Raw genomic sequence first — 43609 nt, 5'->3', positions numbered from 1 at the left:
CTGCGCGGGCCGGGGTTTCCCTCGCTCCGAGGCTTTTCGCGGGCGGCGCTGAACTCGCTGCGCCTTCGGCTCCGCTCAGACATCCAGCGCCCCGTGTCTATTTAGAATCGTCCCGCGAAAAGCCTCTCCACTCGGCGCGACGACAACGGGGAGGCAGGTCCAACCAACGGCGATCGCAGCGTTCTTGCCAGTGGATGATGGCTAGGTCTTTGGACATCTTCGGCACGCTCGGCCTGTGGCCGTTGCGTGTCGCGCCCGCGAAGCGGGCGCCGGGGGGCGTAGGATGTGATGAGCGCAGCGAATCGCATCAGGGTTTCGCACGACGTGGGGAACGGTGCGTTTCGCTGCGCTCAACCGCACCCTACCGGATACCGTCGGTTTTGACCTTCGCCTCCCGTATGGAGCCCCTTGCGGAAGGGTTCTCGGGCCGGCCAGTTAAGAATAGACATGGGGCGCTGGATGTCTGAGCGAAGCGCAGCGTAGCGAGTTCAGCGCCGCCGGTCCGAGGGCCCTGGAGCAAGGTTCCCGGGCGGAATCCGGGTGCCCTTCTTTGGGTACTTTCTTGGGCAAGCAAGAAAGTACCTCGCGGCGCGCTGGCGAGACAGCGCACGGCAGTATGCGGACCGAAGCCACCGTAAACACCGAGCGATGAACCATGGCCAGCCACAACATGGCATATGCGGCCGGATGGTAGGCGGGTGCCTGGAAGGTGCTGCGCGGTAGCGGCCGGGTCAGGCGGGGCAGGGTGTCTGCCAGGTGGTCACGCGGGCGGGATCGCCGTCCGTGTTGTCGAGGCGGGCGAGGGTCATGCGGTTGCCCCAGACGCAGCCGCTGTCCAGGGCCAGCCAGTCCGGTCCGACGCGATGTCCGAGGGCGGCCCAGTGGCCGAACGCGATCGGGTGGCCGGCGGCCGCGCGGCCGGGTACCTGGAACCAGGGGGTGAGGCCGGATGGGGCCTCTTCCGGCGGGCCATTGCCGGCGAATTCCAGCGCCCCATCGGAGGTGATGTAGCGCATGCGGGTGAAGGCGTTGATGGTGTAGCGGGAGCGGTCGTAGCCGTCGAGATCGGGGCTCCACAGTGTCGGTTCATCGCAGTACATGACCTCGAACAGCGCCTGACGGCGGGCGGGGTCGCGTAGATCGGCCTCCACGCGCCGTGCCTCGGTCTGCGCTGTGTCCGGGTCCCAGGCCGGCGGGAGGCCCGCATGCACCAGCGTCCAGCCGCTGGCCGTGTCGGAATGCAGTAGCGGGCGCCGCGCCAGCCAGTCCAGCAGGTCGGCGGCGTCCGGGGCGTCCAGCACCGGGCGCAGGGTGTCCTTGCCGCCGGGGGGGCGCACGCCTTCCGCGGTGGCCAGCAGGTGCAGGTCGTGGTTGCCCAGTACCGCGGTCGCGGCATCCCCCAGCGCCCGGACCCGGCGCAGGCAGCCGAGCGAGTCCGGGCCACGGTTGACCAGGTCGCCGACCAGCCATAGATGGTCGGCCGCCGGGTCGAAGCGCACCTGCTCCAGCAGGCGTTCCAGCGGGTCCAGGCAGCCCTGGAGGTCGCCGACGACGTACAGTGCCATCGGGCCGCCTAGTGCAGCGTGCGCGGGACGGATAGCGTGAACGGCGGGATCGGCGCGTCGAAGGTGTTGCCGCGTTCGTCGCGCATGCCGTAGCTGCCTTCCATGGTGCCTACCGGGGTCTCGATCACCGTGCCACTGGTGTACTCGAAACTGTCACCGGGCTCGATGCTGGGCTGTTCCCCGATCACGCCCTCGCCGCGTACCTCCTGCGTCTGGTCGCGGCCATCGCGGATGATCCAGTGGCGGTTGAGCAGTTGCACGGTCAGCGCCCCCGCGTTGCGGATCACCACGTGATAGGCGAAGACATAGCGGTCGTCATCGGGTTCCGACTGGTCTTCCACATAGGCAGTGGAGACCTCGATCTCGATGGTGTGGGCTTCGGTGTCGTGCTCTTGGGGCTGGTTCATGCGGTTGCGGCTCCAGATTCGTGAGCGGGAAACGCCCGTGCGCGGGGCAGGCCCGGCATCAGGGTTTCACGGACCGGCTGGCGTAAACGGCAGCGCCGAGCAGGCCCGGTTCGGGGTGCATGATAAGGGCCACGGGCAATTGCTCAAGCAAGTGGGTCATCGGTGGGCGATTACGGAAGGTGCTACGAAAGCGTGGTCCGCGGAACGTCTCGAGCCAGCGCGGGGCGATGCCACCGGCCAGGAAGACCCCCCCGGTGGGGAGTGCGGTCAGGGCCATGTCCGCCAGTTGCCCGGCGTAGATGCCGACGAAGCGATCGATGACGGCTTGAGCCGAGGGGTGCCCGGCGAGCGCCAGTTCGCCAATCGCCGCGGCGGGTTCGGCAGTCTCCAGGGCCTGCGCCAATTCCGGGTCAGGCTGGCGGTCGAGCTCGAAATGCCCGATACGGGCGATTCCGCGACCGCTGAGCAGATGCTCGCGTGTGCAGTATCCCAGTTCGCGGGCTACGAAATCGCCCAGTGCGGCCTCCTCCGCCCCGCTGGGCGAGAAGCGCGCGTGGCCGCCCTCGCCGGGAAAGATGGTGGCGGCGCCGGGCGGGCCCACCAGACAGGTGCCGAGCCCGGTACCGGCGCCCGCGACCAGGCGCAGGCCGGCGGGATCGTGCGTTCCTTCCTGCAGGGTTTCGTAGTCCTGTGGCTGCAGGGCGTCGAGGCTCGCGCCGATGGCGGCAAAGTCATTCAACAGAGTGACGGGCAGCCCCAGGTGTTCCCCGAGCGTGGTGGTGTCCAGCGCTGGCCAGGGCAGGTTCGTGACGCGCGCCCGGCCGTGATGCACGGGGCCGGCCACCGCCAGACCCGCGGCAGCAAAGGTATCCACTGTCGCAACCTCGGTGCGCCAGCGTTCGAGGATGCTGGCCAGGTCGGGGTGTTCGCGGCTGCGGTAGCGCTCGCCCTCGTGCAAAGACCACCCGTCCGCATCGCGGTGGGCGCGGGCAACGCGGGTATTGGTCCCGCCAACATCGGCAACGATCAGGTCCATGGGCCCATGGTAGCGGATCGCGGCCGCCGGCTGTTCAGGGGGTGGCGGGGTGGAGGCGTCGAGCCAGGGCTTCGAAGCCGGTGATGTCGATGTTCTCCGGGCGCTCGCCCGGATCCAGGCCGGCGGCCTCGAGGTCGGCGATCTCGGCCAGGCCGGAGAGACCGCGGCGCAGGGTCTTGCGGCGGCTGGAGAATGCCTGGTTGACCACCCGCGCGAAGGTTGGGTACAGCGTCGGCGCGACGCGCGGTTCGGCCAGGGGCGTGATGCGCACGACGCTGGAGTAGACCTTGGGTGGGGGGTGGAAGGCCCCGGGGGGCACGGTGAACAGGGCGGTCGCCTCGGCGCGGGCGGCCAGCATCACCGTCAGGCGCCCGTAGCGCTTGCTGCCGGGGGCGGCAGTCATGCGCTCCACGACCTCGCGTTGCAGCAGGAAGTGCATGTCGCGGATGGCGCCGACCTGATCCAGCAGGTGGAACATCAACGGGGTGGAGATGTTATAGGGCAGATTGCCGACCACACGCCAGCCCCGCTCGGGCAACGCGCCGAGGTCGGATAGCTGCATATGCAGGGCGTCGCCCACGTGCAGGTCCAGGCGTTCTGGGGGGAAGCCGGCGCGCAGGCCGGCCGCCAGGTCGCGGTCGATCTCCACCGCGACCAGATGCTCCAGGCGCTCCAGCAGGGCGGCCGTCAGGGCGCCACGGCCAGGACCGATCTCCAGCACGGCATCGCCGGGTTGCGGGGCGATCGCCGCGACGATGCGCGCGAGGGTGCCGGCATCGTGGAGGAAGTTCTGGCCGAAACGCTTGCGGATCGGCGACGAGGTCTTGATTCGGGTCATGCCCTGGGGGTGCTCCGGCGTGCGGCGGCTCGCGCCGCAAGGGTTTCGGCCAGGCGTTCGGCGGCCTGGAAGCTGCCGACCTCGGCGCGCCCGGTGCCGGCCAGATCCAGTGCCGTGCCGTGGTCCACCGAGGTGCGGATGAAGGGCAGGCCCAGGGTGACATTGATGGCGCTGCCGAAGCCGGCATGCTTGAGCACCGGCAGTCCTTGATCGTGGTACATGGCGAGCACGGCGTCGACGCCGTGCAGGGCGCGCGGGGTGAATGCGGTGTCGGCCGGGAGTGGCCCGCGCAGACGCATGCCGGCTTCCCGCAGGCGGTCCAGGGTGGGGGTGATGATCTCGATCTCCTCGCGTCCGAGGACACCATCCTCGCCGGCATGCGGGTTCAGCCCGCAGACGGCGATCACCGGGTCGGCGATACCGAAGTCGCGCTGCAGGTCGTGATGTAGGACGCGGGTCACGGCCTCCAGGCGGTCTGCGCTGATGGCGTCGGGGACCGCGCGCAGTGGCAGGTGGGTGGTGACCAGCGCGACCCGCAGGCCCTCGGTGGCCAGCAGCATCACCGGCATCGGCGCGCCGGCGCGCTCGGCAAGCCACTCGGTGTGACCACTGAAGGCGATCCCGGCGCGGTTGATTACGCCCTTGTGTACCGGACCGGTGACCATTGCCTCGAAGGTGCCGTCGAGGCAGCCGGCGGCGGCCGTGGCCAGCAACGCCAGCACGTGCTCGGCGTTGGCCGGGTCCAGGGTGCCGGCGACCACCGGGGTTGCCACCGGTACGGGCAGGATCTCCAGGGTGTGGGCCGGGGTGACCGCGCGCGGGCGTTCCGGGTCGAAGTGGATCAGGCGCAGGGACTCGCCGAGCTGGCGGGCACGGGCCTCGAGGACGTCCGGGTCGGCGATGGCGACGCGCTGCGCGTGGCCGCGCTGCCGGGCCATGGCGATCAGGAGATCGGGCCCGATGCCGGCGGGGTCGCCGGCGGTCAGGGCCAGGCGCGGGACCGCGTGGGCCCCGCGCGGATCAGGAGCCGAAGCCGTCGACCCGGTATTCGACATAGGCCTCGTCCCGCAGGCGGCGCAGCCACAACTCGAGTTCTTCCTCGCGCTTGCGGTTTTGCAGGATCTCGCGGGCACGGGCCCGGATCTGTTCGCGCGAGGTGTCGACCTCGCGGCGTTCCAGGACCTCGATGACGTGCCAGCCGAACTGGCTCTCCACCGGTTCGCTGACCACGCCCGGTTCCAGGGCGTCCATGGCCTCCTCGAAGCCGGGCACCAGTTCGCCCGGGCTGACCCAGCCGAGGGCGCCGCCCTGGGCGGCCGAGCCGGGGTCGTCCGAGTTGGCGCGTGCCAGGTCCTCGAAGCTCGCGCCCTCGCGGATGCGGTTGTATAGCGACTGCGCCTGGCGGCGGGCGTCCTCGTCGCTGCGCACCTGGTCCGGGCTGATCAGGATGTGGCGCACGCGGGTCTGCTGCACGCGGGTCTGGTCGCCGCCCTCGCGGTCCAGCAGTTTCATGATGTGGAAGCCGCCGGGCGAGCGCAGGACCTCGCTGATCTCGCCTGTGCGCATCAGCACCGCTTCGCGGGCGAACATGCCGGGGATTTCGCCGGCCGAGCGCCAGCCGAGGTCGCCGCCTTCCAGGGCCTGAGGGCCTTGGGACTCGCTGATCGCGACGGTGGCGAAGTCCTCGCCCTCGCGCACGCGCTGGCGCAGCGCTTCGGCCTTCTCGCGTGCCTCGGCGATCTGGCTGGCATCGGCGCCCTGGGGCAGGGGGACCATGATCTGCGCGATGCGATAGCGCACGCCGCGGTCGATCGCACCGCTCTCGGAGGCGATCAGGTCGGCAATCTCCGGGTCGGAGACGCGGATGCGCTGATCGACCTGGCGGCGCTGCAGCTGGTTCACGGTCAGTTCGTGGCGGATCTGTTCGCGAAAGGCGTTGAAGTCCACCCCGTCCTGCATCAGGGCCTGACGCAGTTGCGGCAGGGTCATGCGGTTCTCGCGGGCGATGTTCTCCATCGCGCGGTTCAGGGTCATCTCGTCGATGTTGATGCCGACGCGCTCGGCCTCCTGCAGCTGCACGCGCTCGACGATCAGGCGCTCCATGACCTGACGGGCCAGGGTGTCCTGATCCGGCGGGCGAGTGCCGCGCTCGACCATCTGCTGGGCGATCAGGTTCATGCGTTCCACCAGCTCGCGCTGGGTGATCACGTCGTCGCCCACCACGGCCAGGATGCGGTCGGTGAAGCGGTCGCCCTCCGGGGTGATGGGGGCGGCCGGGGCCCCGCTGTCGCGGGCGGCCCCGGGGGTGACTGGGGCCTCGACCGCGCCCTGCGAGAGGTCGCCGGCCGCGGGCGCGGTCGTCTGGGCCATCGCCGGCAGGCCGAGGCCGTAGACCAGGGCGGCCAGCAGCGGCAGCAGGGCGCGGGCCTTGCCGCGGCGGCGTTGTTCAGGGACGTGCGTCATATCCGGCAATGCCCTCGCGCAATAGCGAATCCACGCCGGAATCGAACCGTGCCAGGCCGTCCAGCGTGAGTTGGAAGTAGATCGAGTTGTCGTAGGTCTCGTCGAAGGAGAGCGCGCGGCGTGCGACCACGCGGACACCATAGCAGCAACTACGATACTGAAGCCCGGCCAGAAGTTCGAGATCGCGTTCCTCCTGGAGGCTGTAGTTCCAGCGCCCGATGGCGTCGATGCGCTCGGTGACCGGCCACATCACGGAGACATCGGTCTGGTCGATGGAACGGGCGCCGGCCTCGCGCTGGCGGTCTTCGCGCTGGCGGTAACCGACGTTGATCCGGGCGCGCTCGCGGGGGCTGTAGCCGACCGAGACCGCCGCCAGGGTGGTCTCGCCGGCATCCTGATTGTAGAGGATGGACCCGCGGCCGTCCCAGGCGTCGCCGATGCGCACGCGGCCCTCCACGGCGAGGTCTGATCGGGAATTAGTCATCGGCTCGCCCCTACGAGTATTGGGGAGAGCACGGCGGACCTCGCGGTCTTCCAGATAGTGGATCTGACCGGCGGACAGGCTCAGGCGTTCACGCCCGGTCTGCTGGTCGAAGATCCGCGTGGTCAGGGCGGTGGTGACCTGGTGGGTGTCGCCCACCCGGTCGGCGCCGACGAAGCGGTCGAGGCTGAACAGGTTGTCGAAGCTGAAGTCGGCCTCGCCGGTATCGAAGATCGGGATGTCATTCTGGTCACGAAAGGGCACATAGCCGTAGAAGATGCGCGGTTCCAGGGTCTGCAGCCGTCGCCCGTCCGCGATTGGGCGCTCGAAGATCAGTCCGGTGTCGATGGAGGCCCGCGGCACGGTGCGGCTGATCGATTCCGGACGGTCGTCCTGGCCGCGGCGGTCCAGCTCGTAGCGGGTGTGACGGATGCCGACGGCGGGTTCGAAGAAGAAGCCGCCGGTGTCATGGCGCCAGCGCACCTCGGGGTTCAGGTCGAGGCGGGTGCCCAGCGGGCGCGCGGACTGTGTTTCACTGCGCGCGAAGCGCACCAGCTCGGTGTCGAGGTCCCAGGACAGGCCATGGCCCAGGTATTCCCCGGCCTCCAGGGTGATCTGCGGCAGGCGCTGGTAGGGCTCGCCGGCGTCGCTCAGATCGGGGTCGACGATCTGGTAGTCCTCGATACGGGTGCGCAGGCGATAGGCGGGCTGGTTCCAGGTCAGGTCGGCGGAGCGACGCAGGTAAGGCGTGGAACCGGTGTAACGATCGGATCGGTCGAAATCGAAGAAGTATTCGCGGTCGGACACATCCGCGGCGTCGAGGCGCAGGTTCAGGTTGGAGGTAATCCGGGTCTGGTGGCGCCACTGGGCGAAGTGGCGATCTTCGCCGGTCTCGCGGTCACCCGGCAGATAATGGACGTCGAGGACGCCATTGTGCCGGGGCTGCAGATAGCGGAACTCGGTGCCCAGCATCACGCCGCGTTCTTCCATAATGCGCGGGGTGAAGGTCGCGTCGTAGTTGGGCGCGATGTTCCAGTACCAGGGGGTCGAGAGATCGAATCCGGTGCGCCCGCCGGTACCCACACTGGGCAGCAGGAAGCCGCTCTTGCGGCGATCGTCCAGCGGGAAGTTGATGTACGGGGTGTAGGCGATGGGCACGCCCTTGAAACGGATCGTCGCGTTGCGGGCCACGCCGACGCCGCTTTCGCGGTCCAGCTCCAGGTCGCCGGTGCGCAGCCACCAGGAGTCGTTGCCCACTGGGCAGGTGGTGTATTCGGCGTCCTCGAAGTCGTGGAGGTGCGGGGCATGCTGAACGCCGCGTTCGGCGCTGCCGCGTGCCGGGATGGACTGCACCAGGAAATCGATTCGGCGGAACTCGCCGGTCTCCGCGTCCAGGCGATATTCGCCGCCCTCGGTGTGCAGCAGCAGGTCGCCGTCGAACAGCCGGGTGTCGCCCTCGGTGCGCGCAGTGCCGGAGGCGCGATCGTATTCGAGGAAGTCGGTATCCAGGCGTCGCCCGGCCTCGAACAGGTGCACGTTGCCCGTGGCCGAGATGCGTTCGCCATCGCGGCGGACGTGATCGGCGTCAATCTCGGTCAGGCCGCCCTCGAGGGTACGCAGCTCGGGCCATTCGATCCCCGGGGCAAACGCGCATCCCGACGGGCGTTCGTCGGCGGGAACGGTTACGGGGATCAGGCCGGCGGCCGCCAAGCCCAGGCTCACCGCGACCTGCCGCGCGATCGGGTGACGGCGAGGCGCGGAGCTGGCGGGCCGGCGGCTCATCCCGAATTCAGGACAGCAGCTGGCGGATCTCGTCGAAGATCAGCTCGATGTCGCGGGTGCCGTTGATGTGCTTGAGCAGGCCATGACCGTCGTAGTACTCGATCAGCGGCTGGGTCTGCTCCTCGTAGACCTTGAGGCGGTTGACCACGGTCTCTTCGTTGTCATCCGCGCGGTGGACCAGGTCACCGCCGCACAGGTCGCACACGCCTTCCTTTTGTGGCGGGAAGGTATGGGTGTTGAACACTGCGCCACAGTCGCCGCAGGAGACACGCCCGGTCAGGCGCTGCTTGAGTTCCTCGAACGGGACGTCGATCTGGATCGCGCGGTCGAGCGGCGACTCGATGTCGGCCAGCATGGTATCCAGGGCCTCGGCCTGGGCGACGTTGCGCGGGAAGCCGTCGAGGATGAAACCCTTCTGCGCATCGGGTTCCTGCAGGCGATCGCGGATCAGCCCCAGCACCAGGTCGTCGGGGACCAGCTGGCCGGCATCCATCGCGCTCTTGGCCTGCTTGCCGAGTTCCGTCTCGGCGGCGACGGCGGCACGCAGCAGGTCGCCGGTGGAGATCTGGGGGATGCCGAAGGTGGCGACCATCTTCTTGGCCTGGGTGCCCTTGCCGGAACCGGGGGCGCCCATCAGGACGATACGCATAGCTGACTCCTGCCGGGTGCCGCGCCGAACCGCAGGACTAGCCGGGAACGGGGGCGGCACGGTGAATGGCGGTGGCGAAACGGGGCTGGTCACTGAAGACGCAAACCGTTTCCCGAGCGCGGTCTTATACCGCCTGAAGGTGCTTGCCCGCAACCGTTGGGGCCGCTGGCCGGGTGCCCTTGAGGTGCGTGTCCCCTGTATAATGCCCGGCTAGCCAAACAAACTTTTTGGGAAGCAAGCATGGACATGAACCAGATCGAAGCCGGCAAGGATCTCCCCAATGACGTCAACGTCGTGATCGAGATCCCCGCCCACGGGCAGCCCGTCAAATACGAGATCGACAAGGACAGCGGGGCCCTGATGGTTGATCGCTTCATGACGGTCGCGATGTTCTATCCGTGCAACTACGGGTTTGTTCCGCACACCCTGTCGGAAGACGGCGATCCGGTGGATGTGCTGGTGGTCACCCCGGTGCCGCTGATGCCGGGTTCGGTGGTGCGTTCGCGTCCGATCGGCGTGTTGCAGATGACCGACGAGGCGGGTGTGGACGCCAAGATCCTGGCCGTGCCGGTGACCAAACTGCATCCGCAGTACGAAAAGTATCAGGGGCCGGAGGACGTGGGTCAGGAACTGCTGGACTCGATCAAGCATTTCTTCGAGCACTACAAGGAGCTGGAGAAGGGCAAGTGGGTCAAGGTCGAGGGCTGGGCGGACGCCGAGGCGGCCAAGGCGGAGATTGTTGCCAGCTACAAGCGTTTCCAGAAGAGCAAGATCTGACGTCGCCACCCGCTGTATGCAGCGAGAGGCCAGCGCCGGGCCGCCCCCTTGGGGCGGTCCGGTCTTTGCGTGGGCGGTGGTCAGCGGGGATCACGGCCCCGTGACCCCCTGAAATGGCGGAACGCGACGCCTACGGCGAGGAACAGCAGGACCGCGAACGCTTTGCCGTGCGCATCCTGCTGGCGCTGGTGATCCTGGGGGTCATTCTGCTGGCACTGGGCTGGCGGCTTTCGGGCCTGCAGGTCGGTGCGCACACGCACTTCACCACGCTCTCGGAGAACAACCGCCTGCGGGTGGAACCGATTGCCCCCACTCGAGGGGTGATCCGCGACCGCAATGGCGTGCTTCTGGCGGGCAATCGCGCCTCCTATCAGCTGGAGGTCACGGTCGAGCAGGCCGGCGATCTCGATTCCCTGCTCGCTCGCCTGCGCGGTTACGTGGAGCTAAGCGAGGCGGACGTCGAGCGGTTCCAGCGCGGGGTGCGTCAGCGGCGGCCGTTCCAGCCGGTGTTGCTGAAGGCCGGCCTGGACGACGAGACGGTGGCGCGGATTGCGGTTTCGCGCCACGAGCTGCCCGGGGTGGAGATCGAGGCGCGGCCGCTGCGGTTCTATCCGCTGGGGTCCAAGTTCTCGCATGCGGTCGGCTATGTCGGGCGCATCAATCAGCAGGACCTGCAGCGGGTCGACGGGCGTGCCTATGCCGGCACTTCGCATATCGGCAAGAGCGGCGTCGAGCGCTACTACGAGGATCTGCTGCACGGGCGGCCGGGCTATCGCCAGGTGGAGGTGAACGCCCAGGGGCGCGTGATCCGCGAACTCTCGGTGACCCCGCCGCAACCGGGCACGGACCTGACCCTGACCCTGGACGTCAACCTGCAGCAGGCGGCCTATCGGGCGTTGGCCGGGCGGGACGGGGCCATCGTGGCCGTGGATCCGAATAATGGCGAGGTGCTTGCGCTGGTCAGCGCCCCCGGTTTTGATCCCGAGTCGTTCGTCCACGGGATCTCGCAGGCCGACTTTGCCGCGGTGCGTGACGACTATCGCCGGCCTCTGTTCAACCGCGCCCTGAGTGGCCAGTACCCGCCGGGTTCGACGATCAAGCCGCTGGTGGGTCTGGCGGCCCTGGACGAAGAGGTGACCACCGCCGAGCGCGAGATGTTCGCCCGCGGGTATTTCCAGCTCCCGGGGCATGAGCGGCGCTATCGCGACTGGCGTCGCGAGGGGCATGGTCGCGTGGACATGTCGCGCGCCATCGCGGTGTCGTCGGACGTCTATTTCTACGACCTGGCCCACACCATGGGGATCGACCGCATGGTCCCGATTCTGGGGGCCTTCGGGATCGGGCAGCGGACCGGGATCGATTCCACCGGGGAGCGCCCGGGCATCCTGCCCAGCCGCAACTGGAAGCGGGCCACGCATGACCAGGTGTGGTTTCCCGGCGAGACCCTGATCACCGCGATCGGTCAGGGCTACATGCTGTCGACCCCCCTGCAGATGGCCGACTTCACTGCGGCCCTTGCGGCCCGTGGCGAGCGCTATCAGCCGCACTTGCTGCGCGCCATGGACAACGGAGTGGGCGAACCCGAATATCGCTTACCCCTGCTGCGGGATCCGGTAACGGTCGACGAGAAACACTGGGACGCCATCCATGGCTCGCTGGTGGAGGCCGTGAACGCGCGTCATGGCACCGCCTGGGGTAGCGTCGGCAGTACCCGGCCGGAGTACACCATCGCCGGCAAGACCGGTACCTCGCAGGTGTTCAGCCTGGGCGAGGACGAGGAATACGACGAGGAGGAACTGGCACGGCGCCTGTGGGACCATGCCCTGTTCGTCGGATATGCCCCGGCCGAGGATCCGCGCATCGCGGTGGCGGTGCTGGTGGAGCACGGCGGTTCCGGTGGCCGGGTGGCGGCGCCGGTGGCCCGCGAGGTGATGGATGCCTATCTGCTGGAGGGGGCGGGCATGACGATCGATGTCCCGGAGGACGAATGATCAGCGTGACCGGCCGCGAGATGTCCGTTAGTCAGTGGGCGCTGCGCAGCCTGCGCCTGGACAGCGTGCTGCTGGTGCTGCTGTCCATCCTGCTGCTGCTGGGGCTGGCGATACTGTTCAGCGCCACCGGCGAGAGCGTGGTCGCCCTGGAGCGACAGGTCATGCGGATCGGCCTGGGGGTGGTCGCCATGCTGCTGGTCGCCCAGGTGTCCATGCATGCCCTGCGCGCGATCTCGCCATGGCTCTTTGTAGCCGGTGTCCTGCTGTTGCTGGCGGTGATGTGGGTCGGGGATGTTGGCAAGGGCGCGCAGCGCTGGCTGGATCTCGGCTTCATGCGCTTCCAGCCTTCGGAGATCATGAAGCTCGCGGTGCCGATGATGGTGGCCTGGTACCTGTCCCAGCGGGATGGTCGTCCGCGCTTCCGAGACCTGGTGGTGACCGCGGCGCTGATCCTGGCGCCGGTCTATCTGATCATGCAGCAACCGGACCTGGGCACCTCGATGCTGGTCGGAGCCGCCGGGTTCCTGGTGATCTTCCTTGCGGGGCTGGGCTGGCGCTGGTTCGTTGGGCTTGGGGTCACGGCGGCCGCCGCCATCCCGATCCTGTGGTCGCAGATGCTGGATTATCAGCGCCAGCGGGTGCTGACGCTGTTCAACCCGGAGTCCGATCCTCTGGGCGCCGGTTATCACATCATCCAGTCGAAGATCGCCATCGGGTCCGGCGGGCTGTATGGCAAGGGCTGGCTGAACGGGACCCAGTCGCAACTGGAGTTTCTGCCCGAGCGTTCCACCGACTTCATTTTTGCGGTCTACGCCGAGGAATTCGGCTTTATCGGTGTCGCGCTGTTGCTGCTGCTGTATTTTGCGATTGTTGCGCGCGGGCTCTGGATCGCCGCGCTGGCACAGGATCGCTACGCCCGGTTGCTGGGCGGGAGTATCAGCCTGACCTTTGCGGTCTACATGGTGGTCAATATCGGCATGGTGACCGGCCTGTTGCCGGTGGTCGGCGTGCCGCTGCCCCTCGTCAGTTACGGGGGTACTTCGCTGGTGACCCTTATGGTCGCCTTCGGTATTCTCATGAGCATAGCCTCCCAGAAACGCCTGGTGAATCGATGAGCCTGAACTTGCGCCCCGTGTGGGCCCGCATTGTCCGCCCGACCCTGTTATGGACGGGGCTGGTCCTGTCCCTGGCGGCCGTGTCCCTCCCGGTCGCGGCCGAAAGCGAATTCCGTGCCGGCGATCCGCCGTATCTCGAGCGCGACGAGGTGCAGGCGTTCATCGACGAACAGGTGGAGGCCGGCCGCGACCGCGAGGCGCTGGAGGCGATGTTTGCCGCCGCCGACCCCCAGCAGCGCATCCTCGACCTGATCTCCAGCCCGGCCGAGGCGCGGCCGTGGAAGGACTATCGTCCGATCTTCATCACCGACGAGCGCATCGAGCGCGGTCGCGACTTCATGGAAGAACACGGCCGCTGGCTCAAGCGCGCCGAGGATCGCTTTAGTGTGGAGCCGAAGATCATCGCCTCCATTATCGGGGTCGAGACCTACTATGGCCGCAACACTGGCGGCTTCCGCGTGTTCGATGCCCTGGTGACCCTGGGCTTCGACTACCCGCCGCGGTCGGATTTCTTCCGCCGCGAGCTGGGTGAATTCCTGACCCTGGTGGACGAGGAAGGCCTGGATCCGCGCGAGACGCGCGGATCCTACGCCGGGGCCATGGGGCGCGGTCAGTTCATCTCGTCCAGCTACCGCCACTACGCGGTGGACTTCGACGGCTCCGGTCAGCGTGACCTGTTGAACTCCTGGCCGGACGCGATCGGCTCGGTGGCCAACTACTTTCGCGAGCACCACTGGAACCATGGCGAGCCGGTGGTGGCGAAGGCGCGGGTCGAGGGGGATGCCCACGAGGCCCTGAGCAGTCGCAACTATCAGGCCCGCTTCGGTCTCGACGAACTGGCCGAGCACGGCATTTATCCCGACGAGGCCGTGGACGAGGATGGCGAGTATTCCTTCATTCGTCTCGAGGGTGATGACGGTTACGAGTACTACCTTGGATATCCGAACTTCTACGTGATTACCCGCTATAACCGGAGCCCGCTGTATGCGATGGCCGTGCACCAACTTGCCGAGGCACTGGCCGACTAGTCCGGCCTCCGGGCCTGCGCCCGGGGCGCTCCTGCTGGGGTTTGTGTTGCTGGCGCTGGCTGGCTGTTCCGGTACCCCGGAGCGCGACCCGCGCCCGCTGGGTGACGCCGCCTATGACAGTTACCCCGATGCGGCCGACGTGCCGCAGGACCTGGCCCTGATCCCGGAACCGGAGCCGCGCAACGAGCCGCCCAGCCGCTATGGCAACCCGTCGGAATACGAGGTGTTCGGGCAGCGTTATCGCACCCTGCGGACCAGTGACGGCTTCGAGGAAGAGGGCATTGCCTCCTGGTACGGCACAAAATTCCACGGCCGGCGTACGTCCAGCGGCGAGCCCTATGACATGTATGCGATGACGGCGGCACACAAGTCTCTGCCGCTGCCAAGCTATGTCGAAGTCACCAACCTGGAGAACAACAAGCAGGTGGTGGTGCGGGTGAATGATCGCGGGCCATTTGTGGATGGGCGCATCATCGACCTTTCCTACGCTGCGGCCCATCGCATCGACATGACCGATGCCGGTGTGGCTCGGGTGCGTGTGCGCTCGGTGGGGCCGGGTGATACCGAGTCCGACGACCGAGTTGCGGCCGCGCCGGCCGCGGGGTCCGTCGTCGACGTGGCTGCCGTGACCTCGCCGGAACGGGGGGGCGAGCGAGCCCCCGAACCGGTACCGGAGACAGCAGACTCCGGGGTGCCCGCCGCCGGGTCCAGCGGCGAGGGCGCCGGGGGCGGGCGTTTTGTCCAGGTCGGGGCGTTTTCCGAGCGCCAGTCCGCCGAACGGGTGCGCGAAGATCTGCGCGCCCTGGGTTTCGACCCGGTTCGTATCTCCACCCTGGGGCGGGACAGCGGTGCGGAACTCCATCGCGTGCGGATTGGCCCGCTGGAGGATGGCGATGCGGTCCGTGCGATCACGGATCGCCTGCAGGGTGCGGCGCACGTTGATTACCGCGTGGTCGAGAACGCCCAGTAAAGGCTCTGCCGCTGTTGTTTTTCCGGCCCGTCCCGGGCCCCACTCTGCTATCGTAGACCGGTCCTTAAGGAGGTCCTTCCCTGTCATGACTCTGTCCGTCCGCATTCCCTTTTTGCCGTTTCTGGTGGCCTGCCTGCTCGCGATGCTGGTGCTTGCTCCGGTGCACGCGCAGGAACAGCAACTGCCCGTGGCCGGGGATGGGGCGATCACCCCCAGCGGGATCCCGCGCCCGCCATCGGATGTGACGGCGGGGAGTTATGCGCTGATGGACTTCGACTCCGGTCTGATGCTGGCCAGTCGCGAGCCGCAAGTGGAGCGCGAACCGGCCAGCCTGACCAAGGTGATGACTGCCTACGTGGTGTTCGGCGAGATCACCGAGGGCCGCATGGCGCTGGACGATATGGTCACGGTGAGCGAGCGTGCCTGGCGCACCGGGATGACCGGGGCATCGCGGATGTTCATCGAGGTCGGCGAGGAGGTCGCGGTCGAGGATCTGTTGCGTGGCATGATTGTCCAGTCCGGGAACGACGCCTCTACCGCTCTGGCCGAGCATGTGGCCGGCTCCGAAGGGGCCTTTGTCGACATGATGAACTCCCAGGCTCGTGAGCTGGGGATGCGCCAGTCCTATTTTGCCAACCCGCATGGCCTGCCTTCCGAGGAGTCGCAGTACACCACTGCGCAGGACATGGTGCTGCTGGCGCGGGCGCTCATTCGCGATTTCCCGGATCTCTATGGCTACTACAGCGAGCGGTCCTTCGAGTACAACGACATCTCCCAGAGCAACCGCAATATGCTCCTGTGGCGCGATTCCGGCTTTGATGGGCTGAAGACCGGCTGGACCTCGAGCGCCGGGTACAACCTGGTGTCGTCGGCCAAGCGCAATGATCGTCGCCTGGTGGCCGCGGTGATGGGCATCGAGGCGGCCGACCATCAGCAGGGCGGGACCCGCCGTGCGAACGAATCCCAGGCGCTGGTGAACTGGGGTATGCGTTTCACCGCGACCCGCAAGTTGTTCGAAGGGGCGCACGAACTGGGAACGCCACGGGTCTACCGCGGGGCGGATACCGAGGTCGCCGTGGGGCTGGCCGAGGACTTCTGGGTGATGGTTCCGCCGGGGCGTGAGGACGACCTGGACGCCTCGATGGAGGTGCACCAGCCGTTGGAGGCACCGCTGGCGGCGGGTGACCCGGTCGGTGAGGTGGTCGTGCGCCTGGATGGCGAAGTGATCCGTACCCAGCCACTGGTTGCGTTGCACACGGTGGAGCAAGGTGGCCTCGTGCGCCGCCTGTGGGATGGGGCAGCGCTGGGTATCCAGGCGGCCTGGCCGTTCTGACACGCAGGCCGCGCGTGAGTATTGCCTACTTCAACGGGGACTATCTGCCGCTGGACCAGGTGCGGATCTCGCCGCTGGACCGCGGTTTCCTGTTCGGGGATTCGGTCTACGAAGTGATTCCCAGCTACGCGGGCGAATTCTTCATGCTCCCCGCGCATCTCGAGCGCCTGGATCGGTCCCTCGCGGCCATTCGCATCTCCAACCCCTTTGATGCGGGGCAGTGGACTGCGCTTCTGGAAGATCTGCTGGCGCGCAATGCCGATCCCGCTACCCCGGATCTGGGGGTGTACCTGCAGGTGACCCGCGGCGTGGCCCCGCGCGATCATGCCTTCCCGCTGGATGCCCGGCCGACGGTCCTCGCGATGGTGAGCCCGATCCGTCCTCTGCCGGAGACGGTGCGCACGGAGGGTGTGGCGGCCGTGACCGCCGAGGATCGCCGCTGGGGCCACTGCGACATCAAGGCGACCACGCTGCTGGCCAATGTCCTGAACCGCCAGGCCGCGGTCGAGCAGGGTGCGGTCGAGGCGATCCTGCTGCGTGATGGACAGCTCACCGAGGGTGCGGCCAGCAACGTCCTCGTGGTCCTCGACGGCCGTCTGGTGACGCCGCCACTTGCGCCTTCGGTGCTGCCCGGGGTGACGCGGTCACGGGTTCTCGATCTGGCGCGCGAGTTGGGCTATCCGGTGGAGGAGTGCGCGGTAAGCGAGCCGGAGCTGGCACGGGCCGAGGAGATCTGGCTGACCAGTTCGACCCGCGAGATCCTCCCGGTCACGCGCCTCAATGACCGGGTCGTGGGTGCGGGACATCCTGGTCCGGTCTGGAAGGCCCTCCATGCGGCCTATCAGGCTGCCAAGCCGGGTGCGCCCGTGAGTGAGCCAATGCAGTCCGGAGGTGCCGCATGAGTGACCGCGAGACCCTGATCGAATTTCCCTGCCGGTTCCCGGTGAAGGTGATGGGGGATGCCCATCCAGAGTTGATGGAGGCCGTAGAGGGTTGCGTGGCCGAACACCTGGATGCCGATGACGCGGTGATCGAGCAACGGGCCTCGCGCGCCGGCCGTTACGTCGGCATCACCATCACCTTTACCGCGACGAGCCAGGCACAACTGGACGCCTTCTACCGCTCCCTTGGCCGCTGCGACCGGGTGCGCATGATCCTGTGACACCGGCCCCGGTCGAGGTGCGCGAGCTGGGGCTGCAGCCCTACGTTCCGGTATGGCAGGCGATGCAGTTGCATGGGCGCGAACGCGCGGTCGATGCCCCTGATGCCCTGTGGTGCGTGCAGCACCCCCCGGTCTTCACCCAGGGGCGCAATGGCCGTCCGGAACACCTGCTGGATCCCGGGGCCGTGCCGGTGGTGGCGATCGACCGCGGTGGTCAGGTCACCTACCACGGGCCCGGGCAACTGGTGATCTACACGCTGCTCGATTTGAAGCGGCTCGGGATCGGCGTGCGGCGTCTGGTGGAGTGTCTGGAACAGGCCATCATCGAGACGCTCTCCCAATGGGGTATCGAGGCCGAACGTCGGGCCAACGCGCCCGGGGTCTATGTAGGGCAGGCGAAGATTGCGGCCCTCGGCTTGCGCGTGCGCCACGCCCGCAGCATCCATGGCCTTGCCCTGAACGTGGCACCGGTGCTGGCGCCGTTTGCGCGCATCAACCCCTGTGGTTATGCGGGCCTGCCGACGACCTCCATGCAGGTCCAGCTTGGTGGTCCGGTCGCAATCGATCGCGTTCGCGACGCGCTCCTGGCGAATCTCGCCATCCAGCTGTACGAGGGGGCGGATGTCGCGCTTCGGCATGAGGCGGCGTTGCCCGCCGAACTGGTGCGCGTGCAGGCATTGGGCCGCAGCCCGGCGCCGTAACACGTCGCCTGGTCTTCCCAAGGGTGGGCTGGTCCCGGTTCACCCTCCGGTGTTTACGTGCCTTCTTCGTCTGGCCGCCTGCCAGGCGCTCTCTCGCGAGCGCACCGCGAGGTACTTTCTTGCTTGCCCAAGAAAGTACCCAAAGAAGGGCCCCCGGATTCCGCCCGGGAACCTCGCTCCGGACGCGCTGGGCCGGCGGCGCTGAACTCGCTACGCTGCGCTTCGCTCAGACATCCAGCGCCTTCTTCCGGCCCATCACGCCCTCCACGAGGGGCTCCATACGGGAGGAGAAGGTCAAAACAGGCGGTATCCAGACACCAGCAGCCAGCCCGCACCCCGCAGGGTGCGGATGAGCGCAGCGAAACGCACCGTTCCCCACGCCGCGCGAAACCCTGATGCGATTCGCTGCGCTCATCACATCCTACGCCCCCCGGCGCCCGCTTCGCGGGCGCGGCACGCTATGGCCAAAGGCCGAGCGTGCCGAAGATGCTCGAAGACCTAGCCATCATCCACTGGCAAGCACGCGGGGATAGCCGTTGTTTGGACCTACCTCCCCGTTGTCGTCGCGCCGAGTGGAGAGGCTTTTCGCGGGACGATTCTAAATAGACACGGGGCGCTGGATGTCTGAGCGGAGCCGAAGGCGTAGCGAGTTCAGCGCCGCCCGCGAAAAGCCTCGGAGCGAGGGAAACCCCGGCCCGCACAGCGGGCCGGGGTCGCGGCAGTCGGGCGTGTTTCTTGGGTACTTCTTTGCACGAGCAAAGAAGCCAGTTTTTGATCGACAACGGGCGCGGTGCGCTCGCGAGAGAGCGCCTGGCAGGCGGTGGACCGGAGGCACCGTAAGCACCGAAGGACGAACCGGGACCAGCCTAACCCGGCAGGCGGCCGGACGGAGGCACGTCAACACCGGATGCCGAGCGGGCCAGGTTCGCGATGCAGGGCTGGATGGGCCGGTGGCACGGGCCACCGGGGCCGGGACGGGTCAGGCGGTTTCGAGGCCCTGGGCCTGGAGGTCGGCGTGGTAGGACGAGCGGACCATCGGGCCGCTGGCCACCTGCTTGAAGCCCATCTCGCGGGCGCGGTCGCCGAGCTCGTCGAACTCCTCGGGGGAGAGGAAGCGCGTCACCGGCAGGTGATGGCGCGACGGCTGCAGGTACTGGCCCAGGGTCAGCATGTCGCAGCCGTGGTCGCGCAGATCCTGCAGGACCTCCAGCAGTTCTTCACGGGTCTCGCCGAGCCCCAGCATCAGGCCCGACTTTGTCGGCACGCCAGGGTGCTGTTCCCGGAACTGCCGGAGCAGCTCCAGCGACCAGGCGTAGTCGGCGCCCGGGCGGGCTTCGCGGTACAGGCGCGGGACCGTCTCCAGGTTGTGGTTGAACACGTCCGGCGGGGCCTGCTGCATGATTTCGAGCGCGCGATCCATGCGACCGCGAAAATCCGGTACGAGGATTTCGATTTTCATGCCCGGATTCAGGGAGCGCACCTCGCGGATGCAGTCGACAAAGTGCCCGGCACCCCCGTCGCGCAGGTCGTCGCGGTCCACCGAGGTGATCACGACGTACTTGAGGCCAAGCGCCTGGATGGTCTCGGCCAGGTGACGGGGCTCGTCCGCGTCCAGGGCCTCGGGGCGGCCGTGGGCGACGTCGCAGAACGGGCAGCGGCGGGTGCAGATGTCGCCCATGATCATGAAGGTGGCGGTGCCGTGGGCGAAGCATTCGCCGAGGTTCGGGCAGCTGGCCTCCTCGCAGACGGTGTGCAGTTTCTGCTCGCGCAGGATGCCCTTGATGCGCTGTACCTCGGGCCGTGCCTGGCTTTGCGCGCGGATCCACTTGGGCTTGCGCTGGGGCTTCTCGGTGGGATGGATCTTGACCGGGATGCGCGCGACCTTGTCGGCGGCGCGCTGTTTTTCACCGGGCTGGGGGCGGATTCGAGTGTCCATGGACCTTCCCTGAATTTCGTGGCGGCCGGGTTGTGCGGCCGGCGTGGGGCGATCGGGCGTGCTCAGGCAACCTCGCGGATCAGCGCCTCGACTTCCTGCCTAGCCGTCTCGATGGCGGGCAGGTTGCCGTCCTCGTCCAGGATAAAGCCGAGGCGTTCCACTGCCCGCAGGTCGGTGAGCGGGATGCGGTCGGCGAGCAGGTCGTCTTCGGCATCCCGCGGGCATGCGGCGCGGGCGATTCGCACGATGTCGGTCAGGGCGTGAGCCTCCGGGTTTTCCGGGCCGCCGGAATCGCGAATGGCCTCTATGATATCGGATGCCAGGTCCCATTGCTGGGCAACCAGTTCGCCGATCAGGCCTTCCAGTCGGAACAGTACGCGTTCCACTTCCCCGGGTGTTCGATCCGGATGGGTGCGGGCGACCTCGGCGATGACCGGCAAGGCCCCGACGCGGTGCAGGAGTCCGGCGAGCAACGCACTCTGTGGATCGGCGGCCTCGCACTGGTCGGCCAGCACGCAACTGACCGCGGCAATGCGTGCGGAGCGCCGCCACAGGCGTTCCAGCAGTTCGTGGTAGGGGTTGTCGCGATGGATGAAGACCTGGTGCATCGCCAGGGCCATCACCAACTGGCGGGTGCGTTCCAGTCCAAGCCGGGCGACGGCATCCTGAAGGCGCGAGACGACACGGCGGCTGCCCATGGCCGGGCTGTTGGCCACACTCAGCAGGCGGCCGGCTACACTCGGATCTTCCTCGATGATCCGGGTGGCCTCGGCGATGGAGACATCCGGATCCTTCAGGGCCCGCTGCAGGTGCAGGGCAACCTCGGGGAGCTGGGGCAGGGCCAGTTCCCCGGAGTAGGCATGGGTGTAGATGCTGCTGAACAGTTCGCCCTCGAGATCGGATAGCTCGATCTCGCTGACCTCGACGCTGTCCTGGCCGCCGCCGTCGATCAGGGTTTCATAGACCTTGCGATCAAGCATGGCGAGGGTCGAGCGAGTCGCGGCGATGGCATGGCTGTGGTAGTCGTGCGCATCGAACAGGGGGTTCAGCGCTTCGCTGCTGTCGCCTTTCAACATGACCGAATTGCGCCCGCTGGCCAGGATCATGCGGCCTTCCAGCAGGAAGATCATGCTGCGGAATTCGTCGCGTGCATGCAGCTTGAAGCCCGGATCCACCGTCATGGTCCGGGCGTGTTGCAGTAGCTTGTCGCGGGCCCGGTCGCTCAGCTCGGAAAACGGGCGCAGCTGGGGGAGGCGTTGCTCGATCACCGCGGTTCAGACGTTGAACATGGCGCGGAGTTCTGCCAGATCCTCGGCGCGCTCTTCCAGGAACGCGATCGGCTCGCCGGGTGGGGGCGGGGTGATCCCGAGGACCTCGAAGGCCGCGACATCGGTGGCATCGGGCACGGCCTCGCCTTCGGCGCGGCGGGTGGCCCATTCCGCGACCAGGGCGATGCTGGCGTAGTCCGGTTCGCTGGCGCGATAGCCCCAGTCTCCGGCGTGTTCAGCGACCGTTACCAGGTCGCCGCCCAGATCCCAGTAGTTGATTACCAGGACGCCGGCGAGATTGCTCAGGCGCCGCACCAGCGACTGCACGCGCTCGCGGTCGGGGTGGTCCTCGCGCAGCTCCACGAACTGGATGATCGGGACCGCGCCGATCCCGGCGACCAGCCCGGCCAGCAGTGCCCGCTCGCGGTCCAGCTGCTTCAGCGAGTCCGCGATCAGGTAGCTGTAGGCCGATTGCAGGGCGCCGTGTTTCCAGCTGGACTCCATCGCGTCGCGGGTCGAGGCGTGCTTGGCCTTGAAGGCCTGACGCAGGGCCATGTTCATCGCCAGCATGCGGGTGTTGCGAAAGCCCAGGCGGTTGACCGCGTCGCGCACGGACTGGATCTGCTTGGCGGCGCGAAACAGCGGGCTGTTGGTGGCGTGCAGCAGCGCACCGGCGATCGTCCCGTCGCGCTGGATGACCTCGGTGAGCTTGTCCAGATCGGCATCCGGATCGTTGGTCAGTTCCTGAATGCGCAGCGCGATCTCCGGCATGGTCGGCAATTCCAGCCGATTGCTGGTGATCAGGTCGTAGAGCTCGCCGAAGAAGGCGCCCTCGGTGTCGTCCAGGTCGGTGTCGTGCACTACGAGCGAGGCACTGTGGGCCTTCTTCAGCGCCGCTGTGGGGATCTCCAGCAACTGACAGGTCTTCTCGGTAATGAGGAAGTCCTGCTGCCCGATGTTCTGGTCGAACATCTGCAGGGGGCTGTCCGGATCGGTCGACTCCAGGGTGATGCGGGCCGGATTACCGCCGCTGACGCGGACCAGCTGGCCGCGTACCAGGAACAGGTAGCGATCCTCGACCTCCTGCGGGCGCAGGCGCCGCCCGGCGTCCAGTTCCCGGGCCAGGCAGGCCGAGGCCAGTTCGCTGCGGGCTTGCTCCGACAGGCTTGAGGTCAGGTCCAGGTCCTGAAGCAGGGCATCAATGCTGGTGCTATCCATGGGGCGGTTCCCGATCCGTGCTGTGCCAATCCGTTCCCGCGCTGCAGCGCCGCGTGGCGGGCCGCGGGGCGTACCCGCTGCGCGGGTTACTCGACTGGTGCCAGTGTAGCATCCGATCCGGTGGCGGGAAGCGCTGACGCCGCCCCACGGCAGGCGAAGCGCGGTCGGTCGGCGGCGTCGATCAGGTCATGGGCTTGCAGGAAGCCCCGCGCATCGGCGGCATCCTCGCGGAACCAGGCGGCGGTATTTCCCAGGCGGAAGCTGTAGCCCCAGGCGTCCATGTCCCGCATCAGCCGGTCGCGGCCGACGCCGGGGATCTCGTCGGCCAGCAGGATCTGCAGATAACATACGCCGCACTCCTCCAGGTCATCGCCGCCCGCATTGGTATGCAGGGCGGCGCGCCGTCCTGCGTCCATGCAGATGACGTGTCCGGCCTCATGCAGGGCCGAGTGGATGGGGGTGTCGGGACGCACATGCACGTCATGGCCGACGATTCCGGCCTCGGGTTCGCCCCACCAGCTGCCGGGCAGCGGCGCCTGGGCCGGGTGCACGACCAGGCGCAGGCCGTAGCGGGCGAACAGGGTCACCAGCGCGTCCTGCAGGGCCGGGTCGCCACAGGTCTGGATCGCGGGGTTGTTCATGTGTCGGAGTCGTCGGGCAGGGCCGCGGTGCGCTTGCGGCTGCGCCGCGGGCATTCCTCGGGGTGCTCGCGGCACCAGGCGTCGACCCGCTCGGTGAGGTCGTCCTGAAAGCACAGCAAATAGAATCGCGCCTGCTCGCGGTTGGCGATGGCGGGCCGCCCCAGGGTGTCCACCACGCCGGTGCGCAGCGCCGCGATGATCGCGTTGGCGGCCTTCTTCTGCGGCCAGGCGGTGATCTGCTCCCAGGCCTCGGGCGTGAAATACAGGCGCAGGAGGTCGGGGCGGGTGGTCAGCAGCATGCGCGTGACGTTGCGCAGGGTGGTCTCGGCCTCGCCCCAGTCGTGTACCAGGCCACCCTCCAGCAGGCGTTCGATCTCCTCGCGACCCTTGGGCGACAGCATCGGCACGCGCGCTGAACGCCTCAGGCGTTCGGGGCATCCTCGGGGGTGAAGGCGCGGATGGACAGGGCGTGGAGTTCGCCGGAGTCGATCTGCTCGCGCACGGTGGCGTAGACGGTCTGATGTTTCTTGACCGCGTTCATGCCAGCAAACTGTGGGCTGACGACCAGGGCCTCGAACTTGCCCTCGCCTCCGGTAACCTCGACCTTCTCGGCCGACGGCAGGCCGGCGCGAATGAGTTCGGCCACTTGATTGGCATCCATGATGAGTCCCCTGATTGGTGCGTATTGGTCAGCCGCGGATGATAGCCGGGCGATGGGCCTGACAGAAGTTCCCCCACGCGGGGAACTCGTTCCCGCGGCACGGGTTCGTAGGAAAACACCTGCATGGATTGTCGGGCTGGTTTGGGTTGTTCCGGGTTGGCTGCGCTAGCATCAGGTCAATAACGTTCGGCCCGCCGGGCCATGGAGGCAATCGCAATGATCTTCAAGCAACTGTTCGAGGACGAGTCGTCCACCTATACCTATCTTCTGAGCTGCCCGGATACCGGTAAGACCGCATTGATCGACCCGGTCATCGAAACCGTCGACCGCGACATGCGCGTGTTGCAGGAGATGGGCCTGAGCCTCGATTACGTCATCGAGACCCATATCCACGCCGACCACATCACCGGCGCCCGGATGCTGCGCGAAAAGACCGGCTGCAAGCTGGGCGGGCCGGCGATGGACGAACTGCCGTGTCGCGATTTCGGCTTGCGCGAGGGCGAGCCCTTCCAGGTGGGCAACCTGGTGGTCAACCCGCTCTATACCCCGGGACACACGGATGCGCACCACGCCTACCTGATGGATCACGTGGGCCTGAAAATGCTGTTCTCCGGCGACGCCCTGCTGATCGAGGCCTGTGGCCGCACCGATTTCCAGTCGGGGGATGCCAAGACGCTCTATCACTCGATCCACGACAAGTTCTTCACCCTGCCGGACGAGACCCTGGTGTATCCCGCGCATGATTACGAAGAGCGCCAGATCACCACCATCGGCCAGGAGAAGATGCGCAACCCGCGCCTGGGCAAGGGCAAGCCGGAGGCGGAGTTCGTGAAGATCATGGACGAGATGGACCTGCCGTACCCGAAGAAGATCGACTGGGCCCTGCCGGGCAACGAGGGTTGCGGGATCTGCCCCGACAACCTGCCGGACGAGAAGAGGCGCCTCTGCGAGACCGATCAGCAGGGTTAGTCCGACCCCTTCCGGTGGCTCCGCCAGGAGCCACCGGTTCCGAATGTTCATCCGGTGGGCGGTTTTTACCGCCTGCCGGACCCCGTACACTCCCGCGATGACCGAACTCACACCCGTTGACGTGCTGGGTCCGCTGGATCGCCTGCGCGCGATCATGGCGCGGCTGCGCGATCCCGAATCCGGCTGTGCCTGGGATCGGGCGCAGACGGCCGGGACTATCGTCCCGTTCACCCTGGAGGAGGCCTATGAACTGGCCGACGTGATCGCCCGCGACGAGGGCGAGGTCGCGGATACCCGCGAGTTGCGCGATGAGCTGGGCGACCTGCTGTTCCAGGTGGTATTCCAGGCGCGCATCGCCGAGGAGGCCGGGCGTTTCGATCTGGATGATGTAGCGCGCGCGATCGGCGACAAGCTGGTGCGCCGGCATCCGCACGTGTTTGCCGATGTCGAGCATGCCTCGGATGCGGAGCGCGAGGCGGCCTGGGAGGCGGACAAGGCCCGGGAGCGTGCCGATCGCGCCCAGACCAGTGCCATGGACGACATCCCGCTGGCTCTGCCGGCCCTGTCGCGGGCGGTGAAGAGCCAGCGCCGCGCCGCCCGGCTCGGTTTTGACTGGGACGATCCGGCGCCGGTGGTCGCCAAGATCCACGAGGAGCTGGCCGAGGTACAGGAGGCCGTGGATCAGGGCGAGGCCGAGGCGCGCATCGCCGAGGAGGTCGGCGACGTGCTGTTTGCCGTCAGTAACTGGGCGCGCCACCTGGGTGTGGATCCGGAGGGGGCGCTGCGCGGAAGTACGCGCAAGTTCGAGGCCCGCTTCCGGCATATGGAGGCCCTGGCCGCCGCGCGCGGCGAGCCCCTGGGGGCGCTGGACTTCGCGGCCCAGGAGACCCTTTATCAGGAGGCGCGGCGCCGCGAGCGCCAGCCTTACGACGAATCCGAGACCAAGGACCCGAGATGAGCGACGCCGTCGAACTGCCCGACCACTTTCTGCCGGCCCGGATCGAGACGATCGAGCAGGTCACCCCGTTGATCAAGGTGTTCACCCTGGCCGCGGACCCGCAGCGCTTTACCAGCAAGGCCGGCCAGTGGCTGGATCTGGTGATCCCGCAACCCGAGGGCAAGCCCTTCGTCGGTGGTTATTCGGTCGTGTCCGCGCCGCGCGCGGATGGCCGTTTGCAACTGGCCATCAAGTACGCTGACCACCACCACGCGACGCATCACCTGCACGCGGTCGCGCAGGAAGGCGACACCGTGTACATCACGCCGGGACAGGGCAGTTTCTTCTTCGAGCCCGGCATGGCAAGGAATGTCGTGCTGCTGGGGGCCGGCATCGGCGTGACGCCGCTGTTCGGCATCCTGCGCGCGATCCACGCCGACATGCCCGAGGTCTATGCGCATCTGGTGTACAGCGTGGCGCACCAGGACGAGGTGCTGTTCCCGCAGGAGCTGGAGGCGATGGCCAGGGCGCCGAATATCGACGTCAGCCTGACCGTGACCCGCGAGGCCGAGGACTGGCTGGGCCATACCGGACGTATCAGTCATCGGCTGCTGGAGTCGCTCGATCTGCCGCGCGATGCGCTGTTCTACTTCTGTGGTTCGCGCGAGTTCATCGAGGACATGGCCACCCTGCTGGCGGAATGGGGCATCCCCGAGGCGCAGCTGAAATACGAGAAGTGGTGGTAACGCGCCGCGTGTCTAGCTGAACCCGTCATTGCGAGTCGCCGCAGGCGACGTGGCAATCGATGTGCTCGGCCACCTGATCCCAGCGCTTTGCCAGCGTGGGGGGGTACTCGCTCCGCTCGCCCTTCGGGCCGGCCTGCGGGCATTCAACGCAGCTTCGCTGCTTTTGTGCTTCGTCGCTGCGCTCCTCGCAATGACGGGAGGGAAGGCAGGCGCGGTGCTCGAACTCGGAAGGTTTACGGCCGGCGGGTGTCGCCCGGGCGCAGGGCGTTTTCGGGGGCGAGGATGGTCGGCTGGCCGTCCAGGGCCGGGTCGGTGTCCGGGTAGTCGCGGATGAAGTGCAGCCCGCGGCTTTCCTTGCGCGACAGGGCACTCTTCACGATGATCTCGGCGACCATGGCCAGGTTGCGCAGCTCCAGCAGGTCCGGGGAGATGCGGAAGTGGCTGTAATACTCGTGGATCTCTTCCTGCAGGATGCGGATGCGCCGCTCGGCGCGGTGCAGGCGTTCGCGTGCGCGCACGATCCCGACGTAATCCCACATCAGCCGGCGCAGCTCGTCCCAGTCGTGGGCGACCACCACCTCTTCCTGTGACTCGGTCACTCGGGACTCGTCCCAGGCCGGCGGCACGGGGAGCTTCTCGGGGGCGGGCAGATCGGTCTGTGACAGGATGTGGTCGGCCGCGGCACGGGCATACACCAGGCACTCCAGGAGCGAGTTGCTGGCCATGCGGTTCGCGCCGTGAAGACCTGTGTAGGAGGCCTCGCCGGCGGCGTACAGCCCCGGCAGGTCGGTCTGGCCGAAGTGATTCACCATCACGCCGCCGCAGGTGTAGTGCGCGGCCGGCACCACCGGCAGCGGCTCGCGGGTCATGTCGAAGCCGAATTCCAGGCAGCGCTCATGGATCGTGGGGAAGTGTTCGCGGATGAACTCGGCCGGCTTGTGGCTGATGTCGAGGTTCACGTGGTCGATGCCGAGGCGCTTCATCTCGTGGTCGACGGCGCGGGCGACGATGTCGCGCGGGGCCAGTTCGGCGCGCTCGTCGAAGCGCGGCATGAAGCGTTCGCCGTTCGGCAGGAGCAGGACACCACCCTCGCCGCGGACCGCCTCGGAGATCAGGAACGACTTGGCCCGCGGATGGAACAGGCAGGTCGGGTGGAATTGCATGAATTCCATGTTGGCGATGCGGCACCCGGCGCGCCAGGCCATCGCGATGCCGTCGCCGGTGGAGCCGTCCGGATTGGAGCTATAGAGGTAGACCTTGCTGGCGCCGCCGGTGGCGAGGATCACGGTCGGGGCGAGGATAGTCTCCACCTCACGGGTCTTGGCGTCCTGCACGTAGGCGCCGATTACGCGCCGGCTGCCATCCACCGGGTGAGTGATCAGGTCCACGGCGACGTGGCGTTCGAACACCTCGATGCTGCCCTGGCCCGAGGCGCTGCGCACCAGGGCTTCTTCGATGGCTCGCCCGGTGGCATCGGCGGCGTGCGCGACGCGCCGGGCGCTGTGCCCGCCCTCGCGGGTCAGGTGCAGCCGGCTGCGGCCCTCGAGCGGCTCGCGGGTGAACGGCACGCCGAGGTTGAGTAGCCAGTGGATCGCCTCGGGGCCCGCCGCCACGGTGCGGCGCACGGCGTCCGGGTCACACAGGCCCGCGCCCGCGTCCAGGGTGTCCTGAATGTGGGCATCGAAGGAGTCGGTGCGGTCGAGGACTGCCGAGATCCCGCCCTGGGCATAGCGGGTAGAACCCTCGTCCACCGGGCCCTTGCTGATCACGGTGACGCGACGGTGCGGGGCCAGATGCAGGGCTGCGGAGAGCCCCGCCGCGCCGCTTCCGATCACGAGGACGTCCGCCAGGCGCGGTTGTTGTACTGTCCCCATGGGTCAGGTAACGTGCTGCGCTTGTTGCCAGAGCGAATTGTGGCCCTTGCGCAACAGTGTTGTGCGCAAAGCGAACTTAATGCGAGTCAGGCGGTCCATGCAACATAGAATACCGGAGACTGGCGTGTTGGCGGGAGTCCCCGCATGAGCGAGAAGGCTTCCGACGAGGCCCTGGTCAAGCGAGTTCAGAAGGGCGACAAGGCGGCCTTCGACGTCCTGGTGCTGAAGTACCAGCACAAGATCGTCAACCTGGTCGGGCGCTATGTCCATGACCATGCAGCGGCCCTGGACGTGTCCCAGGAGGCCTTCATCAAGGCCTACAAGGGGCTGGCGAACTTTCGCGGCGAGAGTGCGTTCTATACGTGGCTCTACCGCATCGCCATCAACACGGCCAAGAATCACCTTGTCTCTCAGGGACGGCGGCGGCCCGAGGCCGAAATCGATGCGCAGGACGCGGAACAGATGGGCGGTGACTCTGCCCTGAAGGACAGTGCAACCCCGGAGGGGGAGCTGTTGTCCGAAGAGATTGAAGGGGCGGTGCGTCGCACCATCGAGGAACTGCCCGACGACCTTCGGATGGCCATCACACTGCGCGAGATCGAGGGACTGAGTTACGAGGAAATCGCGCAGACGATGGGATGCCCGATCGGCACGGTCCGGTCGCGCATCTTCCGGGCCCGCGAGGCCATCGACCGGACCTTGCGTCCTTTGTTAGACAACAACTGAACGAGTAGCGCCATGACAGAGCAAGTCTCAAAGAATGAACGTCTTTCGGCCCTGGTGGACGGAGAAACGGATGACTTCGAGACGCGTCGCCTGATGGATGAACTGGTCAAGTCCGAAGAGGACCGCGGCCAGTGGGAACGCTATCACCTGATCGGCGATAGTCTGCGCGGCGGGATGCGCCGCACGGCCCCCGCGAACTTCATGGACGGTATCCATGCGGCCCTGGCCGACGAGGCGCCGCTGTCGGCTGCCCACAAGCCGGCGCAGCCGCGCTGGCTGAAGCCGGTTGCGGGCACCGGCGTGGCCGCCGCGGTCGCGATGGTGACCCTGGTCGGGATGCAGATGCTGGGGCCCGACACGGGCACGCAGGAGGCCGCTCCGGTCGCCAGCGAGACTCGTACCCCGGCACAGGTCGCCGATGGCGTGCAGCGGGCCAGTACCTCCGACGTCGAGGCCCCGGCCGCCGGACGCGAGTCGCTGGACCCACGTTTTGCCCGCTACCTCGAAAATCACGCGGAACTGACCGGGCCGGGTTCTACCGCCCTGGGCCGGGTTCGTTACTCGGTGAGTGACGAGTAACGCGTGATGCGCCGCGGCCTGCCGTTCGTCCTGGTTGCCGCCACTGCACTTTGCTGCGTTCCGTTGCCGGTTCTGGCCGGGGATCAATCCCCGGCAGACTGGCTGCAGCGGATGACCAGCAGCCTGCATTCGGAGAGTTACCAGGGAACTTTCGTGCTCCAGCGGGATGACCGACTGGACGCCATTCGTGTGGTGCACGCCGCCGAGAACGGTGGCTACCGCGAGCGCCTGGAAACCCTGACCGGAAGCCACCGCGAGATCCTGCGGTCGGTCGACCGTCTGAGCGCGTTGAAGGGAGCCCGGGCCGCAGCCGGCGAAGGTGGTGGAGGGGCCCCGCACTGGCCGGCCGGAGCGCCGGTCTTCCTGCTCGAACATCACGATCACTACGCCCTGGAAGACATGGGCGTGGACCGCGTCGCCGGTCTCGAGTGCCGCATGATCCTAGCGCGTGCCCGCGATATGCTGCGTTACAGCCATCGCTACTGCCTGCACACCGCGACCGCGCTCCCCTTGCTCAGCGAGCTGTACGACGGTCACGGGGCGCTGCTCGAGCGCCTGGCCTTTACCGATCTTGAGCATCTTGACGAGGTCGCGGAAACCGCCCTCGAGGCGACCCGCGAGGACGCCGAGCATGTCGAGGTGCGAGCCGACCATGGGCACAAGAAGCCCGACTGGGACGAGCAGACCGGCATGGACGGCTGGAGCTTTGCCAACCTGCCGGATGGCTTTTCCGCGATTGCCGCGTCCGAACGCCGTGTCGGAGACGACCAGGCCAGCCTGCGTCATTTCGTGTTGAGCGACGGTCTGGCCTCGGTCTCGGTCTATATCGAGAAGGCCAGCGGCGAGCAGATGTTCGAGGGCACGACACGTGCCGGGGCCACGCACGGGGCCGCGCGTTCGATCGCGGGGCACCAGGTCACTGCGGTGGGCGATGTCCCGCAGGCGACGGTGCGGGGCGTGCTGGACGCCGTGGTGCATCACCCCGGCAATTGAATCGCCACATGGGCTCGCAAGCATGAGTGAATGGATCCGCGAACAGGGAACCGTGCTCTCGGTGGAGGGCTACGCGGCGCGTGTGCGTATCGAGCGCCGTTCGACCTGCGGCAGTTGTTCGGCCCGGACGGGCTGCGGCAGCGGCGTCCTGTCCGAGGTGCTGGGCCGCAAGGCAGTGGAGGTGTCCATCGGCCATCCCGGCTCGCTGCAGCCGGGAGATACCGTGACCCTGGGTATTCGCGATCAGGCGCTGGTTTCGGGGGCCCTGGCGATGTACCTGTTGCCGCTCGCCGGCCTGGTGGCGGCGCCGGCACTGCTGATGCTGGTCGTGCCCGGACTCGGAGAGGGCTTTCACTTGCTGGCCGGGGCCCTGGGGTTCGCGGGCGGGCTGCTCGGCGTGCGCGCCTGGCTGCGCCGGCGCGCCCCGGATCTGGCGCCGGTGCTGCTGGAGCGCCATCCGGCCACGGGAACCCACCGCGCTGCGGCACCCATGGCTGCGCCCCGGCCCTGAATCTTCGCGCCGGTCGCCGGGAACTTGTGGCCGGGCCGGCTTTCTAGAGCCATGAACCTACGACTTCCCAATGCGGGCTGGATGATGATGAAACCGATGCAATGGGCACTGGTGGCCCTGACCTTTCTCGCCCTGTCGCTGCCGGCCTCGGCGCGCATGCTGCCGGACTTCGTGCCGCTGGCGGAGGAGCACAGCCCGGCGGTGGTGAATATCGCGACCACCCGCGAGCGCGAGAACCCGCATCGCAGTCAGATGCCGGACTTCGAGGGCTCGCCCTTCGAGGACCTGTTCGAACGTTTCTTTGGGGGCCCCGGGGGCGAAGGCCCGCGCGGGCCTGAGCGCTTCGAGCGCAACTCGCTGGGTTCCGGGTTCATCTATACCGAAGATGGCTACATCATCACCGCGAACCATGTGGTGGAGGGCGCCTCGGAGGTTGTCGTGCACCTGTCCGACCGGCGCGTGTTCGACGCCGAGATCGTTGGCAAGGACCCGCAGAGTGATGTGGCCCTGCTCAAGATTGACGCCGAGAACCTGCCCACTCTGAAACTCGGCTCCTCGTCCGATCTGAAGGTTGGCGAATGGGTGCTGGCGATCGGTTCGCCGTTCGGCTTCGATCACTCGGTGACCGCCGGCATCGTCAGTGCCAAGGGGCGCAGCCTCCCGAGCGAGAATTACGTGCCGTTCATTCAGACCGATGTGGCTATCAACCCGGGCAATTCCGGGGGGCCGCTGCTGAACCTGGATGGCGAGGTGATTGGCGTCAACGCGCAGATCTACAGCCGGACCGGCGGTTTCATGGGGCTGTCCTTTGCCGTACCGATCGAGATGGTGGGCGACGTGGTACAGCAGTTGCGCGAGCACGGCGAGGTGACGCGTGGCTGGCTGGGTGTGCTGATCCAGGAAGTGACCCGCGAGCTGGCCGACTCCTTCGGCATGGACAAGCCGGCCGGGGCGCTGGTCTCGCGCGTGCAGCCGGACAGTCCGGCGCAGAAGGCCGGCTTTGAAACCGGGGACGTAATCCTGTCGTTCAACGGCATCGAGGTGCCGAACTCGTCCGCACTGCCGCCGATTGTCGGGCGCACGCCGGTGGGCGCCGAGGCCGAGGTCGAGGTGCGCCGTGGTGACGAGACTCGTACCATCATCGTCGAGATCGAGCGTCTGCCGGAGGATATCTCCGCCCAGCGCGGCGGGCCGCAGCGTGAGGCCCCGGAGCGGACCGAGCCGCAAAGCCTGTTGGGGATGGTCCTGGAGCCGCTGGATGCCGAGCGTGCCGCAGAGCTGGACGTCGATGGCGGCCTGGTGGTCCGGGACGTCACCGACAATCCGGCGCGCTCGGCCGGGGTGCGCTCCGGCGACGTGATCGTCCAGTTTGGCGGCCATGCGGTCGACTCGGTGGAGAGCCTGGAGAAGCGGATCGAAGAGGTGGGTGAGCGGCGCACGGTGCCGGTACTGGTGTACCGTGGCGGCAATCCGACCTATATCGCCCTGCGCGTTCCGCGGGACTGAAACCGCCTCGTGCTGCGCTCGCGCGGGTCCAACGGCGCGGGTGCTGCGGGGCAGCAATGGAGAACGGGAGGGCTGCCGGCGGGTTCGGCAGCCCTCCCAATCGTTTCTGGATGACCGAACTGACCCTTTATCATCGCGAGAGCTGCGGTCTCTGCCATGACATGCTGGCCGAGATCATGGCCCTCAAAAGCCGTTATACTTTCGCGCTTACGGTCGTCGACATCGACGAGGACCCGGACCTGCAGGCGCGTTTCAACGTCAAGGTCCCGGTGCTCGCGGTCGACGACGACATTCTCTGCTGCCATTTCCTCGACCGAAAGGCACTGCTGGACCTACTGGCCCCTGCATGACCGAAACCCGCCTTACCCGCAATTTCTCCATCATCGCGCATATCGACCATGGCAAGTCCACGCTGGCGGACCGCCTGATCCAGGGTTGCAACGGCCTGACCGAGCGCGAGATGTCGGAGCAGGTGCTGGACTCGATGGATCTGGAGCGCGAGCGCGGAATCACCATCAAGGCGCAGAGCGTGTCGCTGTTCTATGACGCCCAGGATGGTCAGCGCTACCAGCTGAACCTCATCGACACCCCGGGGCACGTGGATTTCTCCTACGAGGTGTCGCGCTCGCTGTTCGCCTGCGAAGGCGCCCTGCTGGTGGTCGATGCGTCGCAGGGGGTGGAGGCGCAAAGCGTCGCGAACTGCTACACCGCGCTCGACCAGGGCCTGGAGGTCGTGCCGGTCCTGAACAAGATCGACCTGCCGGCCGCCGAGCCGGATCGGGTGGCGGCCGAGATCGAGGATGTGATCGGTATCGAGGCCACCGACGCCCTGCGAGTCTCCGCGAAGACCGGCGAGGGGATGGCCGAACTGCTGGAAGAGATCGTGCGTCGTATCCCGCCGCCGGAGGGCGATTCCGAGGCTGCACCCAAGGCGCTGGTGATCGACTCCTGGTACGACAACTACCTGGGCGTGGTCGCGCTGGTGCGGGTGAAGGCCGGGCGCTTCCGCGCCGGGCAGAAGATCAAGGCGATGTCGGTCGGGCGTGCCCACGAGGTCAGCCGGGTGGGGGTGTTCACGCCCAAGCCGGTGGATCGCGCGACCCTGGAGGTCGGCGATGTCGGCTATCTGATCGCGACCATCAAGGACATCTCCGGGGCCAAGGTCGGGGATACCTTCACGGACTTCAACAACCCGGCCTCCGAACCCGTGCCGGGCTTCCAGGAGGTTCAGCCGCGGGTGTTTGCCGGGCTGTTCCCGGTCAGTGCAGAGGACTTCAACGACCTGCGCGATGCCCTGGACAAGTTGCGCCTGAACGACGCCGCGCTGTCTTTCGAGCCGGAGACCTCGCAGGCGCTGGGCTTCGGCTTTCGCTGCGGCTTCCTCGGCATGCTGCACATGGAGATCGTGCAGGAGCGCCTGGAGCGTGAATACGACCTCGACCTGATCACCACCGCGCCCACCGTGGTCTACGAGGTGGAAAGAAGCGACGGCGAGGTGGTCATGGTGCACAACCCCTCGGAGCTGCCCCCGAACAACGAGATCGGCGAGATCCGCGAGCCGATCATCGAGGCCAATATCCTGGTCCCGCAGGAGTATGTCGGCGCGGTGATCACGCTGTGCGTGGAAAAGCGCGGGTCGCAGACCAAGATGCAGTACCTGGGGCGCCAGGTGCAGCTGGCCTACGAGTTGCCGATGTCCGAGGTGATGCTGGACTTCTTCGATCGGTTGAAGTCCGCGACCCGTGGCTATGCGTCGTTCGACTATCAGCCGCTGCGGTTCGAGGCCGCGCCGCTGGTACGTGTGGATATCCTGATCAACGGCGACCGGGTGGATGCGCTGTCGGCAATCGTGCATCGCGACCACGCCGAGTCGCGCGGGCGCCAGATCATCGAACGCATGGCGAAGATTATCCCGCGTCAGATGTACGAGGTGGCGATCCAGGCAGCGATCGGGTCGAAGATCATCGCGCGCTCCACGGTCAAGGCGATGCGCAAGAACGTGCTGGCCAAGTGCTACGGCGGGGATGTCTCGCGCAAGCGCAAGCTGCTGGAAAAGCAGAAGGCCGGCAAGAAACGCATGAAGTCGATCGGCCGGGTGGATGTCCCGCAGGAAGCCTTCCTCGCGGTGCTGTCGGTAGACGACGACAAGAAGTAACAACCAGGCCTGCGGCCCGGACGGGTCGCAGGGCGATCCCCGGCGGACCGGGAACAGAGGACACGGCATGGCAAATCTCGAACTGATCCTGGTGCTGGCAACCGCCGTGACCGGCCTGATCTGGCTGGGCTGGGTGATCCTGCGGCGGCGCCGGAGCCCCGAGCGCCAGCGCGAAATGCCCTGGTTCGTCGATTACTCGCGCTCGTTCTTCCCGGTCCTGCTGATCGTGCTGATCCTGCGCTCGTTCGTGGCCGAGCCCTTTCGCATCCCCTCGGGTTCGATGATGCCCACCCTGCTGGTGGGCGACTTCATCATGGTCAGCAAGTTTTCCTACGGTATTCGTCTGCCGGTGACGCGTACCAAGATTCTCGACACCGGGGAACCGGAGCGGGGCGAGGTGGTGGTGTTCAAGTACCCGCGCAACCCGGCCGAGGACTACATCAAGCGTGTGATCGGCCTGCCGGGCGACACCATCGCGTTCCGCGACCGCGTCCTGTACGTGAATGGGGAGCCGCAGTCGGCCGAGCGCGTCGGGACCTTCGAAGGCGAGGGCTCGGGGCAGGTGATGTCGGGTGCCTCGATCTTCGAGGAGACCCTGGACGGGCGCACCTATAACACCCTGATGCGCGAGCAGCAGGCCAGCCTGGATGGATCGGTCACCGTGCCCGACGGGCACTACTTCATGGTCGGTGACAACCGCGATAATTCCAACGACAGCCGGTCCTGGGGTTTTGTCGCCGCGGAGCATCTGGTTGGGCGTGCGCTCTTCATCTGGCTGCATTGGGATTACAATGAAGGCCATCGGGACTTTTCCCGGATTGGCCAGGCGATTCGCTAGTAGCCCCGCGGGGGCGGGCAAACAGGGACGGGGTTTTCATGCAACATTCCAGACACTCGATGCAGGGCGCGGGCGCGATCACCATTCTCGCGCTGATCTTCCTGGCGCTGCTGGTCGGTACCTTCGTGATCAAGATGGGCACGCAGTACACCCAGTTCCTCACCGTGCGCTCGATCATGCAGGACGTCGCCACCCAGGCCGGCGCGGCAGAGAAGAGCGAACGCGAACTGTGGCGCGAGATCAACCGCCGCTTCCAGATCAATTCCGTATACGACGGGATCGGCGAGGAGGACTTCAGCGTGACCGAGAATGGCGCCAGCCGCCAGCTGCATCTGCAGTACGAGGTGCGTCGCGAATTCCTCGGCAATGTGGACGTGGTGGCGCGCTTCTCGAACAGCGAGACGCTGGCCCCCTGATGGGGTCAGCGTCGGTTCCTTGCATGCTTTGTCGGGTGGGTTCGTGAGCCGGGATTTTCGCAGTCTGCTGCCCGCGGCCGTGCGCGACGGCGACGGGATTGATCAGGCGTTGACCCACCGCAGCGCCGGCGGGCGCAATAATGAGCGCCTGGAGTTCCTGGGTGACGCCGTCCTTGGGCTGGTGATCGCCGACGCCCTGTACGAGAAGCTCCCGGACGCCCCGGAAGGGGATCTCACCCGCCTGCGTGCGGCGCTGGTCAATCGCGAGTCGCTGGCGGATCTGGCTCGGGAGACCGGCCTCGAGGGCACGCTGAACCTGGGGCAGGGCGAGCGCAAGAGTGGCGGCCAGCGCCGCGACTCCATCCTGGCCGATGCGGTGGAGGCCCTGATCGGGGTGACCTACCGCGAGGCCGGGATGGAGGCCGCGCGCGACTTTACCCTGGCGCTGTATGTCGAGCGCCTGAACGATCTCCCGTCGGCCGAATCGCTGAAGGACCCCAAGACCCGGCTGCAGGAACAACTGCAGGGCCGCAATGCGGATCTGCCGGTCTACGAGGTGCTGGAGGTGGTCGGCCCCGATCACAAGCGCCAGTTCACCGTGGCGGTCCACCTGCCCACCCAGGGCTGGGGCCAACGTGGCCAGGGCTCCTCGCGCCGTCGCGCCGAACAGGCTGCGGCCGAGGCGGCCCTGAAACGCCTGCAACAGGTACAGGAACAATGAGTGAAACCGTAGTCCCCGAACCCGCCACCACGCACTGCGGGCTGGTCGCACTGATTGGCCGACCCAACGTGGGCAAGACCACGCTGATGAACCGCCTGGTCGGCGAAAAGCTGGCGGCCACAACCCGGCGTCCGCATACCACGCGTAATCGCATTCTCGGCATCGTGACCGAGGGGCAGGACCAGGTCGTACTGATGGATACCCCGGGGATCGATACCGAGCGTACCCAGCTGGTGAATCGAGTCCTCAATCGTACGGCCAGTCAGGCGTTGGCTGATGCCGATCTGGTCTGCTTCATCGTCGAGGCTGGAGAGTTCGGCCCCGGCGACGAGCGCATCGAGGAGACCATCCGTCATTCCGGGCGTCCGGCACTCCTGGTGATCAACAAGGTTGACCAGTGTCGGGAGAAGGAAGAACTGCTGCCGTTCATCGAGGCCCGCGCCGCGGCCTTCGGCTATGTCGGCGTGGTACCGCTTTCGGCGAAGACCGGATCCAACCTGGACGGTCTGATCGCGGAGATTCGGGCGCATATCCCGGAGGGACCGTTCCTGTACGACCCGGATCAGCTCTCGGATCGCCCGCAGCGCTTTCGTGCCGAAGAGATGATCCGTGAGTCCATGCTGGAGCATCTGGGGCAGGAAGTCCCGTACTCGGTGGCGGTGCGCGTGGAGGAGTGGTCGGACGAGCCGCGCACCACCCACATTGATGCCGTGATCCTGGTCGAGCGCGACAGCCAGAAGGGCATCGTGATCGGCAAGGGCGGGCAGCGACTCAAGCGTATCGGCCAGGCCGCGCGCGTCCAGTTGGAGGCGCTGCTGGAGCGCAAGGTGATGCTGCGCCTGACCGTGCGTGTCGAGGCCGACTGGACCCGCAACCCGCGCGCCCTGCGTGACCTCGGGATCGAAGAATCGCGGTGAGCGCGACCGCCGGGCTCACCCAGGGGGTGGTCCTGCACGCCCGCCCGCTACGCGAGAACAGCCGGGTGCTCGACCTGCTCACCGCCGAGGCCGGGCGCCTGTCGGTAGTGGTGCGCGGCAAGGCCGGATCGGTGCAGCCCTTCGTGCTGCTGGATCTCGCCTGGCGTGGGCGCGGCGAGCTGCCGACGCTGAATGTGGCCGAGCAGCAGCGGGTCTTCCCGCTGACCGGGCGGGCCCTGGTCTGCGGGCTGTACCTGAACGAACTGATCCTGCGCCTGTACCCACGCGACGCACCGATCCCGGAGGCCCTCCCGGCGCTGTTATCCGCTTATGCCCGGCTGGCCGCCCGCGAGCGCGCCGATACGGTCCTGCGCCGCGCGGAATGGGCCCTGCTCGCACCACTCGATTCCGGGCTCGAACACGTGGACCCGGCCGAGCTGGACCCCGATGCCTGGTACCGCTACGACCCGGAGGCGGGGGTCGAGCGTGTGGCCGCCGGTCGCAGCGAGGCGATCCCCGGTGTCGCGCTGCAGGCGCTGGCCAGCGCCTGCGACGTGCCGGATAATCAGGCCCGCGTCAGCCGCGACTTCATGCGTCGGCTGATCGACACCCATCTGGCCGGGCGGCCGCTGCGGACCCGGGGTCTGCTGTAGTGGCCCGGACCGCAGCCATACAAGGGCATCGCATCATGTCGCATCCTGCTCCGCTGAAGCTCGGGGTCAATCTCGACCATATCGCCACCATCCGCCAGGCGCGGCATACGCCGTACCCGGACCTGATGCAGGCCGTGCGCCTGGCCGAGGCCAGCGGGGCGGATTCGATCACCCTGCATCTGCGCGAGGACCGGCGCCACATTCAGGATGACGACGTGTTCGGGATCAAGCCGCGGCTGAAGGTCCCGATGAACCTGGAGATGGCCGCCACCGAGGGGATGCAGGCGATCGCCCTGAAGCTGCGCCCGGAGGCCTGTTGTATCGTGCCGGAGAAGCGCGAGGAGCTGACCACCGAGGGCGGCCTGGATGCCTTGGGCCAGCTGGAGCGTTTGCGCGCGTTTGTTGCGCCGCTGACCGCCGCCGGGATCGAGGTCTCGCTGTTCGTGGAGCCGGATGTGCGCCAGCTGGAGGCCGCCGTGGCCATCGGCGCCCCGGTGGTGGAGTTGCATACCGGTGCTTATGCGAATGCCCGCGATGTCGCCGAGCGCGAGCGGCTCCTGGGCGGGATCAACGAGGCCGCTGCGGCCGGCCGGGCCATGGGGCTGGTCATCAACGCGGGGCACGGGCTGGACTATGACAACGTGCGGCCGATTGCTGCCAACCCGGTGTTTCACGAGCTGAACATTGGGCATTCGATCGTGGCCCGGGCCCTGTTCACCGGCCTGCCCGAGGCGGTCAGCCATATGCGCGGCCTGATGGATGCCGCGCGCCAGGGTCTGCCGCCCGGTCAGTACCCGGTTTGAGCGCCGGATGATCCTGGGCATCGGAACCGATCTGGTGCAGGTCGCGCGCATGCAGGGCATGTGGGAGCGCCACGGTGCGCGCCTGGCGGAACGTATCCTGCACCCGCTGGAGCGCGCGGACCTGCCGCCCGAACACCCGGCCGGTTTTCTCGCCCGGCGCTTCGCCGCCAAGGAGGCCCTGTCCAAGGCGCTCGGCTGCGGCATCGGGGCGGATATGGCACTGGCCGAGGCCGGCGTGACCCATGATGCCCGTGGTCGGCCGGAGTTCGTGCTGGAGGGGCGTGCCCGCGCCACGGCCGAGCGTCTGGGCGCCGGGACCATCCATCTCAGCATCAGCGACGAGCGCGATTACGCCCAGGCGTTTGTCGTGATTGAGGCCGAGCCGGCCGGTATGGGCCCCGAGTAACCCCCATTTCCCTCCGGGCGTGGTTGCCCGCCCGGAGGCGCCTCCCTAGAATGTGACCCCTTATGCCCGCCGGTCTCCATGGATTCCGCGTCGGGCGCAGCCCTGAGCGAGCGACGGAGTCCACTCCATGCCCTGGAACGAACCGGGAAACAACAACCGCGACCCCTGGAGTGGGGGTGGTGGCGGCCAGCGCGGTAGCGGTGGCGGCGGAGGCGGTAACCAGCCGCCCGATCTCGAAGAAATGATGCGCAAGCTGTCGCGTCAGCTGAACGGCATCTTCGGCGGGGGCGGCAGTGGCGGCTCCGGCGGTTCCGGAAGCGGCGGCATGGGGCGCGGCACGCAGGCCCTGGTCAGCCTCGGCCTGATCATTGCCGTGGTTGTCTGGCTGGCCTCCGGATTCCATATCATCTCGGAAGGCGAGCGCGGCGTCGTGCTGCGTTTCGGCGAATTCCAGCAAGTGAAAAACCCGGGGCCGGGCTGGCACCTGCCGTACCCGATCGAGCGCGTCGAGATCGAGAATGTCGACAACGTGCGTACGCTCTCCCACCGTGCGCTGATCGTGACCGGTGACGAGAACATCATTGATGTCGACATCGCGGTGCAGTACCGCGTCCTCGATCTGGTCGACTACCTGTTCAACGTGCGCGACCCCGACACCACCGTGAACCAGGTGATGGAGTCGGCGATCCGCGAGCGTATCGGCAAGAACAACCTGGACTTCATCCTCGGCGAGGGGCGTGGCGAGATCGCATCCTCCTCGCGAGTGGTGATGCAGGAAAACCTCGATTCCTATGGCGCGGGCATTATCGTGACGGCCGTGTCCATGCAGCAGGCGCAGCCGCCGGAGCCGGTGCAGGAGGCCTTTGCCGACGCGATTCGTGCCCGCGAGGACGAGGTGCGTTTCCGCAACGAGGCCGAGGCCTACGCCAACGGTGTGATTCCGCGGGCACGCGGTCAGGCCGCCCGTATCATCGAGGAGGCCGAGGGTTACCGGGACCAGGTGATCGCGCGCGCCGAGGGTGACGCCTCGCGCTTCGATCAGTTGCTGGCCGAATACCAGCAGGCGCCGGACGTAACCCGCGACCGCCTGTACCTCGAGGCCGTCGAGGCCGTGCTGCAGGATTCCCGCAAGGTAATGCTGGATGTGGGCAGCAGTAACAACCTGATGATGTTGCCGCTGGATCAACTGTTCCAGGGGCAGCGCTCCACCACTAATTCCGGTGACACGCCAACACCGCGGCCGCTGGATACCAGCCGCAGCACGTTCGGCAACAGTGGCACGGGCACGAACCGACTGGGCGATCGCAGCCCGGCCGCCCAGCGTTCGCGGGAGGTTCGCTAATGTTTCGCATCGTCGGTATTGCCGTAGTCGTGCTCGGGATCGTGGTCGCGCTGTCGACCTACACCGTCGACGAGCGTGACCGCGTGATCAAGTTCGCCCTCGGGGAGATCCGGGAGGTCGACCCGGCCCCTGGGCTGCACTTCAAGTTCCCGCTGATCCAGAACGTCGAGAAGTTCGACGCCCGGATCATGACGCTGAATATCCCGCCGGACCGGTTCCTGACCTCCGAGGCGAAGAACATCATTGTCGACTTCTACGCCAAGTGGCGGATCGACGATGTCGGTCAGTTCTACCGTGCCACCCGTGGTGACGAGCGTCTGGCCGAAGAGCGCCTGGCCCAGATCCTGCGCGACGGGATGCGTAACGAGTTTGCACGCTTCGAGTTGCAGGACGTGGTCGCTGGCGAACGCCTGACGATCATGGGTGCGGTGCGCCAGACTGCGTTGGAGACCGCGCAGGAGCTGGGGATCGACCTGGTTGATGTCCGCATCCGCCGCATGGACCTGCCGGAAGAGGTGTCCGAGTCGGTATACGAGCGCATGCGCGCCGAGCGTCAGCGGGTCGCCCAGGACTTCCGCGCCCGCGGTCAGGAAGAGGCCGAGCGCATCCGCTCGCGCGCCGACCGTGAACGCACGGTCATCCTGGCGAACGCCTATCGGGACTCGGAAGAGATCCGCGGTGGCGGTGATGCGATCGCCACCGAGACCCTCGGGCGCTCGTTTGGCGAGGATCAGGAATTCTTCCGCTTCTATCGAAGCCTGATCGCCTACCGCAATAGCATGAGTGGCGAGAACAGCACCTTCATCCTGGAACCGAACTCCGAGTTCTTCCAGTTCTTCAACGCCCCCGGTGGCGAACGCCCGGCGCCGTTGCCGACCCGGTAAAGGAGGGGCGGAGGCGGTCCGCCGTGGCCGCCTCGAAGGTGGCCGTTTGCAACGGGCCCGGAAGATTCCGGGCCCGATTTTTGCCGGGCCGCCACTCGGGCGTGGCGGATCACAGCACAAGAGCAGGGACGAGATGACCGATATCAACCGCTGGTTGCTGCCGGACGGGCTGGAGGAGGCCCTTCCGGATGCTGCGCGCCGTCTGGAGGACCTCCGCCGGCGCGTGCTGGACCAGTTCGACACCTGGGGCTATGACCTGGTGATGCCGCCGCTGGCGGAGTATCTGGAGTCCCTGTTGACTGGTGCCGGGCACGCGCTGGATTTGCAGACCTTCAAGCTGACGGATCAGCTCACTGGCCGCATGATGGGCGTGCGCGCAGACCTGACCCCGCAAGTGGCGCGGATCGATGCTCACCGTCTGCGTGTCCAGGGCCCGAATCGGCTTTGTTACGTGGGCAGTGCGCTGCGTACCCGTGCAGATGAATGGTCGGGTTCACGCAGTCCGCTTCAGGCCGGGGCCGAGCTGTTTGGCCATGACGGGATCGATAGTGATCTCGAGATTATCCGGTTGATGCTGGCGACCCTGGCCGCCTGCGGAGTGGAACGTCCTAGCATGGATCTCGGCCACGTCGGGATCTATCGTGCCCTGGCGCAGGATGCGGGTCTGGATGCGAGCCAGGAGCAGGAATTTTTCGATCAACTCCAGCGCAAGAGCGTGCCCGAGATCGAACAGACCCTCGCGGCCTGGCAGGCCGGCGGCATGGATCCGGCGGCCTGTGCGCGGCTGCGCTCCCTGGTGGATCTGAATGGCGACGCCACGGTACTCGACGCTGCCCGTCGCGCCCTGGCCGGTGCACCCGCCGAGGTGGCGGTGGCGCTGGATCACCTGCAGGCTGTGGTCGCACGGCTTGAGGCGAGCGAGCCGGGCCTGGACCTGCACCTGGACCTGGCCGAGTTGCGCGGCTATGCCTATCACACCGGTCTGGTGTTCGCGGCCTTCGTGCCCGGGTCCGGCCAGGCGATCGCGCGCGGTGGCCGTTATAACGAGATCGGTCGCGTCTTCGGCCGCGCACGGGCGGCCACCGGTTTCAGCACCGATTTGCGCGCCTTCGTGCGCCGCGAGGCCGGGGCGCCGATGACGCCTCGTCAGACGGTGCTGGCACCGGCCACCGGCGATGTGGCGCTGGAGGCGGCCATTGCGGATCTCCGTGCCCGCGGCGTGCGCGTAGTGCGCGAGCTGGAAGGCCAGGACAACGAAGTACCCGGGGGCGCGCGGCTCGAGCCGCGCGCCGGGGAATGGACAGTAGTGGAGCATTGATGGCGATGGGACGTTTTGTAGTCGTACTGGGCAGCCAGTGGGGTGACGAGGGCAAGGGCAAGATTGTCGATCGTCTGACCGAGGATGCCGCGGCCGTCGTGCGCTTCCAGGGCGGGCACAATGCCGGGCATACCCTAGTGATCGATGGCGAGAAGACCGTGCTCCACCTGATCCCGTCGGGCATCCTGCGGGAGGGCGTGGAATGCATGATCGGCAATGGCGTGGTGCTCTCGCCCGAGGCTCTGATCACCGAGATGGAAGAGCTGGAGGCCAAGGGTGTGCCGGTGGCAGAC

At 67.2% G+C, this 43609-nt stretch carries 46 protein-coding genes and 1 pseudogene (1 of these 47 running past the window's edge); 31 read left to right on the top strand and 16 right to left on the bottom strand.

Features of this window, described 5'->3' with window-relative positions; translation table 11 throughout:
• Positions 1–194 precede the first annotated feature (194 nt).
• The gene (locus G335_RS14340; protein WP_081623049.1) at positions 195–467 is read left to right on the top strand and encodes a hypothetical protein; all 273 of its coding nucleotides are present in this window, start codon (positions 195–197) and stop codon (positions 465–467) included.
• A 264-nt stretch (positions 468–731) separates the two neighbouring features.
• On the opposite strand, the gene G335_RS0105720 is transcribed toward G335_RS14340, so the two are convergent.
• Genes G335_RS0105720 through G335_RS0105685 form a run of 8 tightly spaced genes read right to left on the bottom strand, consistent with a single transcriptional unit; the run spans position 732 to position 9221 of the window.
• Positions 732–1565 carry a symmetrical bis(5'-nucleosyl)-tetraphosphatase gene (locus G335_RS0105720; RefSeq protein ID WP_018176132.1) on the bottom strand — a complete coding sequence of 278 codons (834 nt, stop codon included), beginning with the start codon at positions 1563–1565 and terminating at the stop codon, positions 732–734.
• Positions 1566–1573: 8 nt separating this feature from the next.
• Positions 1574–1972, bottom strand: a complete 399-nt coding sequence (gene apaG, locus G335_RS0105715) for a Co2+/Mg2+ efflux protein ApaG (protein ID WP_018144096.1) — start codon at positions 1970–1972, stop codon at positions 1574–1576.
• Between the two features lie 58 nt (positions 1973–2030).
• On the bottom strand, positions 2031–3008 hold the full coding sequence (locus G335_RS0105710; protein ID WP_018176131.1) for an ROK family protein: 978 nt from the start codon (positions 3006–3008) through the stop codon (positions 2031–2033).
• A gap of 34 nt (positions 3009–3042) precedes the next feature.
• Complete coding sequence (gene rsmA / locus G335_RS0105705; protein WP_018176130.1) at positions 3043–3846, bottom strand: 16S rRNA (adenine(1518)-N(6)/adenine(1519)-N(6))-dimethyltransferase RsmA; 804 nt, start codon at positions 3844–3846, stop codon at positions 3043–3045.
• A complete protein-coding gene (gene pdxA, locus G335_RS0105700) occupies positions 3843–4901 on the bottom strand; it encodes a 4-hydroxythreonine-4-phosphate dehydrogenase PdxA (protein WP_018176129.1) in 1059 nt (352 codons plus the stop codon). Before pdxA ends, rsmA begins: the two co-directional genes overlap by 4 nt.
• Positions 4867–6309, bottom strand: a complete 1443-nt coding sequence (locus G335_RS0105695; protein ID WP_018176128.1) for a peptidylprolyl isomerase — start codon at positions 6307–6309, stop codon at positions 4867–4869. Before G335_RS0105695 ends, pdxA begins: the two co-directional genes overlap by 35 nt.
• Positions 6293–8572 (bottom strand): LPS-assembly protein LptD, encoded by a 2280-nt coding sequence (locus tag G335_RS0105690; RefSeq protein ID WP_018176127.1) that lies wholly within the window; start codon positions 8570–8572, stop codon positions 6293–6295. The genes G335_RS0105695 and G335_RS0105690 overlap by 17 nt, the downstream gene beginning before the upstream one ends.
• A gap of 7 nt (positions 8573–8579) precedes the next feature.
• Entirely contained in the window at positions 8580–9221 is a 642-nt protein-coding gene (locus tag G335_RS0105685; RefSeq protein ID WP_018144090.1) for an adenylate kinase, read from the bottom strand.
• Positions 9222–9461: 240 nt separating this feature from the next.
• On the opposite strand from G335_RS0105685, the gene ppa reads away from it, so the two are divergent.
• The 9 genes from ppa (at position 9462) to lipB (ending at position 18298) form a co-directional block, all read left to right on the top strand.
• Positions 9462–9998: an inorganic diphosphatase gene (gene ppa, locus G335_RS0105680; RefSeq protein WP_018144089.1), complete on the top strand. Its 537-nt coding sequence runs from the start codon at positions 9462–9464 to the stop codon at positions 9996–9998.
• A gap of 113 nt (positions 9999–10111) precedes the next feature.
• Entirely contained in the window at positions 10112–11989 is a 1878-nt protein-coding gene (gene mrdA / locus G335_RS0105675; RefSeq protein WP_018168121.1) for a penicillin-binding protein 2, read from the top strand.
• A complete protein-coding gene (gene rodA, locus G335_RS0105670; RefSeq protein WP_018168122.1) occupies positions 11986–13104 on the top strand; it encodes a rod shape-determining protein RodA in 1119 nt (372 codons plus the stop codon). The genes mrdA and rodA overlap by 4 nt, the downstream gene beginning before the upstream one ends.
• Complete coding sequence (mltB, locus tag G335_RS0105665) at positions 13101–14132, top strand: lytic murein transglycosylase B (RefSeq protein ID WP_018176126.1); 1032 nt, start codon at positions 13101–13103, stop codon at positions 14130–14132. Before rodA ends, mltB begins: the two co-directional genes overlap by 4 nt.
• Positions 14089–15102 carry a septal ring lytic transglycosylase RlpA family protein gene (locus tag G335_RS0105660; RefSeq protein WP_081623048.1) on the top strand — a complete coding sequence of 338 codons (1014 nt, stop codon included), beginning with the start codon at positions 14089–14091 and terminating at the stop codon, positions 15100–15102. Before mltB ends, G335_RS0105660 begins: the two co-directional genes overlap by 44 nt.
• An 85-nt stretch (positions 15103–15187) precedes the next feature.
• A complete protein-coding gene (locus G335_RS0105655) occupies positions 15188–16435 on the top strand; it encodes a D-alanyl-D-alanine carboxypeptidase family protein (RefSeq protein ID WP_018168125.1) in 1248 nt (415 codons plus the stop codon).
• A gap of 14 nt (positions 16436–16449) precedes the next feature.
• Positions 16450–17337 (top strand): D-amino acid aminotransferase, encoded by an 888-nt coding sequence (locus G335_RS0105650; RefSeq protein ID WP_018168126.1) that lies wholly within the window; start codon positions 16450–16452, stop codon positions 17335–17337.
• Complete coding sequence (locus G335_RS0105645; protein WP_018144082.1) at positions 17334–17597, top strand: YbeD family protein; 264 nt, start codon at positions 17334–17336, stop codon at positions 17595–17597. Before G335_RS0105650 ends, G335_RS0105645 begins: the two co-directional genes overlap by 4 nt.
• Positions 17594–18298 (top strand): lipoyl(octanoyl) transferase LipB, encoded by a 705-nt coding sequence (gene lipB, locus G335_RS0105640; RefSeq protein ID WP_018176124.1) that lies wholly within the window; start codon positions 17594–17596, stop codon positions 18296–18298. Before G335_RS0105645 ends, lipB begins: the two co-directional genes overlap by 4 nt.
• Positions 18299–18524: 226 nt before the next feature.
• On the opposite strand, the pseudogene G335_RS14335 reads toward lipB, so the two are convergent.
• From G335_RS14335 to G335_RS0105610, 7 genes and pseudogenes are all read right to left on the bottom strand, one after another.
• A pseudogene (locus G335_RS14335) lies at positions 18525–18807 on the bottom strand (hypothetical protein).
• 470 nt (positions 18808–19277) lie between these two features.
• Positions 19278–20234, bottom strand: a complete 957-nt coding sequence (gene lipA, locus G335_RS0105635; protein ID WP_018168129.1) for a lipoyl synthase — start codon at positions 20232–20234, stop codon at positions 19278–19280.
• Between the two features lie 62 nt (positions 20235–20296).
• The gene (locus G335_RS0105630; RefSeq protein ID WP_018176123.1) at positions 20297–21502 is read right to left on the bottom strand and encodes an HDOD domain-containing protein; all 1206 of its coding nucleotides are present in this window, start codon (positions 21500–21502) and stop codon (positions 20297–20299) included.
• A 6-nt stretch (positions 21503–21508) separates the two neighbouring features.
• Complete coding sequence (locus G335_RS0105625) at positions 21509–22720, bottom strand: HDOD domain-containing protein (RefSeq protein WP_018176122.1); 1212 nt, start codon at positions 22718–22720, stop codon at positions 21509–21511.
• Between the two features lie 86 nt (positions 22721–22806).
• The gene (locus G335_RS0105620) at positions 22807–23361 is read right to left on the bottom strand and encodes a hypothetical protein (protein ID WP_018176121.1); all 555 of its coding nucleotides are present in this window, start codon (positions 23359–23361) and stop codon (positions 22807–22809) included.
• A complete protein-coding gene (locus tag G335_RS0105615; RefSeq protein WP_018176120.1) occupies positions 23358–23762 on the bottom strand; it encodes a hypothetical protein in 405 nt (134 codons plus the stop codon). Before G335_RS0105615 ends, G335_RS0105620 begins: the two co-directional genes overlap by 4 nt.
• 20 nt (positions 23763–23782) lie before the next feature.
• Positions 23783–24022, bottom strand: a complete 240-nt coding sequence (locus tag G335_RS0105610) for a BolA family protein (protein WP_018144075.1) — start codon at positions 24020–24022, stop codon at positions 23783–23785.
• Between the two features lie 216 nt (positions 24023–24238).
• Here G335_RS0105610 and G335_RS0105605 point away from each other — a divergent pair, with 216 nt between their 5' ends.
• The 3 genes from G335_RS0105605 to G335_RS0105595 are packed head-to-tail and all read left to right on the top strand — an operon-like array spanning position 24239 to position 26674.
• Positions 24239–24991 carry an MBL fold metallo-hydrolase gene (locus tag G335_RS0105605; RefSeq protein WP_018168135.1) on the top strand — a complete coding sequence of 251 codons (753 nt, stop codon included), beginning with the start codon at positions 24239–24241 and terminating at the stop codon, positions 24989–24991.
• 43 nt (positions 24992–25034) lie between these two features.
• The gene (gene mazG / locus G335_RS0105600; protein ID WP_018176119.1) at positions 25035–25949 is read left to right on the top strand and encodes a nucleoside triphosphate pyrophosphohydrolase; all 915 of its coding nucleotides are present in this window, start codon (positions 25035–25037) and stop codon (positions 25947–25949) included.
• On the top strand, positions 25946–26674 hold the full coding sequence (locus G335_RS0105595) for a ferredoxin--NADP reductase (protein WP_018176118.1): 729 nt from the start codon (positions 25946–25948) through the stop codon (positions 26672–26674). The genes mazG and G335_RS0105595 overlap by 4 nt, the downstream gene beginning before the upstream one ends.
• Before the next feature lie 233 nt (positions 26675–26907).
• On the opposite strand, the gene nadB is transcribed toward G335_RS0105595, so the two are convergent.
• On the bottom strand, positions 26908–28548 hold the full coding sequence (gene nadB / locus G335_RS0105590; RefSeq protein WP_018176117.1) for an L-aspartate oxidase: 1641 nt from the start codon (positions 28546–28548) through the stop codon (positions 26908–26910).
• A 144-nt stretch (positions 28549–28692) separates the two neighbouring features.
• On the opposite strand from nadB, the gene rpoE reads away from it, so the two are divergent.
• The 18 genes from rpoE to G335_RS0105500 form a co-directional block, all read left to right on the top strand.
• Positions 28693–29274 (top strand): RNA polymerase sigma factor RpoE, encoded by a 582-nt coding sequence (gene rpoE, locus G335_RS0105585; RefSeq protein WP_018168138.1) that lies wholly within the window; start codon positions 28693–28695, stop codon positions 29272–29274.
• A 12-nt stretch (positions 29275–29286) separates the two neighbouring features.
• Positions 29287–29853 carry a sigma-E factor negative regulatory protein gene (locus G335_RS0105580; RefSeq protein WP_018176116.1) on the top strand — a complete coding sequence of 189 codons (567 nt, stop codon included), beginning with the start codon at positions 29287–29289 and terminating at the stop codon, positions 29851–29853.
• A gap of 6 nt (positions 29854–29859) precedes the next feature.
• Positions 29860–30846, top strand: a complete 987-nt coding sequence (locus G335_RS0105575) for a MucB/RseB C-terminal domain-containing protein (RefSeq protein ID WP_018144068.1) — start codon at positions 29860–29862, stop codon at positions 30844–30846.
• A gap of 22 nt (positions 30847–30868) precedes the next feature.
• The gene (locus G335_RS0105570) at positions 30869–31357 is read left to right on the top strand and encodes a SoxR reducing system RseC family protein (RefSeq protein WP_018144067.1); all 489 of its coding nucleotides are present in this window, start codon (positions 30869–30871) and stop codon (positions 31355–31357) included.
• Between the two features lie 81 nt (positions 31358–31438).
• Complete coding sequence (locus tag G335_RS0105565; protein WP_018176115.1) at positions 31439–32863, top strand: DegQ family serine endoprotease; 1425 nt, start codon at positions 31439–31441, stop codon at positions 32861–32863.
• Between the two features lie 110 nt (positions 32864–32973).
• Positions 32974–33213, top strand: a complete 240-nt coding sequence (locus G335_RS0105560; protein ID WP_018144065.1) for a glutaredoxin family protein — start codon at positions 32974–32976, stop codon at positions 33211–33213.
• Positions 33210–35018, top strand: coding sequence for a translation elongation factor 4 (lepA, locus tag G335_RS0105555; protein WP_018144064.1), 1809 nt, complete (start codon positions 33210–33212; stop codon positions 35016–35018). The genes G335_RS0105560 and lepA overlap by 4 nt, the downstream gene beginning before the upstream one ends.
• A gap of 67 nt (positions 35019–35085) precedes the next feature.
• Positions 35086–35856, top strand: a complete 771-nt coding sequence (lepB, locus tag G335_RS0105550) for a signal peptidase I (protein WP_018176114.1) — start codon at positions 35086–35088, stop codon at positions 35854–35856.
• 59 nt (positions 35857–35915) lie between these two features.
• A complete protein-coding gene (locus tag G335_RS0105545; protein WP_018144062.1) occupies positions 35916–36272 on the top strand; it encodes a DUF4845 domain-containing protein in 357 nt (118 codons plus the stop codon).
• Positions 36273–36315: 43 nt separating this feature from the next.
• The gene (gene rnc / locus G335_RS0105540) at positions 36316–36993 is read left to right on the top strand and encodes a ribonuclease III (RefSeq protein WP_026289529.1); all 678 of its coding nucleotides are present in this window, start codon (positions 36316–36318) and stop codon (positions 36991–36993) included.
• Complete coding sequence (gene era / locus G335_RS0105535; protein ID WP_018144060.1) at positions 36990–37910, top strand: GTPase Era; 921 nt, start codon at positions 36990–36992, stop codon at positions 37908–37910. Before rnc ends, era begins: the two co-directional genes overlap by 4 nt.
• A complete protein-coding gene (locus tag G335_RS0105530) occupies positions 37907–38563 on the top strand; it encodes a recombination protein O N-terminal domain-containing protein (RefSeq protein ID WP_018176113.1) in 657 nt (218 codons plus the stop codon). Before era ends, G335_RS0105530 begins: the two co-directional genes overlap by 4 nt.
• Before the next feature lie 35 nt (positions 38564–38598).
• Positions 38599–39366: a pyridoxine 5'-phosphate synthase gene (locus G335_RS0105525; protein ID WP_018168145.1), complete on the top strand. Its 768-nt coding sequence runs from the start codon at positions 38599–38601 to the stop codon at positions 39364–39366.
• Positions 39367–39373: 7 nt separating this feature from the next.
• On the top strand, positions 39374–39772 hold the full coding sequence (acpS, locus tag G335_RS0105520; protein WP_018168146.1) for a holo-ACP synthase: 399 nt from the start codon (positions 39374–39376) through the stop codon (positions 39770–39772).
• A 127-nt stretch (positions 39773–39899) separates the two neighbouring features.
• Positions 39900–41114 carry an FtsH protease activity modulator HflK gene (hflK, locus tag G335_RS0105515; protein ID WP_018144056.1) on the top strand — a complete coding sequence of 405 codons (1215 nt, stop codon included), beginning with the start codon at positions 39900–39902 and terminating at the stop codon, positions 41112–41114.
• On the top strand, positions 41114–41998 hold the full coding sequence (hflC, locus tag G335_RS0105510; protein ID WP_018168147.1) for a protease modulator HflC: 885 nt from the start codon (positions 41114–41116) through the stop codon (positions 41996–41998). The genes hflK and hflC overlap by 1 nt, the downstream gene beginning before the upstream one ends.
• Positions 41999–42131: 133 nt before the next feature.
• Complete coding sequence (locus tag G335_RS0105505; RefSeq protein ID WP_018168148.1) at positions 42132–43316, top strand: ATP phosphoribosyltransferase regulatory subunit; 1185 nt, start codon at positions 42132–42134, stop codon at positions 43314–43316.
• Positions 43316–43609, top strand: the beginning of a protein-coding gene (locus G335_RS0105500) for an adenylosuccinate synthase (protein ID WP_018168149.1). It continues 1008 nt past the right edge of the window; the window shows 294 of its 1302 coding nt (coding positions 1–294); it begins with the start codon at positions 43316–43318; its stop codon lies beyond the right edge, outside the window. Before G335_RS0105505 ends, G335_RS0105500 begins: the two co-directional genes overlap by 1 nt.

Origin of the sequence: Thioalkalivibrio sp. AKL8, assembly GCF_000380525.1 — a bacterium.
Taxonomy (GTDB): Bacteria; Pseudomonadota; Gammaproteobacteria; order Ectothiorhodospirales; family Ectothiorhodospiraceae; genus Thioalkalivibrio; species Thioalkalivibrio versutus.
The sequence above is the reverse complement of the archived record's forward strand: the minus strand, read 5'-3'. Positions and strand labels throughout refer to the sequence as shown.

Bases quoted from the DNA above. Each gene is read 5' to 3' on its own strand.
- G335_RS14340 (WP_081623049.1), top strand. From the start codon at position 195: ATGATGGCTAGGTCTTTGGACATCTTCGGCACGCTCGGCCTGTGGCCG.
- G335_RS0105720 (WP_018176132.1), bottom strand. From the start codon at position 1,565: ATGGCACTGTACGTCGTCGGCGACCTCCAGGGCTGCCTGGACCCGCTG.
- apaG (WP_018144096.1), bottom strand. From the start codon at position 1,972: ATGAACCAGCCCCAAGAGCACGACACCGAAGCCCACACCATCGAGATC.
- G335_RS0105710 (WP_018176131.1), bottom strand. From the start codon at position 3,008: ATGGACCTGATCGTTGCCGATGTTGGCGGGACCAATACCCGCGTTGCC.
- rsmA (WP_018176130.1), bottom strand. From the start codon at position 3,846: ATGACCCGAATCAAGACCTCGTCGCCGATCCGCAAGCGTTTCGGCCAG.
- pdxA (WP_018176129.1), bottom strand. From the start codon at position 4,901: ATGTCGAATACCGGGTCGACGGCTTCGGCTCCTGATCCGCGCGGGGCC.
- G335_RS0105695 (WP_018176128.1), bottom strand. From the start codon at position 6,309: ATGACGCACGTCCCTGAACAACGCCGCCGCGGCAAGGCCCGCGCCCTG.
- G335_RS0105690 (WP_018176127.1), bottom strand. From the start codon at position 8,572: ATGAGCCGCCGGCCCGCCAGCTCCGCGCCTCGCCGTCACCCGATCGCG.
- G335_RS0105685 (WP_018144090.1), bottom strand. From the start codon at position 9,221: ATGCGTATCGTCCTGATGGGCGCCCCCGGTTCCGGCAAGGGCACCCAG.
- ppa (WP_018144089.1), top strand. From the start codon at position 9,462: ATGGACATGAACCAGATCGAAGCCGGCAAGGATCTCCCCAATGACGTC.
- mrdA (WP_018168121.1), top strand. From the start codon at position 10,112: ATGGCGGAACGCGACGCCTACGGCGAGGAACAGCAGGACCGCGAACGC.
- rodA (WP_018168122.1), top strand. From the start codon at position 11,986: ATGATCAGCGTGACCGGCCGCGAGATGTCCGTTAGTCAGTGGGCGCTG.
- mltB (WP_018176126.1), top strand. From the start codon at position 13,101: ATGAGCCTGAACTTGCGCCCCGTGTGGGCCCGCATTGTCCGCCCGACC.
- G335_RS0105660 (WP_081623048.1), top strand. From the start codon at position 14,089: ATGCGATGGCCGTGCACCAACTTGCCGAGGCACTGGCCGACTAGTCCG.
- G335_RS0105655 (WP_018168125.1), top strand. From the start codon at position 15,188: ATGACTCTGTCCGTCCGCATTCCCTTTTTGCCGTTTCTGGTGGCCTGC.
- G335_RS0105645 (WP_018144082.1), top strand. From the start codon at position 17,334: ATGAGTGACCGCGAGACCCTGATCGAATTTCCCTGCCGGTTCCCGGTG.
- lipA (WP_018168129.1), bottom strand. From the start codon at position 20,234: ATGGACACTCGAATCCGCCCCCAGCCCGGTGAAAAACAGCGCGCCGCC.
- G335_RS0105625 (WP_018176122.1), bottom strand. From the start codon at position 22,720: ATGGATAGCACCAGCATTGATGCCCTGCTTCAGGACCTGGACCTGACC.
- G335_RS0105620 (WP_018176121.1), bottom strand. From the start codon at position 23,361: ATGAACAACCCCGCGATCCAGACCTGTGGCGACCCGGCCCTGCAGGAC.
- G335_RS0105615 (WP_018176120.1), bottom strand. From the start codon at position 23,762: ATGCTGTCGCCCAAGGGTCGCGAGGAGATCGAACGCCTGCTGGAGGGT.
- G335_RS0105610 (WP_018144075.1), bottom strand. From the start codon at position 24,022: ATGGATGCCAATCAAGTGGCCGAACTCATTCGCGCCGGCCTGCCGTCG.
- G335_RS0105605 (WP_018168135.1), top strand. From the start codon at position 24,239: ATGATCTTCAAGCAACTGTTCGAGGACGAGTCGTCCACCTATACCTAT.
- mazG (WP_018176119.1), top strand. From the start codon at position 25,035: ATGTTCATCCGGTGGGCGGTTTTTACCGCCTGCCGGACCCCGTACACT.
- G335_RS0105595 (WP_018176118.1), top strand. From the start codon at position 25,946: ATGAGCGACGCCGTCGAACTGCCCGACCACTTTCTGCCGGCCCGGATC.
- nadB (WP_018176117.1), bottom strand. From the start codon at position 28,548: ATGGGGACAGTACAACAACCGCGCCTGGCGGACGTCCTCGTGATCGGA.
- rpoE (WP_018168138.1), top strand. From the start codon at position 28,693: ATGAGCGAGAAGGCTTCCGACGAGGCCCTGGTCAAGCGAGTTCAGAAG.
- G335_RS0105580 (WP_018176116.1), top strand. From the start codon at position 29,287: ATGACAGAGCAAGTCTCAAAGAATGAACGTCTTTCGGCCCTGGTGGAC.
- G335_RS0105575 (WP_018144068.1), top strand. From the start codon at position 29,860: ATGCGCCGCGGCCTGCCGTTCGTCCTGGTTGCCGCCACTGCACTTTGC.
- G335_RS0105570 (WP_018144067.1), top strand. From the start codon at position 30,869: ATGAGTGAATGGATCCGCGAACAGGGAACCGTGCTCTCGGTGGAGGGC.
- G335_RS0105565 (WP_018176115.1), top strand. From the start codon at position 31,439: ATGATGATGAAACCGATGCAATGGGCACTGGTGGCCCTGACCTTTCTC.
- G335_RS0105560 (WP_018144065.1), top strand. From the start codon at position 32,974: ATGACCGAACTGACCCTTTATCATCGCGAGAGCTGCGGTCTCTGCCAT.
- lepA (WP_018144064.1), top strand. From the start codon at position 33,210: ATGACCGAAACCCGCCTTACCCGCAATTTCTCCATCATCGCGCATATC.
- lepB (WP_018176114.1), top strand. From the start codon at position 35,086: ATGGCAAATCTCGAACTGATCCTGGTGCTGGCAACCGCCGTGACCGGC.
- G335_RS0105545 (WP_018144062.1), top strand. From the start codon at position 35,916: ATGCAGGGCGCGGGCGCGATCACCATTCTCGCGCTGATCTTCCTGGCG.
- era (WP_018144060.1), top strand. From the start codon at position 36,990: ATGAGTGAAACCGTAGTCCCCGAACCCGCCACCACGCACTGCGGGCTG.
- G335_RS0105525 (WP_018168145.1), top strand. From the start codon at position 38,599: ATGTCGCATCCTGCTCCGCTGAAGCTCGGGGTCAATCTCGACCATATC.
- acpS (WP_018168146.1), top strand. From the start codon at position 39,374: ATGATCCTGGGCATCGGAACCGATCTGGTGCAGGTCGCGCGCATGCAG.
- hflK (WP_018144056.1), top strand. From the start codon at position 39,900: ATGCCCTGGAACGAACCGGGAAACAACAACCGCGACCCCTGGAGTGGG.
- hflC (WP_018168147.1), top strand. From the start codon at position 41,114: ATGTTTCGCATCGTCGGTATTGCCGTAGTCGTGCTCGGGATCGTGGTC.
- G335_RS0105505 (WP_018168148.1), top strand. From the start codon at position 42,132: ATGACCGATATCAACCGCTGGTTGCTGCCGGACGGGCTGGAGGAGGCC.